At 57.4% G+C, this 55423-nt stretch carries 55 protein-coding genes and 1 pseudogene (1 of these 56 cut by a window edge); 39 read left to right on the plus strand and 17 right to left on the minus strand.

From position 1 onward, the window contains the following. Positions 1 to 193: 193 nt before the first annotated feature. The 3 genes from ACIOWE_RS04345 to ACIOWE_RS04355 form a co-directional block, all read right to left on the minus strand. Positions 194 to 484: a hypothetical protein gene (locus tag ACIOWE_RS04345; RefSeq protein ID WP_401387784.1), complete on the minus strand. Its 291-nt coding sequence runs from the start codon at positions 482 to 484 to the stop codon at positions 194 to 196. A gap of 45 nt (positions 485 to 529) precedes the next feature. Then, complete coding sequence (locus tag ACIOWE_RS04350) at positions 530 to 1033, minus strand: GNAT family N-acetyltransferase (RefSeq protein ID WP_401387787.1); 504 nt, start codon at positions 1031 to 1033, stop codon at positions 530 to 532. A gap of 78 nt (positions 1034 to 1111) precedes the next feature. Beyond that, positions 1112 to 3043 (minus strand): DNA topoisomerase III, encoded by a 1932-nt coding sequence (locus ACIOWE_RS04355; protein WP_401387789.1) that lies wholly within the window; start codon positions 3041 to 3043, stop codon positions 1112 to 1114. A gap of 278 nt (positions 3044 to 3321) precedes the next feature. On the opposite strand from ACIOWE_RS04355, the gene ACIOWE_RS04360 reads away from it, so the two are divergent. Together ACIOWE_RS04360 and ACIOWE_RS04365 are read left to right on the plus strand one after the other, a co-directional pair. Beyond that, positions 3322 to 4728: a serralysin family metalloprotease gene (locus ACIOWE_RS04360; RefSeq protein WP_401387792.1), complete on the plus strand. Its 1407-nt coding sequence runs from the start codon at positions 3322 to 3324 to the stop codon at positions 4726 to 4728. A 196-nt stretch (positions 4729 to 4924) separates the two neighbouring features. After that, on the plus strand, positions 4925 to 5293 hold the full coding sequence (locus tag ACIOWE_RS04365) for a DUF427 domain-containing protein (RefSeq protein WP_401387795.1): 369 nt from the start codon (positions 4925 to 4927) through the stop codon (positions 5291 to 5293). A 184-nt stretch (positions 5294 to 5477) separates the two neighbouring features. On the opposite strand, the gene ACIOWE_RS04370 is transcribed toward ACIOWE_RS04365, so the two are convergent. Continuing rightward, positions 5478 to 7100, minus strand: coding sequence for an MFS transporter (locus ACIOWE_RS04370; protein ID WP_401387798.1), 1623 nt, complete (start codon positions 7098 to 7100; stop codon positions 5478 to 5480). A gap of 146 nt (positions 7101 to 7246) precedes the next feature. Continuing rightward, positions 7247 to 8899, minus strand: coding sequence for a GMC family oxidoreductase (locus tag ACIOWE_RS04375; protein ID WP_401387801.1), 1653 nt, complete (start codon positions 8897 to 8899; stop codon positions 7247 to 7249). Between the two features lie 133 nt (positions 8900 to 9032). Between ACIOWE_RS04375 and ACIOWE_RS04380 the strand changes: the two genes are divergently transcribed. The 9 genes from ACIOWE_RS04380 (at position 9033) to ACIOWE_RS04420 (ending at position 14927) form a co-directional block, all read left to right on the plus strand. Further along, entirely contained in the window at positions 9033 to 9917 is an 885-nt protein-coding gene (locus ACIOWE_RS04380) for a LysR family transcriptional regulator (RefSeq protein ID WP_401387804.1), read from the plus strand. A gap of 195 nt (positions 9918 to 10112) precedes the next feature. Then, the gene (locus tag ACIOWE_RS04385) at positions 10113 to 10460 is read left to right on the plus strand and encodes a metalloregulator ArsR/SmtB family transcription factor (RefSeq protein ID WP_201238903.1); all 348 of its coding nucleotides are present in this window, start codon (positions 10113 to 10115) and stop codon (positions 10458 to 10460) included. Positions 10461 to 10482: 22 nt separating this feature from the next. Beyond that, positions 10483 to 10953, plus strand: a complete 471-nt coding sequence (locus ACIOWE_RS04390; protein WP_401387807.1) for an arsenate reductase ArsC — start codon at positions 10483 to 10485, stop codon at positions 10951 to 10953. Positions 10954 to 10965: 12 nt separating this feature from the next. After that, positions 10966 to 11664 carry an arsenical resistance protein ArsH gene (gene arsH / locus ACIOWE_RS04395; RefSeq protein WP_401387810.1) on the plus strand — a complete coding sequence of 233 codons (699 nt, stop codon included), beginning with the start codon at positions 10966 to 10968 and terminating at the stop codon, positions 11662 to 11664. Between the two features lie 100 nt (positions 11665 to 11764). Continuing rightward, positions 11765 to 12604 (plus strand): AraC family ligand binding domain-containing protein, encoded by an 840-nt coding sequence (locus ACIOWE_RS04400; protein WP_401387813.1) that lies wholly within the window; start codon positions 11765 to 11767, stop codon positions 12602 to 12604. Positions 12605 to 12672: 68 nt separating this feature from the next. Continuing rightward, a complete protein-coding gene (locus ACIOWE_RS04405; RefSeq protein WP_401387816.1) occupies positions 12673 to 13251 on the plus strand; it encodes a LysE family translocator in 579 nt (192 codons plus the stop codon). A gap of 279 nt (positions 13252 to 13530) precedes the next feature. After that, positions 13531 to 13746 carry a DUF4287 domain-containing protein gene (locus ACIOWE_RS04410; RefSeq protein ID WP_401387818.1) on the plus strand — a complete coding sequence of 72 codons (216 nt, stop codon included), beginning with the start codon at positions 13531 to 13533 and terminating at the stop codon, positions 13744 to 13746. A gap of 13 nt (positions 13747 to 13759) precedes the next feature. After that, positions 13760 to 14239, plus strand: a complete 480-nt coding sequence (locus ACIOWE_RS04415; RefSeq protein WP_401387821.1) for a GNAT family N-acetyltransferase — start codon at positions 13760 to 13762, stop codon at positions 14237 to 14239. A 163-nt stretch (positions 14240 to 14402) separates the two neighbouring features. Then, positions 14403 to 14927 carry a GNAT family N-acetyltransferase gene (locus ACIOWE_RS04420; RefSeq protein ID WP_401387824.1) on the plus strand — a complete coding sequence of 175 codons (525 nt, stop codon included), beginning with the start codon at positions 14403 to 14405 and terminating at the stop codon, positions 14925 to 14927. Between the two features lie 344 nt (positions 14928 to 15271). On the opposite strand, the gene ACIOWE_RS04425 is transcribed toward ACIOWE_RS04420, so the two are convergent. Further along, positions 15272 to 16009: a carbonic anhydrase gene (locus ACIOWE_RS04425; RefSeq protein WP_201233759.1), complete on the minus strand. Its 738-nt coding sequence runs from the start codon at positions 16007 to 16009 to the stop codon at positions 15272 to 15274. A gap of 82 nt (positions 16010 to 16091) precedes the next feature. Here ACIOWE_RS04425 and ACIOWE_RS04430 point away from each other — a divergent pair, with 82 nt between their 5' ends. From ACIOWE_RS04430 to ACIOWE_RS04470, 9 genes and pseudogenes are all read left to right on the plus strand, one after another. Further along, complete coding sequence (locus ACIOWE_RS04430) at positions 16092 to 16334, plus strand: hypothetical protein (RefSeq protein WP_401387827.1); 243 nt, start codon at positions 16092 to 16094, stop codon at positions 16332 to 16334. Between the two features lie 427 nt (positions 16335 to 16761). After that, positions 16762 to 17124 carry a DUF6124 family protein gene (locus ACIOWE_RS04435; RefSeq protein WP_401387830.1) on the plus strand — a complete coding sequence of 121 codons (363 nt, stop codon included), beginning with the start codon at positions 16762 to 16764 and terminating at the stop codon, positions 17122 to 17124. A 181-nt stretch (positions 17125 to 17305) separates the two neighbouring features. Continuing rightward, on the plus strand, positions 17306 to 17830 hold the full coding sequence (locus tag ACIOWE_RS04440; protein WP_401387832.1) for a hypothetical protein: 525 nt from the start codon (positions 17306 to 17308) through the stop codon (positions 17828 to 17830). Positions 17831 to 18216: 386 nt separating this feature from the next. Next, positions 18217 to 18579 carry a DUF6124 family protein gene (locus ACIOWE_RS04445; protein WP_401387835.1) on the plus strand — a complete coding sequence of 121 codons (363 nt, stop codon included), beginning with the start codon at positions 18217 to 18219 and terminating at the stop codon, positions 18577 to 18579. A 135-nt stretch (positions 18580 to 18714) separates the two neighbouring features. Continuing rightward, a complete protein-coding gene (locus ACIOWE_RS04450) occupies positions 18715 to 20256 on the plus strand; it encodes a phospholipase effector Tle1 domain-containing protein (RefSeq protein ID WP_401387838.1) in 1542 nt (513 codons plus the stop codon). Next, positions 20256 to 20909: a DUF2931 family protein gene (locus ACIOWE_RS04455; RefSeq protein WP_401387841.1), complete on the plus strand. Its 654-nt coding sequence runs from the start codon at positions 20256 to 20258 to the stop codon at positions 20907 to 20909. Before ACIOWE_RS04450 ends, ACIOWE_RS04455 begins: the two co-directional genes overlap by 1 nt. After that, positions 20896 to 21576, plus strand: coding sequence for a DUF2931 family protein (locus ACIOWE_RS04460; protein WP_401387844.1), 681 nt, complete (start codon positions 20896 to 20898; stop codon positions 21574 to 21576). The genes ACIOWE_RS04455 and ACIOWE_RS04460 overlap by 14 nt, the downstream gene beginning before the upstream one ends. A gap of 11 nt (positions 21577 to 21587) precedes the next feature. Continuing rightward, positions 21588 to 22246: pseudogene (locus tag ACIOWE_RS04465) on the plus strand (DUF2931 family protein). Between the two features lie 31 nt (positions 22247 to 22277). Beyond that, a complete protein-coding gene (locus tag ACIOWE_RS04470; protein WP_401387847.1) occupies positions 22278 to 22934 on the plus strand; it encodes a DUF2931 family protein in 657 nt (218 codons plus the stop codon). Positions 22935 to 23195: 261 nt separating this feature from the next. On the opposite strand, the gene ACIOWE_RS04475 is transcribed toward ACIOWE_RS04470, so the two are convergent. The 7 genes from ACIOWE_RS04475 to ACIOWE_RS04505 form a co-directional block, all read right to left on the minus strand. Next, complete coding sequence (locus tag ACIOWE_RS04475; protein WP_401387849.1) at positions 23196 to 23672, minus strand: GNAT family N-acetyltransferase; 477 nt, start codon at positions 23670 to 23672, stop codon at positions 23196 to 23198. Between the two features lie 86 nt (positions 23673 to 23758). Next, entirely contained in the window at positions 23759 to 24427 is a 669-nt protein-coding gene (locus ACIOWE_RS04480; protein ID WP_401387852.1) for a hypothetical protein, read from the minus strand. Positions 24428 to 24815: 388 nt separating this feature from the next. Then, positions 24816 to 25556 (minus strand): hypothetical protein, encoded by a 741-nt coding sequence (locus ACIOWE_RS04485; RefSeq protein WP_401387854.1) that lies wholly within the window; start codon positions 25554 to 25556, stop codon positions 24816 to 24818. Between the two features lie 358 nt (positions 25557 to 25914). Continuing rightward, on the minus strand, positions 25915 to 26619 hold the full coding sequence (locus ACIOWE_RS04490; protein WP_401387857.1) for a DUF6602 domain-containing protein: 705 nt from the start codon (positions 26617 to 26619) through the stop codon (positions 25915 to 25917). 193 nt (positions 26620 to 26812) lie between these two features. Continuing rightward, positions 26813 to 27169: a hypothetical protein gene (locus ACIOWE_RS04495; protein WP_401387859.1), complete on the minus strand. Its 357-nt coding sequence runs from the start codon at positions 27167 to 27169 to the stop codon at positions 26813 to 26815. Positions 27170 to 27482: 313 nt separating this feature from the next. Next, positions 27483 to 28589 (minus strand): DNA alkylation repair protein, encoded by a 1107-nt coding sequence (locus ACIOWE_RS04500; protein WP_401387862.1) that lies wholly within the window; start codon positions 28587 to 28589, stop codon positions 27483 to 27485. Between the two features lie 2 nt (positions 28590 to 28591). After that, complete coding sequence (locus ACIOWE_RS04505) at positions 28592 to 29197, minus strand: glutathione S-transferase (RefSeq protein WP_401387864.1); 606 nt, start codon at positions 29195 to 29197, stop codon at positions 28592 to 28594. Positions 29198 to 29563: 366 nt separating this feature from the next. Between ACIOWE_RS04505 and ACIOWE_RS04510 the strand changes: the two genes are divergently transcribed. Beyond that, positions 29564 to 30898, plus strand: a complete 1335-nt coding sequence (locus ACIOWE_RS04510; protein ID WP_401387867.1) for a hypothetical protein — start codon at positions 29564 to 29566, stop codon at positions 30896 to 30898. An 8-nt stretch (positions 30899 to 30906) separates the two neighbouring features. Here the strand turns inward: ACIOWE_RS04510 and ACIOWE_RS04515 are convergent, their stop codons facing one another. After that, entirely contained in the window at positions 30907 to 31827 is a 921-nt protein-coding gene (locus ACIOWE_RS04515; RefSeq protein ID WP_201238892.1) for a MurR/RpiR family transcriptional regulator, read from the minus strand. Between the two features lie 313 nt (positions 31828 to 32140). Here ACIOWE_RS04515 and iolC point away from each other — a divergent pair, with 313 nt between their 5' ends. From iolC to ACIOWE_RS04590, 15 genes are all read left to right on the plus strand, one after another. Then, entirely contained in the window at positions 32141 to 34078 is a 1938-nt protein-coding gene (gene iolC / locus ACIOWE_RS04520) for a 5-dehydro-2-deoxygluconokinase (RefSeq protein ID WP_401387870.1), read from the plus strand. Positions 34079 to 34235: 157 nt separating this feature from the next. Continuing rightward, a complete protein-coding gene (iolE, locus tag ACIOWE_RS04525; protein WP_401387873.1) occupies positions 34236 to 35126 on the plus strand; it encodes a myo-inosose-2 dehydratase in 891 nt (296 codons plus the stop codon). Further along, on the plus strand, positions 35126 to 35935 hold the full coding sequence (iolB, locus tag ACIOWE_RS04530; protein ID WP_401387876.1) for a 5-deoxy-glucuronate isomerase: 810 nt from the start codon (positions 35126 to 35128) through the stop codon (positions 35933 to 35935). The genes iolE and iolB overlap by 1 nt, the downstream gene beginning before the upstream one ends. 30 nt (positions 35936 to 35965) lie before the next feature. Further along, a complete protein-coding gene (locus ACIOWE_RS04535) occupies positions 35966 to 37465 on the plus strand; it encodes a CoA-acylating methylmalonate-semialdehyde dehydrogenase (protein ID WP_401387879.1) in 1500 nt (499 codons plus the stop codon). A 25-nt stretch (positions 37466 to 37490) separates the two neighbouring features. After that, positions 37491 to 38312 (plus strand): TIM barrel protein, encoded by an 822-nt coding sequence (locus ACIOWE_RS04540; RefSeq protein ID WP_401387882.1) that lies wholly within the window; start codon positions 37491 to 37493, stop codon positions 38310 to 38312. A gap of 124 nt (positions 38313 to 38436) precedes the next feature. Beyond that, positions 38437 to 40368 (plus strand): 3D-(3,5/4)-trihydroxycyclohexane-1,2-dione acylhydrolase (decyclizing), encoded by a 1932-nt coding sequence (gene iolD, locus ACIOWE_RS04545; protein ID WP_401387885.1) that lies wholly within the window; start codon positions 38437 to 38439, stop codon positions 40366 to 40368. Positions 40369 to 40398: 30 nt separating this feature from the next. Continuing rightward, on the plus strand, positions 40399 to 41409 hold the full coding sequence (locus ACIOWE_RS04550) for a Gfo/Idh/MocA family protein (protein WP_401387888.1): 1011 nt from the start codon (positions 40399 to 40401) through the stop codon (positions 41407 to 41409). Positions 41410 to 41535: 126 nt separating this feature from the next. Then, positions 41536 to 42396 carry a sugar phosphate isomerase/epimerase family protein gene (locus ACIOWE_RS04555; protein WP_401387891.1) on the plus strand — a complete coding sequence of 287 codons (861 nt, stop codon included), beginning with the start codon at positions 41536 to 41538 and terminating at the stop codon, positions 42394 to 42396. 160 nt (positions 42397 to 42556) lie between these two features. Beyond that, the gene (locus tag ACIOWE_RS04560; protein WP_401387894.1) at positions 42557 to 43609 is read left to right on the plus strand and encodes a Gfo/Idh/MocA family protein; all 1053 of its coding nucleotides are present in this window, start codon (positions 42557 to 42559) and stop codon (positions 43607 to 43609) included. 111 nt (positions 43610 to 43720) lie between these two features. Continuing rightward, a complete protein-coding gene (locus ACIOWE_RS04565) occupies positions 43721 to 44647 on the plus strand; it encodes a sugar ABC transporter substrate-binding protein (RefSeq protein WP_401387897.1) in 927 nt (308 codons plus the stop codon). Positions 44648 to 44717: 70 nt separating this feature from the next. After that, entirely contained in the window at positions 44718 to 46283 is a 1566-nt protein-coding gene (locus ACIOWE_RS04570; RefSeq protein WP_401387900.1) for a sugar ABC transporter ATP-binding protein, read from the plus strand. A gap of 170 nt (positions 46284 to 46453) precedes the next feature. Beyond that, positions 46454 to 47476, plus strand: coding sequence for an ABC transporter permease (locus ACIOWE_RS04575; protein ID WP_201233736.1), 1023 nt, complete (start codon positions 46454 to 46456; stop codon positions 47474 to 47476). A 327-nt stretch (positions 47477 to 47803) separates the two neighbouring features. Next, complete coding sequence (locus tag ACIOWE_RS04580; protein WP_103303415.1) at positions 47804 to 48208, plus strand: TraR/DksA family transcriptional regulator; 405 nt, start codon at positions 47804 to 47806, stop codon at positions 48206 to 48208. A 605-nt stretch (positions 48209 to 48813) separates the two neighbouring features. Next, positions 48814 to 50037, plus strand: coding sequence for a methyl-accepting chemotaxis protein (locus tag ACIOWE_RS04585; RefSeq protein ID WP_401388174.1), 1224 nt, complete (start codon positions 48814 to 48816; stop codon positions 50035 to 50037). 112 nt (positions 50038 to 50149) lie between these two features. After that, entirely contained in the window at positions 50150 to 50353 is a 204-nt protein-coding gene (locus ACIOWE_RS04590) for a hypothetical protein (protein ID WP_201238890.1), read from the plus strand. A 6-nt stretch (positions 50354 to 50359) separates the two neighbouring features. Here ACIOWE_RS04590 and ACIOWE_RS04595 read toward each other — a convergent pair whose 3' ends face one another. Further along, positions 50360 to 50596, minus strand: coding sequence for a DUF2789 family protein (locus tag ACIOWE_RS04595; RefSeq protein ID WP_401387904.1), 237 nt, complete (start codon positions 50594 to 50596; stop codon positions 50360 to 50362). A gap of 48 nt (positions 50597 to 50644) precedes the next feature. After that, positions 50645 to 50920, minus strand: a complete 276-nt coding sequence (locus ACIOWE_RS04600; protein WP_401387907.1) for a hypothetical protein — start codon at positions 50918 to 50920, stop codon at positions 50645 to 50647. A 401-nt stretch (positions 50921 to 51321) separates the two neighbouring features. On the opposite strand from ACIOWE_RS04600, the gene ACIOWE_RS04605 reads away from it, so the two are divergent. The 3 genes from ACIOWE_RS04605 (at position 51322) to ACIOWE_RS04615 (ending at position 53134) form a co-directional block, all read left to right on the plus strand. Beyond that, positions 51322 to 51792, plus strand: a complete 471-nt coding sequence (locus ACIOWE_RS04605; RefSeq protein ID WP_401387909.1) for a hypothetical protein — start codon at positions 51322 to 51324, stop codon at positions 51790 to 51792. 8 nt (positions 51793 to 51800) lie between these two features. Then, the gene (locus ACIOWE_RS04610; RefSeq protein WP_401388177.1) at positions 51801 to 51998 is read left to right on the plus strand and encodes a hypothetical protein; all 198 of its coding nucleotides are present in this window, start codon (positions 51801 to 51803) and stop codon (positions 51996 to 51998) included. Positions 51999 to 52117: 119 nt separating this feature from the next. Next, the gene (locus tag ACIOWE_RS04615; protein WP_401387912.1) at positions 52118 to 53134 is read left to right on the plus strand and encodes an ABC transporter substrate-binding protein; all 1017 of its coding nucleotides are present in this window, start codon (positions 52118 to 52120) and stop codon (positions 53132 to 53134) included. A gap of 158 nt (positions 53135 to 53292) precedes the next feature. On the opposite strand, the gene ACIOWE_RS04620 is transcribed toward ACIOWE_RS04615, so the two are convergent. Continuing rightward, a protein-coding gene (locus tag ACIOWE_RS04620) for a TonB-dependent receptor (protein ID WP_401387915.1) crosses the window boundary here: on the minus strand, positions 53293 to 55423 show its 3' portion. The gene runs 2 nt beyond the window's last position; the window shows 2131 of its 2133 coding nt (coding positions 3-2133); its start codon straddles the right edge of the window (only 1 of its three bases is visible, at position 55423); its stop codon occupies positions 53293 to 53295.

The following is a 55423-nucleotide window of genomic DNA, read 5'->3' on the forward strand; positions in this document are numbered from 1 at the left end:
ATGATTTATCAGAATCATTATGTAGCAACATCACAAGTCTGGACAACATTCAAAGATCATAATCTAATACAGCTAGCCCATCGGTTAGTTGATCCCTGGCACCGAAACCAGGACGTCAGCGGTCGCCCGTGAGAAGTACGGGGTCATGCGTCTGTTGCATGTAGTCGTGTTGACTAACTGCTACGCAATAGCGTCACAACGAGGAGAAGCAGCGAAAACCGGGAGGCTCCTTGACGACATTTACCGTGTCGACCACAAGCGTCTTGAGAATTTTCGCCAGCGCTTCTCGTCCTTGTACTGGACGTTCAGGCCAGGTCAGCTTCTTCAATCTGCCTTGTGGGCAGCGTGTATCCGGAAAAAACAACTCGGCGGTCAGACGAGTTTGCTCAAGCTTGTAACCAAGTGTTCCCGATCGGGGAACGTCTTCATCATGCAAAAGCAAAACGACGCCGTCAACGGTTTTGTAGTGATTATTTTTGAGCACTACATATTGTCGGACAAAGCTGTTCTGGAATGAGAAAGGATCCGTTCAGGCAACGGAAAAAGGCGCGTGCAGGGCGTAGAAGGTGCACGGATAACCGTCCACTTCGCGCTGCTGCGAGGTGAATTCGCCGCCACTTAATTCAGGGATCAGCCGTGCCCAGAAGCGCTGCGCAGGCAGGTTGGCGTCGATGTGGAAAATTTGCCACTGACCGGGGATTTTGCTCAAGAGGGCAGAGACGACAAACTGCGCGACGCCTTGGCCACGAAAGCGTCGTGCGAGAAAGAAGTAGCCGATGTTGTGCTCGGCGCCAGGAATGTGGGTGTCGTTATCTACGGTTACGAAACCGGCGAGTTCGCCGTCGACGCGAATAAGGAAAGGTCTGGTGGCTGGATGGCGCCAGTAATCGTCTTTTGGCTGGATGCTGTAGAAGCCATGCTCGGCGAGTTTCAGCGGCAGCCATTGACTGAAGTCGTACATGTAGAACTGCATCAGGTTTTCCAGGGTTTGCAGTTCATCGCGCTGGGCGGGGTGCAGTTCGATGGTGGGCATTGGGTGAACTCCGGCAAAGGCATCCCATCAGTGTGGACTCAAGACCCAAAGTCCCCTTTGCCACAGGATACGTCGTCGTTACTTGGCGGTGCGTTTGGTTGTGCCGGTGGTTTTGCTGCGAGTCGATTTGCGTTTCTTCTTCCATGGTGCAGTTGCTTTGCCGGCAGGCGGTGGGCCGCTGATGGTCAGGCTCAGGCCTGAGCAGCGGGTCACTTGTTTGCTCATCCACGCTGCCTGTTTGGTGACGAACTCTTCGAGGCTCATCTCGCCGCTCTGCACCATGTCCAGTGCCTGTTCCCAGATTGCCGTGGTGCCGGGGTCGGCGATTGCGCGGGGCACGGCGTCGATCAGGCTGAAAGCCGCAGGTGTTGCGGCGAGAGCCTTGCCGTTTTTCACCAGATAGCCGCGATCCAGCAAACCCTGAATGATCGACGCACGGGTGGCTTCGGTGCCGATGCCGGTGGTGTCCTTGAGTTTCTGTTTGAGCAGTGGATCCTCGACCAGTTTGGCGACGTTCTTCATCGCCTTGATCAGATCGCCCTCGGTGTAAGGCTTGGGCGGTTGCGTCCACAAATCCTTGAGCTTCACCCCGGCGATGGCGCACTCGATGCCCTGGCTCAGCGTCGGCAAGGTTTGCGGTGCCGGCGCCTCACGGCCCTTGGCCGGGGCGAGAGCTTCGGGCAAGGCACGTTTCCAGCCCGGTTCGATGATCTGCTTGCCGACAGCGCGCAGCGCTTCACCGGCGCAATCGAAATCAGCCTGGGTACGATCATATTCATGATTGGGCAGAAACTGCGCCAGATAACGCGCGCGGATCAGTGTGTAAACCGCACGGTGTTTGCCGCTCAGGCGTTCCAGGTTTTTCGCGGCGGCGGTCGGGATGATGCCATGGTGCGCGCTGACCTTGGCATCGTTCCATGCCCGGGAACGGCGCTGCGGATCAAGAAAACCATTGAGCGCCTCAAGGCTCGGGTCGGCCTGACGCAGCGCTGCCAGAATCCCCGGCGCCTCGCTGTGCTGACTCAGGGGTAGAAAACCGCAATCGCTGCGCGGGTAGGTAACGACTTTGTAGGTTTCATAAAGCGCTTGGGCGATGTCGAGGGTCTCCTGCGCGCCGAGGCCAAGCTTCTTCGAGCAGACTTCCTGCAAGGTGCCGAGGTCGAAGGGCAGGGGCGCCACTTCGCGCATCCGCTCGGTGCGCAGTTTCACCACGCGTGCACTGGCGGCACTGTTGATGGCCGCTGCCGCTTGTTGCGCCAGTGCCTGATTCAAGCAGCGCTCCTGATCGTCGCAAGCGTCCGACGGCGCCCGCCACTGCGCGGTAAACGGCGTCCCTTCGTGCAGCAACTCGACGTCGATCGCCCAAAATGGCACCGGTACGAAATCGGCGATGCTGCGATCACGATCCACTACCAGCCGCAATGTTGGTGTCTGTACCCGACCGACTGGCAACACGCCTTGATAACCCGACTGCCGGCCGAGCAGGGTGAACAGGCGACTCATGTTCATGCCGATCAGCCAGTCCGCCCGGGAGCGACCGAGTGCCGAGTGATACAGGCTGAAAGTCTCGGCGCCGGGTTTCAACGCGGCCAGTGCCTTGCGGATCGACGCCTCGTCGAGCGCCGACAGCCAAAGCCGGCGGATCGGCCCGCGATAACGACAATGTTCGACCAGTTCCCGGGCAATCATCTCGCCCTCACGGTCGGCGTCGGTGGCGATGATCAGTTCGCTGGCCTCGCCAAGCAGACGCTTCACTGCTTTGTACTGGCTGGCGGTGCGCGGCTTGACGGTCATTTTCCACTTGTCCGGAATGATCGGCAGATCCGCCAGCACCCAGCGCTTGTAGCGGGCGTCATAGGCATCCGGCGGCGCGGTTTCCAGCAGGTGGCCGATGCACCAGGTCACCGTGACGTCCGTTCCCAGCCAGCAGCCGTCGCCGCGCCGTTTGGCGCCGAGCACGGCCGCAATGTCTTTGGCCTGGGAAGGTTTTTCACAGAGGTACAGCCGCATAACCACCATCGTCGATCAATGTCCGCAGAGGTGCACAGAATGGCCGGAGTTGGCGCCACGGGCAACTTTTATCTGTATGGATATACAGATAAAAGACATTGCAGGAAGTGACGGGCAATACCGGGACGCTGCACAGCACTATCGAGAAATTGATTAGCACCCTGTTTGCGCCTGTGTCAGGTTTTTCGGCGATTCACACACGCGAGTGACAGGACGATCTCGCCAGAAGATCGCCGTGGTCTGTCAACACTGACTACTCAGAAACAAGGAAGTCCACCATGGCTCAAGCCAAAGCGAAAACCAGCAGCGCCTACGATGAAATCAACACATTCAGCCACTTGTATGATCGTGGTGTCGGGCTGGTCAATGGCAAACCGTCGTTCACCGCCGATCAGGCCGCTGACGAAATCCTGCGCAAGAACCTGTCGTGGGGCGACAAGAACGCTGACGGCAAAATCGACCTCAGCTACACCTTCCTGACCGAGAAACCTGCGAACTACAACGCGAAGCTCGGCAACTTCAGCGAGTTCAGCGCCCTGCAGAAGGCGCAAGCCGTGCTGGCCATGCAATCCTGGGCCGACGTCGCCAACGTCACGTTCACTGAAGGCAAGGGTGGCGACGGTCATATGACCTTCGGCAATTATGACGTCAGCACCGGCGGCGCCGCCTTTGCCTATCTGCCGAGCGGCAGCAGCTACGACGGCCAGTCGTGGTATCTGATCAACAACCAGTATCAGGTCAACAAAACCCCTGACACCAACAACTACGGGCGTCAGACCCTGACCCACGAAATCGGCCACACCCTCGGCCTGTCACACCCGGGCGCCTACAACGCCGGCAATGGCAACCCGACTTACGCGGACGCCAAGTACGCCGAAGACACCCGCGGCTACAGCCTGATGAGCTACTGGAGCGAAGCCAACACCGACCAGAACTTCAGCAAGGATGGCAGCGGTGCGTACGCGTCGGCGCCGTTGCTGGACGACATCGTCGCGGTGCAGAAACTCTACGGCGCCAACTATGCGACCCGCGCTGATGACACGACGTACGGGTTCAACTCGAACGCCGGGCGCGATTACTACAGCGCGACCTCTGCTTCTTCGAAAGTGGTGTTCTCGGTGTGGGACGGTGGCGGTAACGACACGCTGAATTTCTCTGGTTTCAGCCAGAACCAGAAGATCAACCTCAATGAAGGCTCGTTCTCCGACGTTGGTGGTCTGGTCGGCAACGTCTCGATTGCTTATGGCGTGACCGTGGAAAACGCTATGGGTGGTTCGGGCAATGACTTGCTGATCGGCAATGCGGCGGCCAACTATCTGTCTGGCGGTGCCGGTAACGACATTATTTACGGCGGTGGCGGCGGTGATACGTTGTTGGGCGGCGCGGGTGCAGACACTTTTGTATTCGGTGCGGCGAGTGATTCGACCAACAACCAGCCGGACTGGATCATGGATTTCCAGAGTGGTCTGGACAAGATCGACCTGTCGGGCATTGCCGGGTTTGCTTCGGGTGCGGCCACGCTGAACTTTGTCAACGGTTTCACCGGGCATGCAGGCGATGCGATTCTGACTTACTACGCGCAGAGCGGGCAGACCACGTTGCTGGTTGACCTGACCGGGCAAGGTGAGATTGATTTTGCCGTGGGTGTGGTGGGGCAGGCGGTGACAACTGACATTGTTGCGTGATTTGCTGACTCTGTAGATTCAGGGCATGCATGCCTCCTGTGGCGAGGGAGCTTGCTCCCGCTCGGCGGCGAAGCCGTCGCAAAATCGAAATTCGCGTTATACCTGACACACCGCGATTGCTGATTTTGGGGCCGCTTCGCAGCCCAGCGGGAGCAAGCTCCCTCGCCACAGTTCGTTCATGTCCTTGGAGAAACCCATGAAAAGCTCCGGCCCCAGCCCCGTCATCTCCCTCGAAGAACTCCCAGGTTGCCTGCTGGTGAAATTCCACGGTATCCAGGTTGCCGCCTCTTCCCACGTGCTGGTCCTCAACGAGGCCAACTATCCGCCGGTGTACTACGTCCCTCGCGAAGACATCGACGAAAAATATTTCGCCCGTACCGACCACACCAGTTATTGCCCGTACAAGGGCGATGCCAACTACTTCAGTCTGCAGGTGCCGGGGCATGAGGGGGCGAATGCGGTGTGGACTTACGAGCATCCGAAAGTGTCGGTGACGGCGATCCGTGACTATGTAGCGTTTTATCCGGATCAGGTGAAGTTCGAGGTGATCAAGGCTGACGCCTAAGACACAAATCTGTGATCGTGTGAATCCCCTGTGGCGAGGGAGCTTGCTCCCGCTGGGTTGCGCAGCGACCCCAAACCCAGGAAATGTGCTGTATCAGGCACACCTCGGTAGCAAGGTTTGCGACTGCTGCGCAGTCGAGCGGGAGCAAGCTCCCTCGCCACAGAGAAGCTGACTTGACCTGGAATCAGTTCTTGTCGAGATCGATATTCTTCGTCTCGCGCAAACAGATCATTCCCACCACCAGGCTCACCCCGGTGATCAACACCGGATACCACAGCCCATAGAAAATATCCCCGGTGTACACCACCAGCGCAAACGACACGGTCGGCAGGAAACCGCCAAACCAGCCGTTGCCAATGTGGTAGGGCAGTGACATCGAGGTGTAGCGGATGCGGGTCGGGAACAGCTCGACCATCAGCGCTGCCAGCGGGCCGTAGCACATGGCGGAGATAATGATCAGCGCGACAATCAGCGCGACGATCATCGGTTTGTTGATCTGCTGCAAGTCAGCCTGTTGCGGGTAGCCGGCGAGGGTGATCGCGCCGCGCAATGCCGCTTCTTCGAAGCCGTCGAGTTTCACGTCGCCCACGCTGACTTGCACAGCGCTGCCGGCCGGCGCAGCGGCGCTGGAGTAGGGCAGGCCTTGCTTGACCAGGAAGGTTTTGACCTTGTCGCACGGGCTGTCGAATTTGGCTTTGCCCACCGGATCGAACTGGAACGTGCAGGTCGCCGGATCCGCCAGCACGGTGATCGGTGCCTGACGGCTGGCCTGATCGATTGCCGGGTTGGCGTAATGCGCCAGGGATTTGAAGATCGGGAAGTACAGCGCTGTCGCCAGCAACAGGCCGAGCATCAGCACCGGTTTGCGTCCGACCTTGTCCGACAGCCAGCCGAAAATGATAAAGAACGGCGCACCGATCACCACGCTGATGATCAGCAAGGTGTTGGCCACGGCCGGGTCCATTTTCAGAAACTGGGTGAGGAAGAACAACACGTAAAACTGCGCCGCATAGAAGGTCACCGCTTGACCGGCGTTGATGCTGAACAGAGCGATCAGCACGACTTTGAGGTTTTCCCATTTGCCGAAGGATTCGCGGATCGGCGCTTTCGAGGTTTTGCCTTCCTCCTTCATTTTCAGGTATGCCGGCGACTCATGCAGGCTCAGACGAATCCAGGTGGAAATGCCCAGCAGCACGATGGACAGCAGGAATGGAATCCTCCAGCCCCACACTTCAAATTGGTCGCCCGTAAAGTAGCGGCAACCGAGCACCACCAGCAGCGACAGCAGCAGGCCGAGGGTCGCGGTGGATTGAATCCAGCTGGTGTGGAAACCGCGCTTGCCGATCGGCGCATGCTCCGCCACATAAGTCGCGGCACCGCCGTATTCGCCGCCGAGTGCCAGGCCCTGAAGCATGCGCAGCACCACCAGAATGATCGGCGCAGCGATGCCGATGCTGGCGTAGGTCGGCAACAGACCGACGCAGAACGTCGCCACGCCCATCAGAATGATCGTCGCGAGAAAGGTGTATTTACGCCCGATCATGTCCCCCAACCGACCGAACACCAGCGCCCCGAATGGCCGCACGATAAAGCCTGCAGCGAACGCCATCAGCGCAAAGATGAACGCCGTGGTGTCGTTGACCCCGGCAAAAAACTGCTTGCTGATCACCGCCGCGAGGGCGCCGTAGAGGAAAAAGTCATACCACTCGAACACCGTCCCCAGTGATGAAGCGAAGATGACTTTCTGCGTGGCATTGCTGGTGCTGGCGCCGCTCGTGGCGTCCAGCGGCTGAGCGTGTTCTGACATATCGGTATCCCTCACAGTGATTGTTTTTGTTGTTCCACTGGTGCTGCGTGTCCGGGTGATGCGCGATGCCTTGAATCTGCTGATGATTCTTGTGGGAGCGAGCCTGCTCGCGATAGCGGTGTATCAGCCAACAGAGATGTTGAATGTTATTCCGTCATCGCGAGCAGGCTCACTCCTACAGGGGTTGTGTTTACAGCATTAGGGTTGAGGATCAGTTGTGCCGCTTTTTCGGCAATCATCAGCGTAGGCGAACAGGTGTTGCCCGAGGTGATGCGCGGCATGATCGAGGCGTCGGCGATGCGCAGGCCGGGAACGCCGTGCACACGCAACTGCGCATCAACCACCGCGTCGCCGTCATTGCCCATGCGGCAGGTGCCGACCGGGTGAAAAATCGTCGTGCCGATTCTCGCGGCGGCTTCGTGCAGTTGCGCTTCACTTTGCAGGCTGTCACCGGGCAGGTACTCCACCGGTTTGAACGCTTGCAGGGCAGGGGCGCTGACGATGCGTCGGGTCAGACGGATCGCATCGGCGGCTACGCGCAGGTCTTCGGGATGGCTTAAATAGTTGGGCTGAATCAGCGGCGCTGCTTGCGGATCCGCCGAGCTGATCTCGATGCGACCGCGGCTCTGCGGACGCAGATCGCACACCGAAGCGGTGAACGCCGGAAAGCTGTGCAACGGCTCGCCAAAGCGCTCCAGCGACAATGGCTGCACGTGGTATTCAAGATTGGCTGAAGTCTGCTCCGGCCCGGATCGGGCAAACGCGCCGAGCTGACTCGGCGCCATCGACAACGGCCCGCTACGGTCGTACAGATAACGCAGGCCCATGCCCATCTTGCCCCACACGCTGCCGGCGATCTGGTTGAGGGTGCGGGCGTTTTCCAGTTTGTAGATCAGCCGCAGTTGCAGGTGATCCTGCAGATTGCCACCCACTCCTGGCAACTCATGAATAACGCCGATACCGAGGCGTTCCAGCAGCGGACGCGGGCCAATCCCCGAGCGCTGCAAAATGCTCGGCGAACCGACAGAGCCGGCGCACAACACAATCTCCTTGCGCGCCTTGAAGCTTTTCGCCTGACCTTCGTGGCGAGCGCTGACCTTCGATGCGCGACCACCCTCCAGCAGCACGCGATCCACTTCAACTCCGGTCAGCACCGTCAGATTCGGCCGGTTTCGAATCGGCTTCAAAAACGCCTTCGCCGCGTTCCAGCGCACGCCGGCCTTCTGGTTGACCTGGAAGTAACCGCAACCTTCGTTGTCGCCCTGATTGAAGTCGTCGATGCTGGCGATGCCGCTCTGTTCGGCCGCACTGCGGAACGCATCCAGAATCGGCCACGACAGCCGCTGCTGTTCGACCCGCCATTCACCTTTGGCGCCGTGAAATTCGGCGGCGCCGGCAAAGTGGTTTTCACTTTTTTTGAACAAGGGCAGAACATCGTTCCAGGTCCAGCCCGGATTGCCTTGGGCTGCCCAGCCGTCGTAGTCGTCTGCCTGGCCGCGCATGTAGATCATGCCGTTGATCGAAGAACAGCCGCCGAGCACTTTGCCGCGTGGATAGCTCAGGGCGCGACCTTGCAGGCCGGGTTGCGCCTCAGTCTTGAAGCACCAGTCGGTGCGCGGGTTGCCGATGCAGAACAGGTAGCCGACGGGGATATGAATCCAGGCATAGTTGTCGCGTCCGCCGGCTTCGAGCAGCAACACGCGCTGCTGCGGATCCGCCGACAGCCGATTGGCCAGCAAGCACCCGGCAGGGCCGGCGCCGACCACGATGTAGTCGTATTCATCGAGGGAAGTCTGCATTCCCTGACCTCGCTTTTTGTTTTTATTGTCGGACACTCTAGTTGTTAGCTTTCGTCAAAAGAATGTTAGTTTTTGCGCAGCCGCTGTGCGTTTTTAAACAGCCTTGATTGACCATAGCTGACAAGGACACCCCATGTTCGACTGGAACGACCTGCGGTTCTTTCTCGAGTTGCAACGCAGCGGCCGCCTGCTCACCGCCGCCCGACGCCTGAACACCACGCACGCCACCGTCGCCCGCCACATCGAGGCCATCGAAAAAAGCCTCGGCACCGCGCTGTTCGTCCAGCACGCCCAAGGCTACGAAATGACCCCGGCGGGGGAGGCGCTGCTCAAACACGCCGAAGCCATGGAAAACGTCGCGTTGCTGGCCCAGGAAGAGATCACCCAATCCACCGCGCCACTGGGCAAGATTCGCGTTGGCGTGACTGAAGGTCTGGGCATCAAGTTTCTCGCCAGCCGCATGATCGGTTTGTTCGAACGCTATCCGGGTCTGGAAGTGGAGTTGGTCGCCGTGCCGCGCTTCGTCAGCATCCTCAACCGCGAGGCAGAGATCAGCATTCATCTGGAACGCCCGTCGGCAGACATGCTGGTCACCCGCAAACTCACCGACTACCGTCTCGCGCTCTACGCCAGCCAGCGTTATCTCGACAAAGCACCGCCGCTGCAAAGCCGCGAAGACCTCGGGCGGCATGCGTGGATTGGTTACGTCGATGATCTGCTGTTCAGTCAGGAATTGATGTTCCTCAACAGCTTCTGCCGCAGCCCTCGCGTTGTGTTCCATAGCACCAGCGTCATCGCCCAGCAGGAAGCGGCGCGCTCGGGATTGGGCATTGCGGTGTTGCCGTGCTACATGGCCGCTTCCGACCCGGATCTGGTCGCGCTGCTGCCGGATGAAAGCATCGAGCGCAGTTACTGGATCAGTACCCGGCGTGAATTGCACAAATCGGTGCGGCTGCGGGTGGTCTGGGATTATGTCGTCGGCCTGTGTGAAGCAGAGCAGGGCCTGTTACTTGGATAGCCCTGCCCACATCAAAACCTGTGGGAGCGGGCTTGCCCGCGATGACGGACTGACATTCAACATCTGCTTGGCTGACCCACCGCTATCGCTGGCAAGCCCGCTCCCACAGGGTTCTTTGGTGTGGATCAAACTTGCGGTTGAATAATATATGGATATCCGTATATTCGGTTTTCCATATGTAATGATCGCCCCCACATGATCACGCCCCCGGAAGTCTTCAAAAGCCTGGCCGACGAAACCCGCGTCCGCGCCACCCTGCTGATCGCCGATCAAGGCGAACTCTGTGTCTGTGAGCTGATGTGCGCCCTCGACGACAGCCAACCGAAAATCAGCCGTCACCTCGCGCAACTGCGCAGCAATGGCTTGCTGCTTGATCGCCGTCAGGGCCAGTGGGTCTATTACCGCCTCAATCCCGATTTGCCGGACTGGGTTCACCAGATCCTGCAAGTGACGTCGCAGGCCAACGCCGACTGGCTCAAAGACAACGCTTCACGCCTGCAGAACATGGACGGTCGTCCCGTGCGTGAAGCTGCCTGCTGCTGAATCCAACTGACAGGTGCCATCCATGCGAGTGCTGTTCATGTGCACGGCCAATAGCTGCCGCAGCATCCTTTCTGAAGCCATGTTCAATCATTTGGCCTCAGCGGGATTCACTGCGGTGAGTGCTGGCAGTTTTCCCAAAGGCCAGGTATTGCCGCGCAGCCTCTCGACGCTTGAGCGGGCGGGTATTTCCACCGACGGCTTGCACAGCAAAGGTAACGACGCCTTCGAAGACAACCCACCCGACATCGTCATCACCGTCTGTGACAAAGCCGCCGGCGAAACCTGTCCGGTGTACTTCGGCCCGGCGCTGAAATCCCATTGGGGGCTGGAAGATCCATCCGAAGTCAGCGATGACGAAGCGCAAATAGATGCAGCGTTCCGCGCAACACTGGCGCGCATCGAACAACGCTGCAAAGCCTTCCTCGAACTGCCTTTCAACCGTCTCAGCCGCGACCAGCTCAAGCATGAGCTTGATCGCATCGGCACGCTCTAAGGAGGACTACTGATGTCTGAGCATCTGCCCAACCTCGATCCAAGCCTGATCGAAGCTTTCAAAACCTCGGCCTCGGGCGAACACAAACCGCGCATCCTGTTGCTTTATGGCTCGACCCGCGAACGCTCCTTCAGCCGTTTGCTGGTGGAGGAGGCCGCACGCTTGCTCGAACACTTTGGCGCCGAGACGCGCATCTTCAACCCGTCCGGTTTACCGCTGCCGGATGATGCGCCGGTCGATCATCCCAAGGTGCAGGAACTGCGCGATCTGGTGCTGTGGTCGGAAGGTCAGGTCTGGTGTTCGCCGGAGCGTCACGGTGCGATGTCGGCGGTGTTCAAGGCGCAGATCGACTGGATCCCGCTGGAGCTCGGCGCGGTTCGCCCGACTCAGGGCAAAACCCTGGCGGTGATGCAGGTCTGCGGCGGCTCGCAGTCCTTCAACGTGGTCAATCAACTGCGCGTGCTGGGCCGCTGGATGCGCATGTTCACCATCCCCAACCAGTCTTCGGTGCCCAAGGCCTACATGGAATTCGACGAAGCCGGGCGGATGAAGCCTTCGCCGTTCTACGACCGCGTGGTCGATGTGATGGAAGAACTGGTGAAGTTCACCGTGCTGCTGCGCGACCGTCAGGACTTTCTGGTCGATCGTTATTCCGAGCGCAAGGAAAGCGCCGAGCAACTGATGACGCGGGTCAACCAGCGGTCGATATGAAAAAAGCCGTCGGCCTCATCTGACGAACGTTGCACAAACCTTCTAGCCTCGATTCGCCAATTGTGGATTACTGGCCCCAGCCCATCACCGTATTCAAGCCATGAGCAACTGGATCAACCTCAGCCACGACCGCGAAACCGGCATCGAAACCCTGCACGCGCATTTCGCCGGGCACGCGCACGCCTACGATCCGCACTGGCACGAAACCTACCTGATCGGTTTCACCGAGCAAGGCGTGCAGCGCTTCAACAGCCGCAGGGCGCGGCATGACAGCACGCCGGGCAAGGTCTTCATGCTTGAACCCGGTGATATCCACGACGGTGATGCGCCGAGTCCCGACGGCTTTACCTATCGCATGCTGTACTTGCAGCCTTCCTGGCTGGAGCAGGCACTCGACGGTTTGCACCTGGGCCGTTTCGGCAGTGGTTTGCCGGGGATCGGCAGTGTGATCAACGATGACCCCGAGTTGGCCCGCGCCACGTTGTTCGCCTTTAACGCGCTGCATCAGCAAGACGTGCGCATGGTGCGGGACGTCGCGCTGGACTCGTTTCTGGAGCGCCTCGCCAGCCATTTGTACCGACGCCCGCAGCCAAGCGCCGCTACCCGCGCACCCTTGATCGCCCGACAGGCCCGCGACTATCTGATGGCCTATCACGAGCAAGACATCAGCCTGCAAACCCTGGCAGAGGTCTGCGGCACCGACCGTTTCCGCCTGACCCGAGCGTTCAAGGCTGCCTATGGCTTGGCGCCGCACGCCTGGCTGATTCAACTGCGCCTCAGCCGTGGCCGGCAGATGCTCGCTGCGGGTGTGCAGCCAATAGAAGTCGCCAGCCGACTCGGTTTTGCCGACCAAAGCCATCTGGGCCGCTGGTTTGTGCGCGCCTATGGCATCACCCCGGGCGCCTATCAACAGCGCGCCGTTGGCAGCATTCGACGCTGAACAAACGTTCAAGACTCACGCGCGCTCCAGCCGCCACAGTAGGCCCTGACTTCCTAAAGGGCCGTGCCATGCTTGCATTCATCCTCTTCGCCTTCGTCGCCTCCATCACCCCGGGCCCAACCAACCTGATCGTCCTCAGCACCAGCGCCCGACGCGGCTGGCGGCCGTGCCTGCCGATCATTCTGGGCGCTGCCGTTGGCGCCGCTTCGCTCGTCTGGGTCGCCGGCGCAGGGGCCAGCGCGTTGATGCTGCCCGGCGTGCGCCCGATCATCAGCGGTCTCGGACTGTGCTGGATGTTGTGGCTGGCCTGGCAGATCTTCACGGCCCCGGTCACCGACATCGATGCCGCCGCCGAGGAAGAAAAAGCCGAGATGGGCCTGATAGGCGCCGCATTGCTGCAATGGGTCAATCCCAAATCATGGTTCATGGCGATCGCCGTTATCAGCGTGTTTACCGCGCAAGGGCAGGGGCTGAACGCACTGTGCCTGGTGTTCTTCCTGGTATCGCTGCCATGCCTCGCGATCTGGGCATTGCTCGGCCGGGGCGCGGCGCGATGGCTGAGTAATCCTGCGCAGTTGCGCTGGCTGAACCGGATCCTCGCCGTGCTATTGGTGGTCTCATCCGCGACAGCGATCCTGCACAGCTGATCTTTGAACGCACGCAAACCCCCTGTAGGCCTTCGCCTGCTCGCGATAGCGGTGGTTCAGTCAACATTGATATCAATTGAACAGACGCTATCGCGAGCAGGCGAAGGCCTACAGGGTTTTGTGCAAAGTTTGAGTCATCGATTCGAGAATGGCAGAACTCATTTCGAAGTAAGCGAACAACCAGGGCCACTTGCCGGATTTACCTCTCGCGTCCACTCTATGACCTGCCGACAAGGAGCGTCCGCCGACCCTCCGTCGAGACCCCAGGGAGCTTGCAGCATGAGCGAAGACAACAAAGTAAAAGGCCCGGCGTCGTACTTCCCGTCCATTGAGAAAAAGTACGGTCAGCCCGTCGATCACTGGCTGAATCTGCTCGCCAGCATCACCGACAAGAAACACATGGAACTGGTGGCGTGGCTCAAGGAAGAACACAACATAGGCCACGGCCATGCCAACGCACTGGTCGCGCATCATTTGGCAGCGAGCAAAAAGTGAGGGCAGGGCAGCGATGAACTTCACCCACCGGCCCGTGAAGGCCGAAGACGTCAAAACCATTTGCGCCTTTCCGCAGGGCGAACAAGAGCTGTTCTTCATGTTCCCGAAAGCGTATTTCCCACTGACGGAAGAGCAACTGCACACGGCGATCAGCCAACGTTTCGACTCGACCATTTTCGAGGCGGATGGAACAGTCGTTGGCTTCGCCAATTTCTACCGCGCCGAACACAACGGCATCTGCTGCATCGGCAATGTCATCGTCGCGCCGAATGCCCGAGGCAAAGGCGTGGCCCGATACATCATCGAAACCATGACCACACTGGGCTTTGAAAAGTATCAGGCCAACGAAGTGCAACTCTCCTGCTTCAACGAAAACACCGCCGGATTGTTGCTCTATCCAAAACTCGGCTTCGTCCCGTTCGCCATCGAAGAACGCCCCGCGCCGGGTGGCGGCCGCTCAGCCCTGATCCACATGACACACCACAAACCCTGAGCAACCCGCGAAACCTGTGGGAGCCGGGCTTGCCCGCGATGACGTCCGTCCAGCCAGAAACGATCCAAGGCTTGGCCCGGTACGTGTAGGAGTGAGCCTGCTCGCGATGGCGCCCGCCGAGCCAACCAGTGTCTCCGAGAATCTTCCAACAAGGTTTTTGATCATGTCAGCCACCACGTCACGCTTGATATACCGGCAACCGCAACTCGCCGACCTGCCCGCCGTGTTTGCAATCTTCGGCGACCCGCAAACCAACCTGTTCAACCCTGCCGGGCCAATGACCGACCTCGCCCAGGCTGAAGCGTTGCTTGAACGCTGGCTTCAACACTGGGCGACCCACGGCTACGGCTGGTGGACCATCACCAGCGCGCAAGCCCCCGGCCACATCCTCGGATTCGCCGGCATCGCGACGCATGACTATCTGGGAAAACCGGTGATCAACCTCGGATATCGCTTCGCCGTCGAAGCCTGGGGCCACGGCTATGCAACGGAGGCGGGGCAAGCCGCGTTGACCCACGCCTTCGACCACCTCGGATTACCCGAAGTGTTCGGCCTGGTCAGGCCTGATCACGCTGCGTCGATAAAGGTGCTGGAAAAAATCGGCATGCGTCGCTTCGGACTGCTCGACGACGTGCCGGGCAAAGCCCCCAGCCTGGTGTTCCGAATCCAACGAAATACAACCCAATGATACTGCCGGAATAAAAAAAACAGTGGGCCCGAGCGCAATGCCTCCCACTCACTGACAATTCAAATCCAGCTACAAATCCCTGTGGGAGCGGGCTTACCCGCGAAGGCGTCCGCCCAATCCCCCCATCACTTCCAGAACGAACCAACCGGGAGCGCTCAGCGATCAGACTTCGTATTCATCGCATCCAGCTGGCACTCATCGTCGGTGCCTTCCAGGTGCTCCTTCGCAGTACCAGATGAGGTCGCCCGAGGTGAGCTGCGGATACTGCGTTATCCAGAGGAAGATCTGCAGCCGTAGCGTTTGCAATCGAAAGCTGCCATGGCCAGGCTGACGATCATTTGTTTTCAGGTAAAGAACTCAACCTCTCCACCCACAAGCTTATAGATAGCGCCTACAATTTTTATTTTCCCATCCTGCTCAAGCTTGTTCAGGGTCGGGCTGTGTTGACGGATATCGGCCATCGTCATTTTGATGCTGGTGCGGGCAACGGAATCGACAAAGTCATAGTTGTCAGCCGTACGCTCACCTGCGTATACCGTTTCAGCAATTGCCGGTTTGATTTTGCTCAGCAATCCAGTCAGGTTTCCCAGTTCGGCATTGGCAATTGCACCCTTCACCGCACCACAGGATGTATGCCCCATCACCACTACAACCTTGGCTCCTGCTAGAGCACAGGCAAATTCCATACTGCCGAGAATGTCTTCGTTTTCCACATTGCCAGCCACGCGGCAGTTAAACGTTTCACCAATACCGGCATCCAGCAGGATTTCCGCCGGGGCGCGCGAATCAATACAGCTTAAAATTACCGCTGACGGATACTGCCCGTTTTGACTGGCGCGCTTTTGCGCCAAATAGTCATGCTTTTGCGTTTTGCCTTCACGGAAACGCAGATTGCCGGATCTCAGGCTTTCAATGACCTCATCCGGCGTCATTTTATCTCGCTCTTCTTTGCTAAGCGCTGCAGCAAAAGAGACTGAAGGCATGGTTAATCCGGCCGCTCCAGTAATCGTTAATGCTGAAAGGGCAGCTCCGCGCTTGAGCAGCATGCGGCGGGATGGGTGCTGCGGGTCAGATTGATTCATTGTTCAATTCCTGGATTGTGGCATTGAGACAAATTAACCCAGGACGCAGATTGCCGTTAGCAGCATTTCCGAAAACACGAAAATGTCGATCGAAGAGGTTACTTGGAAGACGGTTCTGAGTGGAGTTGGTAGGACTTATGTTGGTATCCAGGATCACTCCGAAAGGCTGAAGCCGGGATCAAAAGCAGCAGCATTCAGCCACCTCATCGTGATGGATGCGAATGCCATCTGGGGCGACCGGCGTTCAGCAGCTGCCGAAGTCGAATCGATGCTGCGCTCTCCGCAGAGCACAACCAACCTGACCTACCTCGGCAAATTCAACTGAGTTTCAAGTTTTGCATCGTAGAGCCGCGACGCCTGCCTGAGCCTGTAAACCACCCGCCAAAAACCGAGTGAAATAAACAGCAGAGAATCAGGTTGTTTAAACGAAACATCAGAACACCACCTGCGCCCTACAACTTCTTGCGCCATCGCCTACGACTACGCCAGAATCCGCCGGCTTGTGCGTCTAGGTCGCGGGTTCTATCGTTTGTCGGTCACTGAAAAACAGTGATCGGGTTTGGTAGCCCGCCATAACTAGTCGCATCGCGCACCGTTCGCAGACCTTGTCGGGTCTCTGCTCAATGGTGGCCATGCGCAGGACACCTTCGGGTGTGCCGGGTCCTAGTTACCGGTCTACCAACCCGCGTATGGCCGCCACCTTCGTTTGGTAGCGAATGTGAAGGCTCCTTTTGTTAACTAGGAGTTTCACCATGTTCAAAGTAACGCCGAACCCGCCGCAAACCGATCCGGGATCCCCCTACGAATCCCCCGACTCCAAGAAATTCCACGAAGCCGCCGAACGCGCCCTCGACCATTACCTCAAACCCTCCGACCGAATCATGGCCAGCACCAACGAGCCCGAACCCATGTACCTCGCCAACCCGAAGTACGACACGGAATCGCTCCTGGCCAATGCCAGCGAAACCCTCGGCTCGGCCAGCGAAATGCTCCTCAACTTCGCCGCCATGCTCGACACCTCCCACCGCAAAACCGCACTGGGCATCGCCCAGGTCGTGATGCTCGGCGAACTCGCGGTAAATCGGGCGCTGGATAACGTCGAACTACCGAAATAGAAATTAGAGCTCTCTGCAGCGATCGCCTTTGCTCTTCGCTACAGAGGGCTATCCAGATACGCCGTATTTCAATCAGTGATGTTTCAGATGTTGTTTCAAACAGGCGTGTATTACATGGCTTGTCATGAGCCGATCTGCCGCGCTAGCGTTGGTATCTACTTATAGAGCGAGCTTTTTTCGAATGCCATTACATGAATGCCCGCACACATTTAAAGCGTTAGCCACAACGGTACTGCCCGGCCACATGCGCAGAATGACAAGCGCTCTGGCTGATCCGCGAGAGATGGAGGCATTTTCAGTTCCGAGAGTTGGCACGAAATCGCTGCTAAAACAGTTCGATCTGGCACATGACTTTTCGGGTTGCTATGTGCTGATCGACAACGGGGTGCCTATCTACGTGGGTATTTCCAGAAGTGTGGTCAGTCGGCTTCGTCAGCACGTCTTCGGTAAAACACATTTCGACGCCAGCCTGGCTTTTCGAATAGCGATGGCTAAGCATCCAGATCGAACGATCTCCAAACTGACGCGCGCGAAGGCAATGAATGACGCCTTATTCGGTACCTCATTCATAGAGGCCCAATCCTATTTAAAGACACTCCAGGTGGCAGCAATTGCCATCGAAAATGCGCTTGAGCTTTACGTTTTTGAACCCTACTGCGCGCTGGCCCTTGATACGCACCAGTGGAATTCTTTTGAGACGCATTGAGTCTCAGTCTCTAATACCTCTACTGGCCTATAAACAAGAAACGACGCGTTTGTTTAATGTGCGTCGTACGTTGCTGGTCATGCCCTACAAATCCTTGCGCCATCGCCTACGACTACGCCAGAATCCGCCGGCTTGTGCGTCTAGGTCGCGAGTTCTATCGTTTGTCGGTCACTGAAAAACAGTGATCGGGTTTGGTAGCCCGGTGTTAGATGTACAGCTCCACCATCGCCGAGATTTCTTCGTTTCGGATTTATGGTGGTCATGTACAGGGCGTCCTAGGGCGCGCCGGATCCTAACACCCGGTCTACCAACCTGTGCATGGCCGCCACCCTTCGTTTGGTAGCGAAAGGGTGAAGCCTCCTTTAAATGTGTTAGGAGCTTCATCTATGTTCAAAGTAACGCCGAACCCGCCACAAACCGATCCGGGATCCCCCTACGAATCTCCCGACTCCAAGAAATTCCACGAAGCCGCCGAACGCGCCCTCGACCACTACCTCAAACCCTCCGACCAAATCATGGCCAGCACCAACGAGCCCGAACCCATGTACCTCGCCAACCCGAAGTACGACACGGAATCGCTCCTGGCCAACGCCAGCGAAACCCTCGGCTCGGCCAGCGAAATGCTCCTCAACTTCGCCGCCACGCTCGACACCTCCCACCGCAAAACCGCACTGGGCATCGCCCAAGTCGTGATGCTCGGCGAACTCGCCGTAAACCGGGCGCTGGATAACGTAGAAATCCCCAAATAACCCCCCAACATGACGAGGGGCAACCCTCGTCAAACCCGATTTCCCCCACGCGCTAGCAAAGGGCCACGCCTTGCGCCCCTGATCCTCGACTGTCACCCTTTCGGCCGTTCAAGGATCAGAACAAGGAATCAAGGATTGAGTGGCTACGTTCCCAACCCCCCGAAAAACCATCGCTACGCCGAAGCCGAACCCGTCGACATCCACGCCCAGCGCTGGGCGGAATATGAAAAGCACAGCAAAGAGCCAGCGCCAGAACCCGAGAAAATCGGCATCGCGTTGAGGATCGGCGTGTTCTTTGATGGCACAGGGAATAATGCGAATAACACGGCGGCTGGGCTGCTGTGTGGAGCGCAGCATCCGATTGCGCCGGAGGATATTCCGGCTAGCTGCACGCCCTATATGGGGGAGACGGACAGCAGCTATGGCGCAGGACTTACAAATGTAGCGAAACTACATCTGTTATATAAGGAAGCTAAGGATGGTGAAGGAGGAGGCTCCGTTATGCGAGTATCGGGCTCAATCTACATGGACGGTATCGGTACCCAAAGTGATAAAAAAGACAGTGTGCTAGGTTCCGGATTGGGACGGGGTGATACGGGAGTAGCTGGCCGCGTACAGGCTTCATTCACGCAAATCAGACAAATTGTTGAAGACACCCTGAAAGAAAATCCAAACAGCGAAATTGCGTCTCTGACGTTTGATACGTTTGGGTTCAGTCGTGGCGCTGCAGCCGCACGACACTTCGCAAATGAAGTGGTACGAGGCAAGCAAGGGCCTCTGGGAAATTTGCTGAACAGCAGCGCACGAGATTTCAACCGTAACTTTGATAGCCAGTTTGGACGCGGCATAAGAATGGGGTTTATTGGGCTATTCGATACAGTGCCCTCCATCGCTGGTTTCACAAATTTTGGACGCGTGAAAAGCTCCATCGCCCCGGGTGTGAAGCTTTACCTGGACCGCCAGTACTTCACAGATGTTGTCCATCTTGTAGCCCGAGATGAATGCCGTGCCAATTTCGCGCTGAGTCGGGTAAAACCTGCACATCCGGAATATACCTTTCCGGGTGTTCATTCAGATATCGGCGGTAGCTATCTCGATGAAGTCGAGGAGTGCGTACTGATCAGCCCGATGCAAACACTCGCGGTACCTCTCCACACCGATGTCTCAACCACGTCGATCTATCAGGATGCTGCGCGAATCAGACGCCAGTGGATCGCTAACGGATGGCCTGCTCAATGGCTGGAAATTGTTACTCCCGCTTCTTTCGAGCTTCCACAGGAGCATCAAGACATACTTTCACCCAAACAGAAACGCGTGTTCGTCGCTCTGCAACTCAAGCGGCCGGTTAGCGGCAAGCTCTCAAGAGTCTATTTGAGAGTCATGTATCAACTGGCAAAGGAGAAGGGCGTTCCGCTCATCGATATCCCCGACGGTGAGGAACACTCGGTTCCCCAGGAACTCCAGCCGCTGTGTGATCGATTTGTTGCCGGTGACTACCGCATCACTGTTAAGGAAGACGCGCTGCTTAAACTGAAATATATCCATACCTCTGCGAACTGGAACCACCCACTCGGGAGAAGGGACGGCAGCGGCATTGAAGCGGTGTATATAAACGCCCCTACGGAAAACGCAATCCGCGTGCAGCATCCACATGTGCCAGATTGGAATTTTTGGTAATGAAAGTAATTATCGCGCTGGGCTTTCTCCTTCTGGCAGGTTGCCAAACCGCAAACCATGAAACAGGCGAAAACGACCCCAAATATCCTTGGTGGGAATTAGTGTTCGTCGAACCGAACTACATGAGAGTCTGGGTAGAGGACAGCTCCGTCCAGGATATAAATAACAGAGTGTTCTTTAGACCCGGCAAGAGCACGGCTGCCAGCGGAGAGCCCGACATCAGTACCGAGTCTGCCCGTGGTTGGGGGACAGTGGGGGGAACAGGGAAACCTGTGACTGGCGCTGAGCTTCCCAAACAAATCTTCGTTCGTTGGCAATCCATCACAGAGCAAAAAACCTACACGGGCTTCATCGAGATTCCAGAGGAAGCCAGGCGATTGATGGTGGCGTCCACGCACCAGCGTTGCCCGGAAACACCGGAGAAACCAGCTCGGTTCATGGCGTCACTTTACGTGGGGCTCGCACCGGGAGGAGTACTTCAAGCCTGGGTCCGTGATTCATGTCGGAATCCCATAATGATTGCTCGGGGGCAAGCCAAGATTGAGCCACTAGGCCCGGAACAGGGTAAACAAGGTGGTCGCTACGCCTATCCGGTCAGCGAAAAAGCGAAGCAATACATCGATAAATACGGGATTCCGTATGGAAGTTGGTAGGCGTTGGGTGAGTAAATCAAAAGCCGTCCTATTGGGCGTTTTACTGTTGGCGGGTTGCCAAACTGGAAGCTCCGAATCGGGTGCCAAAGATCCCAAGTCTCCATGGTGGCAAATAGGATTTATTGAGCCGAGTTACATGAAAATCTGGGTGGAAGACAGTTCAGTTCTGGATATCAAGAACATGATGTTTTTCAGAGTCGGCGGGAAGTCAGCCGCCGGAGGTGAGCCGGAAGATGGCACAGAGTCTGCGCGTGGCTGGGGTACCGTTAGTGGTTCTGGAATGTCAGTGACCGGCGCTGATCTTCCGAAACTTATCTTCGTCCGTTGGCAGTCCATATCAGAGCAAAAAACCTATAAAGGCTTCATTGAAATTCCAGAAGAAGCGAGGCAGCTGATGGTGAAGTCAACACACCAACGCTGCCCCGAGACCCCGGAACGAACTGCTCGATACATGGCGACGCTGTACGTGGGTCTAGCCCCGGGCGGTGTGCTTCAAGCTTGGGTCAGAGACTCGTGCCACCGCCCAATCAAAGTTGCCCATGCCCAAGGCGAGATCGAACCGCTCGGCCCGCAGCAGGGCAAGCACGGTGATCGCTACGCCTATCCAGTGAGTGAAAAGGCCATGCGCTATATCGAGAAATACGGCATTCCGTATGGGAGTTGGTAAACCGTAACCCAATGAAGCAACTCATTTCGATGCTGTGCATGTTGCTGGTCTCGGGTTGCCAGGCTACTGATCCACTTTTGGTTAAGAGCGATCCGAAATCCGAGTGGTGGGAGTTGGCCTTTATTGAGCCGGATTACATGAAAGTCTGGGTGGAGAACAGTGCTGTTCAAGACATTATCGGCAATATTTCCTCAAAACTGGCGGCGGCAGCGCAGCGGGTGGAGAACCTGAAGATGGCACAGAGTCAGCCCGGGGTTGGACGGGTGGGGTAGGTGGCAGCGGAAAGAGAGTCGTAGGGGCAGATCTGCCCGTCCGTATTTGGGTTCGTTGGCAATCGATTGTGGAACAGAAGACGTGGCGGGCGTCGGTGGATATTCCTGAAGAGGCCAGGCAGTTGATGGAGTCATCCGTCAGTCAGCGTTGCACCCAAACACCGGATCAAGAAGCAAGGTTTATTGCCTCGGTGTATTTGGGGCTGGCCCCTGGTGGCGTTGTGCAGGTTTGGGTCAGGGACTCGTGTAATCACCCGGTCAAAGTCGCACGCGCCCAAGCCGAGATAGAACTATTAGGACCGAGTCAGGGCAAGAACCAAGGGCGTTACGCATATCCCGTGAGTGAAAAGTCTAAGCGCTACATCCAGAAATTCGGCATTCCATATGGAAGTTGGTAGTCGTGGCACGTACATGAAGGGACGATTCGGAATGAAAGCTCTTGTGACACTACTGTGCGCGCTATTCATGGCGGGCTGCAAACCTGCTGATCCCCTGTCAGCCAAAAACGATCCCAAATCCGAATCCTGGGAGCTCGCGTTCACTGAGCCCTATTACATGAAGGTGTGGGTAGAGGACAGCGCCGTCGAAGACATAAACGGCAAGTTGTTCAGACGCACCGGGGGAGGCACAGCCGCAGGTGGGGAACCAGAAAACGGTAAAGAATCCGCACGAGGCTGGCACGCTGTGGGCGCTGCCTCAAAAGCAGTGATTGGTGCTGATCTGCCCAAGCGCATTTATGTACGTTGGCAATCCATTGTTGAACCGCAGACTTATAAAGTTTGGGTCGACGTGCCTGAAGAGGCGAGACAGTTGATGGTGAAATCAGTGAATCGGCGCTGCCCTGAAACGCCGGAAGAGCAAGCCGCTTACAGAGCGTCTATCTATCTTGGCTTGGCTCCAGGAGGCGTTGTTCAGATTTTTGTTCGGGACTCGTGCCATCGCCCCATCAAAGTGGGTAAGGCCCAAGCTGAGATCGAACCGTTAGGCCCAAGTCAGGGCAAGAATCAAGGACGTTACGCATACCAGGTTAGTGAAAAATCCAAGCGCTATGTTGAGAAATTCGGCATTCCATACGGAAGTTGGTAGCGGATTGTAGGAGGCGTTTTTACGTTCCGTCATTACGAATGTCTGAATTGACTGCTGTCACTTCAATAATTTTGTCGAAAGGCTGTTATCGGCCAAAAGCTGCCCTTCGTGAAGGGCAAAAATCGACCAAAAGGCCACGTTACGAGCGGATATGACGTTTGTCAGTATCAGCGCAAGTGCTTATGCCAACGTCATCGTAGATGCGTTAAGAGGCTGCGGAGTGCATCCCGATTGACTGAAGCGAAGGGCTTGAACCAGTAATTATGGTTTTACATAGAGAACAAGAAAATAGTCTCCGTTTTCGCTTCTGAAAGGCCGCCAAAGTTTCGAAAAACAAAACTGGTTAAACAAGTGATGCATCGGTGCATTGTCTTCACGCGTAGTGGCAAAACATGCCTTGTCAGCTAGTGATTCTTTAATTGCTTCCATTAAAAAACGCCCGTAGCCTTTGCCTCTCGCCGCACTCGATACGTTCAACCAGCCTAGTTCATATTGATACTTACTTTGTTCTGGTGCGTTAGATTTCTCAAAGATACCAGCTTTATAATCAGGATTAGGATTTTTAATTGCTCCAATAGCAACATACTCGCCGTCGTGGATGAACAGGAGTTTCTCTGCGCGCTGAATTCGCTGTCGCAGACCGTTCAGCGAAACCTCTCCACCATCGGAGACTAATTTCTCAAATATCTTAAGTTCAGTGACACTACAATCGTTAGGGGTTTTGGCTATTCTTTCCATGCTCAGATTCCACAACGATTGAGCCAAGGGGCCGAGGAACTCGATCCCATCGAACGAAGTCAGCGCATTGGGCGAATTTTTATATCTCAATAACTTAAACGGGCTAGAAATTCTGTAACGCCAAGAAGCATGAAGTTTACTTGTTCCTTAGTGTATTCATTGTATTTTCCGTGAGCAGCATTGTTCCTTAAATCCAGCCATGCTGTTACTGATTTTTGGTCAAGCTTTGTATATACTTCAGATTTCGCCAAGTCAGAATTTAAACGATCAGCTTTTTTAGGAAAAAAAACACCATCCTTTTCAATCTCTGTGTCAATTTTATTTGCTGCGCAGAGTTGACGTAGTTTTTCCTCCAGAACGCTGCCAATCATTACGGCTGCGGGATCTCTATATCCTTGCACTAGAAGATATTCAGCCATCTCAAGGAAGTCAGAAAATATTTCAGCTGCAATTAGTTCTTTGACTGTAAATATCCAGCCACCGTCAATCTCATTTTGAATGGAATGCAAGATTGCATGACTTCTCTTAGCGCTAGACTCAAGAGTGCTTTTCGTGGCGGAGTCGTATTCTGAATAATACGAATGGTTGTCTCCATAAGTCATCGCAATGAAAGACAATGTTGAAGCTCTAAGTCCAGCCATTGCTCCAGAGTCTACGTAGTCTGAGCCATACTGGTTGTGTTTTTTTGTCGCTAGTACCTTTTCAGATTGCTCAATTAGGTGGGCGACCCTTTTCGACAAATCTTTTGGTTGCATGTGATTTCCTTTGTCGCATAGCTACTATTAGGCGACATTCCATGTCGCGATGGCGTGCCGTATAACGTCCCTTGTCGTCCTGTAAGCTCTTTTGTAGCGTTGAGGTAGTCGCGGAAAACGCAACCTGGATGGCGGTAAGCCTGCTGCGTACTAAAGTCGAATGCAGCTTCCGCGACACTACTCATTTGCCATCAACGTGTCCATAGTCCACTTTTGGCCGAGTTCCGCAGGTCGTGAACGGCGTCTCCTGGCGGCACTCTGCCCGACGCCTCAGGCAGGAGTCGGCCAGGAGCTACCAGTTACGCAAGGACGCTTTCGGCCGAACAAGAGCGTCTATGAAGCCCGGGGCGGTTCAAAGGGCGCTATGTGATTTCCCACCATGCAAATTTCAATCAGAAGCTTGGGACCTTGACAGCTGCTCCTCAATACATTTTGTGAAGGATTTTAGCGAGACTATTAGTGAAATAACTTCATCTCTCATTACTGGCTTGATAGCACCGGATTTATTTTTTCCTCCTCTGTGCACAATGTCATGCCGGGTTTCAATAGCTTTGTACAGAACGCCTAGATCTTTGGGAAACTCAATATGCAGTACGGATTTGTACATCATCTTCACTTTTGCGAGATTGTGAAATAGTATATCCACTAAGTAGTTTCTAACCTCCTGCGACAGCGATTCTTTTCTCTTAAAAATATCTGAAAGATCTAGCTTTCTATTTTTGAACTCGGGATCAGTTTCAACACAGCGTCGAGTTAGCACATCATTGCTTGCAACTCTATTGATAAACGTATCGGATAGATAAGTTTCCATGGCTGTAATCGCAGTTGCAAACGAAATTTTTGCCATCGTCGATTTCAGTTTTGTATCTGGCAAAGAGACTCCAAGTAGAATTTCCAATTCGTACATGGCCTCAAGAAAGCTTTTATAGGGATCCTTATTCTTTGATATGGAATATGTCTTGTACTCTAGATATTGCTTCTGTGATTCGAAAGCACTGCATTCTCTGCAGACTTTTACCGTCCCGCTTGGATTCTCCTTGTCAAGAAAGCGTGGTGTGATGTGCTCTCGTACTAGGTTTTTTTTGGGTACTAGTCGCTTGCATACAAAGCATTTGATATCCGCATCCATCAATCAGGGGCTCCAACTTTTTTTAGGTCTATAAAGCAGGCCAGAGGGCTGTATTGCTCGCTTAGTTGGCATCTGCCTAGCACCTCTTCCTGTCGTTGCTAGGTATCTGCAAATCAAACGTCTGACTTTGCACGAGCATTCATGACTCTCAGCTTACCTCCCCGCCAGGTGGCGAACGAAGCTAAAGCGAGGGGAACTAAATCCATTGCGAAATGCATACCGGTGCAACGTGTCAAAAGAACATGATAGTCCTCACCCTTACCATAAGTCCGCTCTTTGCAGATAGCGGTAGCTTGCCGATGTCCGCTTCTGGCCGGTAGTTGTTGTTAATTTAACGGTCACTACCAGTCAAGAGTAGTCAAGAGATATAAGAATCCCAATGCACCCCGCGCATTACTAGACGTCCGGTCACCTTTGACAGTAATGCGAGCAGGCGAGCTAGACCTACCCCAGCATCATTGATCTGAATGTAGGGAGCAGAACCATCCTGAACCAATAGTGCTCCATCGTTCTTAATCAGAATTCCCTTTGTGAGATCTAAATAGACATCTGGCTGACCTGCAGTAGGCAGTTCAGTTAGCTTTCGCTCAATGACATCCAAGGCGGAGCCGCCGTATGTGAGAACAACATTTAATATTCTTGCATATGGCCAGTCCAGATCGCCTAATTGAACACCCTCTAATGTGCTTGGTACCAACGTGTTGACACTTGCAATGTTGCTCGCAATGGTTTCGAGAGTAGATGGTGATATTTGTGTTTTAATTTCAAAAGTTGCTACTGCTCCCTCCTGAAAAATAAGATCATGACCACTGGCAAAGGGTAGTCGTGGCATCGACCGTAACATCAGTACAATATCTTGCTGTTTGGACCGCTGCCCATTCGAGTCAATAATCATCCCACTTACAACGCTGGTCATTTCTGGGAGATGCGCAATAAGAAAATCTTGGATAAGACGCTCACGCGCCGAGCCAGCAGTAGCAGAGTGACCTAATACGTTGCTCATTTCATATTGAGCATTTAATGCTTTCACAGCTCCTTTGCAATATTCGACTAGCGGTTTCATTAGACAGCTCTTTTTTTTGATTTTGCGTAAGCCACGATTCTGCGGTAGTCAAGGAGTGATTGCAAATGGGCGTTTTTTACCCACCTACGAAGGGCAGCAATCAGGTCCAAAAAGGCTGAATTAGTTTACTTATGATCGTAGTACCGAAGCGTCGCACTTGCGAATAGCACGAACATACGCGCGGGGGGAGGAGTCAATCTCTCTGCTCTCTTTTGCTGCCAGGGATTCTTGCAGGGGCAAAGCGGAGTTGCGTCTTAAAACCTCGATTTCCTCTAGAGGCGACCTTTCCATAACGATCAATAGTGATAATAGTTTCTTTTATTATATTCTTATATCCGTTTTCTATTTTATAATCAAAAGAAACAACATCCGATTTAAATACCCATTGTTGGGAGCCGAGCGCCAAAAAGCTGAATGTTTCACCTTCGATTTCCAAAACGTGGGAATGTAGTGCTCTCGTGTTGCCGCCCCGGCTTGGAGGCCGTGATGGTTCCTTAAGGAACAAATCATACGAAGTGATTTTTTTACTTTCTACGCGCAACTTATCCATGAGGTTCCTCAATTTACTGTTAGGCATCCAGCTTGCTGGCGAACAAAGGTACAGCTTGCGAATCGAGTGCGCAAAGCGAGCAGTAAGTTTTGTTCATCCGAGACTAACGTCGGCGAGGACATGCATCAATCCCCTCCAGTCTTCAACATCAAATCGTTTCTAACCGGTAGCGGTCTCTAGTTTAGGGCGGCAGCCGACTGCTTTTGGCCGGTAGCAGTCGCTTGCCAACGTCCGCTTCTGGCCGAAAGCAGCCCATCATGAATGGCTACTGATGGGCCGAAGCTGGCCAGCTGTGATTTCCCCCTCCGAGGCGTCATCCAGCAACGATGTCGAACATGGTAGTTCCCAACACCTCCCCATTCACCATCACCCGAACCCCATGCCGCCCCACAAAATGCTTCCGCGTCGTAAAGTCCTTAATCACCTGCCTCCTTTCCACAACCTCACTCCCAAACCCCGCCAACACGACCGTCTTCAACTTAAAAACCTTCCCCGAAACCCCGCCATTCGCCTTCACATAGTCAATCGCATAATCAATCACCAGCCGCTGCTCTTCCGCCACCGTCGACTTCACCACAAACGACAACGTAATCGCTTCCCCCAACCGCACAACCGCCGGTTCAACCTTCACACCCAGCAACTCAACCTCAGGCTTCCGCCCAGCCCCAATCACCGTCAGCGCCCTTAAATCTCCCTGCTTGATCAAACTGCGCAGCGCATGTTTCGCGATCCACGCCGTGTGTTTGTTCTCCAGCGACCAACCCTCAATCGTGTCGAGCACCCACTCCGGGTGCACTTTCGTCACGTCATTCAAATGATTCGCCACGGATTTGCGCACGTACAAACTTTCATCCGCTTTCAACTGATCGAGTATCCCGGCCGCCAATTGCGGATCAGCCTGCACCGGTTCCAACCGGAACGACCACGGCAGGCGAGGGCGGCTGCCTTCGCTGGCGAGGCGGCGGACGTGGTGGTTTTCGTCTTGGGTCCAGTCGTGCATGAGTTCCAGCGAGCGTTCGAGGTCGCTGCGCAGGAAGTGGCGGATGGCGAATTCGGAGGAGCCGAAGGTGGTGAAGTATTTCAGCGCTTGCATGGAGGTGTCGAAGGCGTGGGCGCCGTAGCTGGCGACGTAGTGCGGCAGGCACATGCTGACGAATCCGCTGTTCAGCCGTGGTGCGAGTTCGCGCAGCACGTCGAGGGAATCTTCGTAGTCCAGCGGCAGCACGGCGTGCAGGCTTTCGCTGACGCGGGCCATGCGTTGCATCACGGATAAATCGGCCAGACCTTCATTGGCGTGTTTGAGAAACGCTTTGGCCTTGAACGCCGGATACACGGCGCTCATTTCTGTGGCGATGTGTTGCAGGCGTTCGGCGTTGAAGATTTCCTTGAGGGCCGGTGCAGCGGTTTCGGTTGCGCTCATGGTCAGGTCATCGGTGTGCTGACGAACGCTTCAAGCGTTTCGGCGTACGCGGTGTATTGGGCGATGTGGCGGTAGCGTCGGGTGTCGAGTTGGTCGGGGACGACCAGGTCGGTGAAGCTCCAGGCGACGGCGATGCTGATGCCGGCCTGGGTCAGGGTGCCATCGGTGGGCAAGCCGTTGTTTTCAAGTTCTTGTTCAAGTGCGGTGAACGCGGCGGCGAGTTGGCCTTCGACGCGTTCGACCCACGGCTGATACTGGATGTCGGCCGGGCGCAGGTTGCGTTCGTAATACAGCTGCACGGCTTTTTCGCAGGCGGCGAGGCTGAGGCCGATCAGGCGCAGGGCGTGGGCGCGTTGTTTCAGATCAGTTGGCAACAGGCTTTTGCCGGAACTGGCTTCGAGGTAATCGAGGATGAGGGTCGAGTCCATGAGGACGACGCCGTCGTCGAGGATCAGCGTTGGCGCTTTGACCACGGGGTTGATCTGCTGGAATTGCTCGAAGTGGCGAAACACCGAGACCGACTCGTGTTCGAGGTCGATGCCCAGGCGTTTGGCGGAGATCGCCACGCGGCGCACGTAGGGGGAGTCCAGCATGCCGATCAGTTTCATTTCCTGCTCCTTGGGAAGGTCAACAGCAAAACGGGCGATAGACGCTGAATTTAGCGGCAAAGACTATCGACTGACTACTGGGTGTAGTTGATCGGTTGATGCGAGACGGCTGATGTGAAATCCGTAACAGCCATGAAACACCCGTAAATAAAGGCTTTGCCTGACCTTGTCAGTAGTTTTTGCCGATCTATATTCAAAGTGCCAGCACCGACCAGGGATGGAAAAGTTAAACGAGCTCAGGCGCTCTGATTCAGTACTCGTTTGTATTACTCCCTTGCAGTCCATGACCCCGTGATCGTTGAGGTGCCGACCTGTGCGGTATCAATTCGCAGGGTCGCGCAATCGAAACTGTAGGGAGGGCGTCACATGAACAGTTCTAAACATTTGGTTGGGTGTCTGGTGTGCGCGGGATTGACGGCGTGCGGGAGTTCGAAGCCGGCACCGGGTGTCGTTGCCGAGAATTGGACTACCAATACTGAACAATTGGGTATCAAGGCGATCTACCCGCCTCGAAGCAATGTGGAGGTCGGGGACATCTTCATTGCACGAGCGGTGAAGACCGGCGAGAAGATCGCTACCGCCGATTACGTCCTGGCTGCTACCAAATTTGATTCGATCAATCTGGATGCGCAAATTGCTGCGTCTGCACGCAAGCACACGTTCGAGTCGTCTGCGACCTATGACGATGGCTCGGGAAACGGTCCGGTGCCTACCCGAGCGTTGATCCCCTTGAAAATCTGCGGCAAACAGGTCAACAGTCTGGTGGCATTTCCGGGATTTACCTTCGCATCCCTCGCTGAGAGCGATATCGGCGTCAACGTCACCAGTAGCGCCATTGGTGCTGCGTTGGGGTTTGGGCGCCGATCGCAATACAGCGTGTCTTACTCGGTGCCCAGTGCTGAGACTTATGGCGCCATGTACCTGTTGGCCCGGACCCGTTTCGATGAGGAAACCCTGCAGCGTTATTCCGAGGACGATTTGCGGAGAATGCGTGAAGCGGCTGCCCAACTGCAGGGCGCGCAGATCGATAAAGCCAATGCAACCGCGCCGATATTGGTGTTTGTCACCGATGTGTATCTGACTCGGGCAATCGATGTGGTGGTGTCATCGGAGGAGGGCATGAGCGGCACCTTCTCTGCAGTCACTTTGGCAATGGTTGATCTGAGCGAAAAGAAGAAATCACTTGAGGCTCAACTGGGCAAGTTGACTGGACAGGCGCCGGGCCAGGCGCAAGAACCTCCTGCCGGAGATGCGCCCAAGCCGAAACCTGAAGATCCGAAAACGGCAGTAGTCGCCAAACCGGAAGATCAGAAGCCAGTGCCGCCAAAGCCAGATACACCGGCCAAACAGTCCGAAATTGCGCGCATCAACGCCGAGTTGGTTCAAGTCAATGAGGCGATGAGGAAGAAAGTCAGCGAGATCGTGCCGGATATGCCGGGCGTCACCGGTTCGGTGGTGAGGTCTTCGGCGTTGGGCATTACATTGCGGCAAGCTTTCGCAGAGCCGGTGGTCATCGGTTATCGAGGCATACATTTCAAAATCGCCTCGATAAATCCGTCCGCTTCGTCCCCCAAACCATTGGAGCCGGATTACGGCAGTAACGTTGCGCCGTTGAATCTGCTTGTTCCGGGTATAAAGACGATGACCAGGTTCATTCAGCCTAGCCAGAGATCAAAAGGCGGTGAGTGCCCTGCCTCGTAGTCCGCTGACTAATCCTCGAACCCAACCTGTTCGTGAATCTCGTCCACCTTCAGTTCGAGCCGATACGCCACGGCGATAAACAACGCCTGACATAAACACAACGTCGCGCTCAACGAGCGGAAGGCGAACGAGCTGCCTTCGTTGACCAGCAGCACGGTGTTGGCGCGTTTCGCCAGCGGCGACAGGTTGCTGTCGGTGAGGATCAGGGTTTTTGCCTGATGGTGTTGGGCGATGCGCAGGCAGTGTTGGGTTTCCTTGGCGTACGGGGTGAAGCTGATCGCGATGACGAGGTCGTTGGCGCGCACGCTGCGCATCTGTTCGCGGTAGCTGCCGCCGAGGCCGGAGACCAGGTGGATGCGTTTGTTGGTGTGTTGCAGGTTGTAGACGAGGTAGTCGGCAACCGCGAAGGAGCGGCGCACGCCGACCACGTAGATGTTGTCGGCGTTGACCACCAGATCGACGGCTTTTTCAAACGCCGCGTCGTCGAGTTCCTGGCCGAGGCGCTCGATGCCGGAGAGGGTGGCGTCGACGCATTCGCGGGCGAGATCACCGGCGCTGGCCTTCTGCGACTTGTTGGCGATCATGCTGCGGATGCGTTGCTGGTAGTTCTGGACCGGCGTGGCTTTGTGCGTGTAGGCCTCGCGGAACAGCGCCTGCATTTCGCTGAAACCGCTGAAACCGAAGCGCTGCGAGAAACGCACGATGGCTGACGGGTGCACTTCGCACTCGCGGGCGATATCGCTGATGCGGTCGACCATGATCCGGTCGCTCTGCTGGCTCATGTAGCTGGCGATGCGTTTGAGCTGGCGCGGCAGGGCTTCGTATTCTTCGGTGATCAGCTGCAGCAGACGCTCGGCATTGATCGGGGGGCTGGCGAGGTCGCTGTCGGCGGGGCGCTCGTCGATAGCCGGCTGATCGGTGCGGGACATAAAAAATCCTTCTGGCTTGTTCTTATAGGCCTGGGTGGGTGCGCGGCAGGCCCTGACAATAGGTTGGCTGTGCGCAGTCTACAGGGTAGGCCCTAATAAAATCTTGGCTTGCACGGTCAGCGGTCGATGCTGAATCGATGCACCGTGTCTGGAACGCCCGTACGAAAGTGTATTGGAAAAAATATTCCACGTAAAAAATAATTAGAATAAATATTGATTATTGCTGGCAGGGCGTTTTAGTCTGCGTCCACTCAATGTGTTTTCTTCGACGTATCGACGAAAACCACGGCTGATAAAAATAACAGGAGCCAGCATGGGCCAGACTCGTTTTGCCAGTGGGCGTCAATTGGATCTGATTTGCCTCGGACGCCTTGGCGTCGACCTCTATGCGCAGCAGGTCGGGGCGCGGCTCGAGGACGTTTCCAGCTTCGCCAAATACCTTGGCGGTTCGTCGGCCAACATCGCGTTCGGCACGGCGCGGCTGGGGTTGAAGTCGGCAATGTTGAGCCGGGTCGGCGACGACCATATGGGGCGTTTTCTGCTCGAATCGCTGGCCCGTGAAGGTTGTGATGTCAGCGGGATCAAGGTTGATCCCGAGCGTCTGACCGCGATGGTCCTGCTCGGCCTCAAGGACCGCGAAACCTTTCCCCTGGTGTTCTACCGCGAGAACTGCGCCGACATGGCGTTGCGCGCCGAGGACATCAACGAGGCGTTCATTGCTTCCAGCAAGGCGCTGCTGATCACCGGCACGCATTTCTCCACCGAGTCCGTCTACAAGGCGAGCATTCAGGCGCTGGATTACGCCGAAAAACATAACGTCAGACGCGTGCTCGATATCGACTATCGCCCGGTGCTGTGGGGGTTGGCCGGCAAGGCGGATGGCGAGACACGGTTTGTCGCTGACCGCAATGTCAGCCAGCACGTGCAGTCGATCCTGCCGCGATTCGATCTGATCGTCGGCACTGAAGAAGAGTTTCTGATTGCTGGTGGCGCCGAGGACTTGCTCAGTGCGCTGCGCAATGTGCGGCGCTTGAGCAACGCGACGCTGGTGGTGAAGCTCGGGCCGCAGGGTTGCACGGTGATTCACGGGGTGATTCCGGTGCGGCTTGAGGATGGCGCGATCTATCCCGGCGTGCGCGTCGAGGTGCTGAATGTGCTCGGCGCCGGCGATGCCTTTATGTCGGGGTTCCTCAGTGGCTGGATCGAGGACGCCACGGATGAGCGTTGCTGCCAGTTGGCCAATGCCTGCGGCGGGCTGGTGGTGTCGCGCCACGCTTGCGCCCCGGCGATGCCGACCCGCGCCGAACTCGATTATCTGTTCAACAGCCCGGTGCCGATCACCCGGCCGGATCAGGACGAGACATTGCAGCGCTTGCATCGGGTCAGCGTGCCGCGCAAACAGTGGAAACCGCTGTTTATTTTTGCCTTCGATCACCGCTGGCAGTTGGTCGAACTGGCGCAGAAGGGTGGCCGCGATCTCGCCAGCATCAGCGCGTTGAAGCAACTGTTTATCCAAGCGGTGGAGCGCGTTGAAGCCGATCTGCGCGAGCAGGGTGTCGAGGCGGATGTCGGCTTGCTGGCGGATCAGCGTTTCGGCCAGGACTCGCTCAATGCTGCCACCGGTCGCGGCTGGTGGGTGGCGCGGCCGGTGGAGGTGCAGAACTCGCGGCCACTGGCGTTCGAACACGGGCGTTCGATTGGTAGCAATCTGATTGCCTGGCCGCAGGAGCAAATCATCAAGTGTCTGGTGCAATTCCATCCTGACGATGAGCCGATGTTGCGGCTGGAGCAGGAGGCGCAGCTCAAGGGTTTGTATCAGGCCTCGCAGGTCAGCGGACATGAATTGCTGTTGGAGGTTGTGCCGCCGAAGGATCTGCCGTCGGCTCATCCGGACGTGCTCTATCGCGCGTTGAAGCGCCTGTACAACCTCGGCATCTACCCGGCGTGGTGGAAGATCGAAGCGCAGAGCGCCGAAGAATGGCAGCAACTGGATGCGCTGATTGAAGAGCGCGATCCGTATTGCCGAGGCGTGGTGCTGCTGGGACTGAATGCGCCGGCAGCGGCGTTGGCCGAGGGTTTTCAGCAGGCCAGCAGCAGTCGCACTTGCCGAGGGTTTGCGGTGGGGCGGACGATTTTTCAGGAACCGAGCCGGGCGTGGATGGCCGGCGAGATCGACGATGAAACGCTGATCCGCCAGGTGCAGGGCACGTTTGTCGAACTGATCGACGCCTGGCGCAAGGCCCGTAGCTAAACATTCACACCGAACCTGTGGGAGCTGGCTTGCCAGCGATGACGGCGGCACATTCAGCATTGATGGTGACTGACCAATCGCCATCGCTGGCAAGCCAGCTCCCACAGGGTTTTCGGTCGTTTTCAATGGTTAGGTAAGAACAATAAAAGGTGCAGCCATGCCCGCAATCCGAATTGGCATCAACCCGATTTCCTGGAGCAACGACGATCTGCCGTCCCTCGGTGGCGAGACGCCGTTGAGCACGGCCCTGAGTGAGGGCAAGGCAATCGGTTACGCAGGTTTTGAGCTCAACGGTAAATTCCCCAAGGATGCCAAAGGCGTCGGTGACGTGCTGCGGCCTTACGATCTGGCGCTGGTGTCGGGCTGGTATTCCAGCCGACTGGCGTCACGCTCGGTGGCCGAGGAAATCGACGCCATCGCCAGCCATGTCGAGTTGCTGGCGCAGAACGGTGCCAACGTTCTGGTGTACGGCGAGGTCGCCGATTCTATTCAGGGTCAGCGTATTCCGCTGGTCGAGCGGCCACGCTTTCATAGCGAAGAGGCGTGGCAGGCCTACGCCGACAAGCTGACTGAACTGGCGCGCTTCACCCTGTCCCGAGGCGTGCGTCTGGCGTATCACCACCACATGGGCGCTTACGTCGAATCGCCGTCGGACATCGACAAACTCATGGCCCTGACCGGCAGCGAAGTCGGCTTGCTGTTCGATTCCGGTCATTGCTACATGGGCGGAGGCGAACCGCTGCAAGTCCTGAAAAAACACATCGAACGCATCTGCCACGTGCATTTCAAGGACGTGCGCAAACCGGTGGTGCAACTGGCGCGCAACAATCTCTGGAGCTTCCCGGATTGCATCATCAACGGCACGTTCACTGTGCCTGGCGATGGCGACATTGATTTTGCCGCGCTGCTCGACGTACTGGTGGTCGCCGATTACCACGGCTGGCTGGTGGTCGAGGCCGAGCAGGACCCGGCGGTGGCACCGAGTTACATCTACGCGAAAAAGGGCTACGACACCTTGCGCGCCCTGCTCAACGAAAGGGGCTTGTGATGAGCCTTCTAGTCAAGAGCCAGGCCCATGGCCGGACCATGGTCGAACTGGAAAAGGGACGTCTTGAGTACGTCGGTTTCGCCGCCTATCGACTGAGCCTCGGCGAAAGTCTGCCAGTGACAGCCGGCGATCAGGAGTTGTGCCTGGTGTTGCTCAGCGGTCGCGTCAGCATCAGCGGCGAAGCGCCGGGGCAGGGCGTATTCGAGTGGGACGATCTGGGTGATCGGCAATCGGTGTTCGAAGACAAATCACCGTTCGCCGCGTATCTGCCGCCCGGCAGTCAGGCGCGAGTGACTGCGTTGAGCGACTCACAAATCGCCGTCTGCGCTGCCCCCGGTTCGCTCAGCGCCAACCTCGGGCCACGGCTGATCCGCCCGGAGTCGATGAAGCGCAGCGTGCGTGGCAAAGGCGCCAACACCCGTTACGTCTGCGACATCTTGCCGGACAGCGAACCGGCGCACTCGCTGCTCGTGGTGGAAGTGCGCACGCCGTCCGGGCATTCGTCGAGCTACCCGCCACACAAACACGACACCGATGACCTGCCGCACCAGAGCTTTCTCGAAGAAACCTATTACCACCAGATCAATCCGCCGCAGGGTTTTGTGTTCCAGCGCGTGTACACCGACGACCGCAGCATCGATCAGGCCATGGCCGTGGAAAACAGCGATCTGGTGGTGGTGCCCAAGGGGTATCACCCGGTCAGCGTGCCGTACGGCTACGAGTCTTATTACCTGAATGTCATGGCCGGGCCGAAACGTGTCTGGCAGTTCCATAACGATCCGCAGCACAGCTGGCTGCTGGATCTCTGACTTCCCACGTTTGAACGGAGCGCGACAACAATGAGCAATGCCCCGGTAATCGGCCACTACATCGATGGTCAGGTGCAGGACAGCGGCGAGCGGTTCAGTCATGTGTTCAACCCGGCCACCGGCGCGGTGCAGGCGCAAGTGGCGCTGGCCAGCGTCAAGACCGTGGAAGAGGCTGTCGCGTCCGCGCTGAAGGCCTTCCCGGCGTGGTCGGAACAGTCCTCCCTGCGTCGTTCGCGGGTGATGTTCAAGTTCAAGGAGTTGCTCGACCGGCATCACAACGAGCTGGCTGAAATCATCACCCGCGAGCACGGCAAAGTGTTGTCCGATGCCAAGGGTGAGGTCACTCGCGGCATCGAAATTGTCGAGTACGCCTGCGGCGCGCCGAACCTGCTCAAGACCGAGTTCAGCGACAACATCGGCGGCGGCATCGATAACTGGAACCTGCGGCAGCCGCTGGGCGTTTGCGCGGGTGTCACGCCGTTCAACTTCCCGGTGATGGTGCCGCTGTGGATGATCCCGCTGGCGCTGGTCACCGGTAACTGTTTCATCCTCAAACCTTCCGAACGTGACCCGTCCGCCAGTTTGCTGATGGCGCGTCTGCTCACCGAGGCCGGCTTGCCGGACGGCGTGTTCAACGTGGTGCAGGGTGACAAGACTGCCGTGGATGCGCTGTTGCAGCACCCGGACATCGAGGCGATTTCCTTTGTCGGTTCGACGCCGATTGCCGAGTACATCCACCAGCAAGCCACTGCACGCGGCAAGCGTGTTCAGGCGCTGGGCGGGGCGAAGAATCACATGATTGTCATGCCCGATGCCGATCTCGATCAGGCCGCCGATGCCTTGATCGGCGCGGCTTACGGCTCGGCCGGCGAGCGTTGCATGGCGATTTCCATTGCTGTTGCGGTGGGCGATGTCGGAGATCGTCTGATCGCCAAACTGCTGCCGCGTATCGACCAGCTCAAGGTCGGTAACGGTATGCAGGACGACAGCGAAATGGGCCCGTTGGTGACGGCTGAGCACAAGGCCAAAGTTGAGGGCTTTATCAGCGACGGGGTGGCCCAGGGCGCGCAGTTGTTGGTGGATGGCCGGGGTTTCAATGTACCGGGTGCCGAGGCTGGTTTCTTCGTGGGCGCGACCCTTTTCGATCAGGTCAGCAGCGAAATGAGCATCTATCAGCAAGAGATTTTCGGCCCGGTGCTGGGCATCGTCCGCGTACCGGACTTCGCCAGCGCCGTGGCATTGATCAACGCCCATGAGTTCGGCAACGGCGTGTCCTGCTTCACCAGCGATGGCGGCATCGCCCGCGCGTTTGCCCGCACCATCAAGGTCGGCATGGTCGGTATCAACGTGCCGATTCCGGTGCCGATGGCCTGGCACTCGTTCGGCGGCTGGAAGCGCTCGTTGTTCGGCGATCACCACGCTTACGGTGAAGAGGGCGTGCGTTTCTACAGCCGCTATAAAAGCGTGATGCAACGCTGGCCCGACAGCATCGCCAAAGGCCCTGAATTCAGCATGCCAACTGCCAAATAATTCGTCTGCGCGGAGAACAACAAGAATGACTCAGCCCCTGCGTTTTGCCCTTAACCGGATGGTCGCCCCACGACTTTCCCTGCCCGCGTTCATTGATCTGGCGGTGAGCCTCAAGGCCGATGCCATCGAGATTCGCAATGACCTCAAAGGCGTGGAAATCGAGGACGGCACGGCCCCGCAAACCGTCCGCGAATTGTGTGCGGCGAAAGGCATCAGCGTCCTGTCGATCAATGCGCTGTACCCGTTCGATGTGTGGAATGACGAGCGTCGGGCCCAAGCCACAAGACTTGCCGCGTATGCCCGGGAATGCGGGGCGCAGGGGTTGGTCATGTGCCCGCTGAACGATACCGGCGACATGCGCACGACCGCGCAACGCGCCGTCGGCCTGCGCACGGCGTTGAGCGAACTCGCGCCGATCCTCCGTGAGCACGGCATTCTTGGCTTCATCGAGCCGTTGGGGTTTGAGGAATGTTCGCTGCGGCGCAAGCGTACGGCTGTGGATGCGATCCAGGCGGTGGGCGGGCTGGATGTGTTTCGGCTGGTGCATGACACCTTTCACCATCACCTCGCCAGTGAACAGGAATTCTTCCCCGAACTGACCGGGTTGGTGCATATCTCCGGCGTCGAAGATGCCGAGGCGCCGTTGGCGAGCATTCGCGACGGCCATCGAGTGTTGGTGGGCGAGGGCGACATTCTCGGTAACGCAGCGCAGATCGACACGCTGCTGAGCACCGGTTACAGCGGCTATCTGTCGTTCGAACCGTTTGCCGACAGCGTCCACGGTCTGGCGGATATCGAACAAGCCATCAGCGCCAGCATGGCCCACCTACAAAAATCCCTGACCTGACACATCCCCCGTGTAGGAGCTGCCGCAGGCTGCGATCTCTTGATCTTGAAGAGCAAAGTCAAAAGATCGCAGCCTCCGGCAGCTCCTACAAGGATTGGCGGTTGCCTTTAAGAAAGGTGCAAGCATGACCACAACAAGACTGACCATGGCCCAGGCCCTGGTGAAATTTCTCGATAACCAGTACATCGAAGTCGATGGCGTGCAGAGCAAGTTCGTCGCCGGGATCTTCACGATTTTCGGTCACGGCAATGTGCTCGGCCTCGGTCAGGCGCTGGAGCAGGACAGCGGCGACCTGATCGTCCATCAGGGTCGTAACGAGCAGGGCATGGCCCACGCCGCCATCGGTTTCGCCAAACAGCATCTGCGCCGAAAGATCTACGCCTGCACCTCGTCGGTAGGCCCGGGCGCAGCGAACATGATTACCGCTGCGGCCACCGCCACCGCCAATCGCATCCCGTTGCTGTTGTTGCCCGGCGACGTCTACGCCAGCCGCCAGCCGGACCCGGTGCTGCAACAGATCGAGCAGTTCCATGATTTGAGCATCAGCACCAACGATGCCTTCAAAGCCGTGAGCAAATACTGGGACCGGATCAACCGCCCCGAGCAGTTGATGACCGCCGCGATCCACGCCATGCGCGTACTGACCGATCCCGCCGAAACCGGCGCGGTGACGTTGGCGCTGCCGCAGGACGTACAGGCCGAGGCCTACGATTACCCGGATTACTTCCTGCAAAAACGCGTGCATCGCATTGAGCGTCGACCGGCCACCGAAGCCATGCTCGGCGATGCGCTGGCGCTGATCAAAGGCAAGCGCAAACCGCTGCTGATCTGTGGCGGCGGTGTGAAGTATTCCGGGGCCAATGCTGCGTTGCAGGCGTTCGCCGAACACTTCGGCATTCCGTTCGCCGAAACCCAGGCGGGCAAGAGCGCGGTGGTTTCCAGCCATCCACTGAACCTCGGCGGCATCGGCGAAACCGGATGTCTGGCAGCGAACTTACTGGCGCCCGAGGCGGATCTGATCATTGGTGTCGGCACCCGCTACAGCGATTTCACCACCGCGTCGAAATCCTTGTTCAAACACCCGGACGTGCAGTTCCTCAACCTCAATATCAGCCCGTGCGATGCGCTGAAACTCGACGGCGTGCAACTGCTGGCCGACGCGAAAACCGCTTTGCAGGCTTTGAGCAATATTCTCGGTGACTACCGCGCCGAGTGGGGCGATCAGCCGCGTGAGGCCAAGGCCCAACTCGACGCCGAAGTTGAGCGGATTTATCAGGCCGAATACCAGACCGAGGATTTCGTCCCGGAAATCAACGACCACATGGACCCGGCGGTGCTACGCGAATTCATCGAGTTGACCGGATCGTGCCTGACCCAGAGCCGCGTACTCGGAGTACTCAACGAAACCCTGGCCGACGACGCGGTAATCGTCGCCGCTGCCGGCAGCTTGCCCGGTGACTTGCAGCGCAGCTGGCGCAGCAAGGGCGTCAACACCTACCACGTCGAGTACGGCTATTCGTGCATGGGTTATGAGGTGAATGCGGCGCTGGGCGTGAAGCTCGCCGAGCCGGATCGCGAGGTCTATGCGCTGGTCGGCGACGGCTCCTACATGATGCTGCACTCGGAGCTGGCAACGTCGATTCAGGAGCGCCGCAAGATCAACGTGGTGCTGCTGGACAACATGACGTTCGGCTGCATCAACAACTTGCAGATGGAACACGGCATGGACAGCTTCGGCACCGAGTTCCGTTTCCGGAACCCCGAGACCGGCAAGCTCGACGGCGGTTTTGTCCCGGTGGATTTCGCCATGAGCGCGGCGGCTTACGGCTGCAAGACCTACAAGGTGAACACGATTGAAGAGCTGCAGGCAGCGCTGGCCGATGCGCGTTTGCAGACGGTGTCGACGCTGATCGATATCAAGGTTCTGCCCAAGACGATGATTCACAAATACCTGTCGTGGTGGCGGGTCGGTGTCGCGCAGGTGTCCACCAGTGCGCGCACCGATGCGGTCGCGAAAACCCTTAATGAACGGTTGGCCAAGGCCCGCCAGTACTGATTGTCCTGAAACCCGAAATGGAGAATGTTCATGTCTTTGAAGCTTGGCGTTATCGGTACCGGGGCCATCGGCCAGGATCACATCCGTCGTTGCAGCCAGACTTTGCTCAACAGTCAGGTCGTCGCTGTCACCGACATCAACTTGCAGCAAGCCGCCAAGGTTGTTGCTGATCTGAAGCTGACGGCCGAGGTTTACCCGGACGGTCACGCGTTGATCAAGGCGCCGGAGGTCGAGGCCATCCTCGTCACCTCGTGGGGCCCGAGTCACGAAGAGTTTGTGCTGGCAGCGATTGCCGCCGGCAAACCGGTGTTCTGCGAGAAACCGCTGGCGGTGACTGCCGCAGGGTGCCGCAAGATCGTCGAAGCCGAGGTCGCCCACGGCAAGCGTCTGGTGCAGGTTGGTTTCATGCGTCCTTACGATGAAGGTTATCGTGCGCTCAAAGCGGTGATCGACAGTGGCCAGATCGGTGAGCCGTTGATGCTGCACTGCGCGCACCGCAACCCGAGCGTCGGCGAAAACTACAAGACCGACATGGCAATCACCGACACGCTGATCCATGAGCTGGATGTGTTGCGCTGGTTGCTGGATGACGATTACGTGTCGGTGCAAGTGGTGTTCCCACGCAAGTCGAGCAAGGCGTTGGCGCATTTGAAAGATCCGCAGATCGTCCTGCTGGAAACCGCCAAGGGCACACGCATCGATGTCGAGGTTTTCGTCAATTGCCAGTACGGCTATGACATCCAGTGCGAAGTGGTGGGGGAGACCGGCATCGCCAAGCTGCCGGAGCCGCAACAGGTGCAAATGCGCAGCGGCGCCAAGCTGTCGAACGCAATTCTGATGGACTGGAAGGACCGCTTCATCGGCGCCTATGACGTCGAGTTGCAGGCGTTCATCGATGTCGTGCGCGCCGGTCAGGTGGGCGGCCCCTCGGCATGGGACGGCTTCGCCGCCGCCGTCGCGGCAGATGCATGCATCGAAGCCCAGAACAGTGGCCAGATAGTAAAAGTCACCCTGCCTGACCGCCCACGCTTCTACGGCTAACCCAATCCCCGTAGGAGCTGCGGCACGCTGCGATCTTTTGATGTTGTTTTTCAAGATCAAAAGATCCCAGCGTGCCGCAGCTCCTACAGGGGACGGTGTTGATTTTGCGTGAAGGAGAACAAGAAGATGCGCATCGCACTGGATCCCTACATGTACCGCAATCTGTCCCTGGGCAAGATGGTCGACAAGGTCGCCGAGCTCGGTTACGAACACATCGAACTCTCGCCTCGCGAAGACTTTTTGCCGTTTTACAAAGCCCCGCGCGTCGACAAGGCGCGGATCAAGGAATTTCGCAAAGCCTTGAGCGACACCGGGGTCAAACTCTCTTCGTTGTTACCGATGTACCACTGGGCCGCTGCCGACGAGGGTTTGCGCGTGGCCGCCGTGCGCAACTGGAAGCGGGCGATCCAGATTGCCGTGGAAATGGACTGTGAGCTGGTCAACACCGAATTCACCGGGCAGTCGGACAACCCGCTGGTGTGCGAAAACCAGTTCATGCGCTCGATGGACGAATTGATCCCCGAGTTCGAGCGTGAAGGCATCAAGCTCGATATTCAGGCCCACCCGTATGACTTCTGCGAACGCAACAACGAGTCAGTGGACATCATTCGCGGGCTCGATCGCGACTGGATCAACTACCTCTACGCCGCACCGCACACGTTTTTCTACGACGACGGCGTCGGCGACATTGCCTCGATGCTCAAGTACGCCGGGTCGAAACTCAGTCACCTGATCATCGCCGACACCTATAACCACAAGGCCTCGTCGGGCTTGCGCTACATCGTCAACCCGCCGGGCGTTACCGCGACCGTGCATCAGCATCTGGACATCGGCCAGGGCGAGGTCGACTGGCAAGCGTTTTTCAGCACTTTGCGCGAGATCAAGTTCGACGGCATTGCCACGGTCTCTGTGTTCGCCTGGGAAGACCGACCGGATCAATCCAGCCGGATGATGCTCGAACGGGTCAAAAGCGAACTCTGCCGCTGACTCAGTACGCAATACCTGTGGGAGCGAGCCTGCTCGCGAAGGCGGCAGTACAGTCAGCATCGATGTCGCCTGAAGCTTCGCTATCGCGAGCAGGCTCGCTCCCACAAAGGCCGCGTTTACCCAGTAAGCGGCTCACAGAACAATAAGAAGGAGTCGAATCATGCGTATCGGACTTGTCGGTTACGGCCATGGCGGCCGGTTTTTTCATGCGCCGCTGCTCAGCAGTCTGCCCGGTGCCACGTTTGCCGGTGTGGTGACGCGTTCCCCGGAGCGGCGACAATTGCTGGCCGCTGAACACCCCGGCGTACCGGCGTTCGACAGCATCGGCCAACTGGTCGAGGCGGGCGTGGATGTGTTGGTGATTTCCACGCCGCTGAAGGGCCGCCCGGCGCTGGTGCTCGATGGTCTCGAACACGGAGTCACCGTCGTCAGTGACAAACCCTTCGCCGCCGATGCGCAACAGGCGCAAACCCTGATCACCATGGCCGAGCGCCAGGGCGTGCGGCTCAGCGTTTATCAGAATCGCCGCTGGGATTCGGATTTCCTCACCGTGCGCAAACTCATCGAGTCGGGCGCGCTGGGACAGGTCACGCGTTTCGAATCCCGGGTCGAGCGCTACTCGCCGCAGTCGGTGAACAACGCCAGCGGCGGTGGCTTTCTGCGCGATCTGGGAAGCCATCTGGTGGATCAGGCGTTGCTGCTGTTCGGCCCTGTCAGGCAGGTGTACGCCGAGCTTGATTATCAGGACAAGGATCAGGCCTGCGACAACGGTTTTTTCGTTTCTCTGACCCACGCCAACGGGGTTGTCTCCCACCTGGGCGGCAGTTGCCTGCAAAGCACGCCCGGCCCGCGCTTTCGGGTCACCGGAACGCTGGGCTGCTACAGCGTTGATGGCCTCGACGGGCAGGAGGCTCAAGCGCTGGCCGGGCTCTCGCCAAAATCCGCGGGGGAGGGCTGGGGTGTCGAAGAACATCGGCGCTGGGGCTGGTTTGAACACGCTGGCGAACGCGAGCGCGTGCCCTCGGAACGGGGCTGCTGGCAGCAGTTTTATCAGCAGCTACAAACCGCGTTACAGACTGGCGGCCCATTGCCGGTCGAGGCTCGTGATGCACTGGCGAGCACTGTTGTTCTGGATGCTGCGCGGCAGAGTTTCAAGCAACGTCAGGTGGTCGAACTGAACCCGTCTGGAAGCCATGGAACGGATTTGGAATAAAATTCTAAAATGAGTTGATATAGAAAATAAATTCCAATAGAGTCAATTTTGCCTACAGAAACCGTCACGACTGATCCATAAAACCAACAAGAATGTGGAGAAAGACAGTTCATGAAGACTCATCTGCGTTTTGCCTCGCTGGCCCTGTCCTTGATGTTTGTCAGCGGTGCTGCCCTTGCCGATATGAAGATCGGCGTAAGCATGTCCCAGTTCGATGACACCTGGCTGACTTACCTGCGCGAATCCATGGACAAGAAAGCCAAGTCCTATCCCGATGGCGTGCAACTGCAGTTCGAAGACGCGCGCAGCGACGTGGTCAAGCAGTTGAGTCAGGTCGAAAGCTTCATCAGCCAGAAGGTCGATGCCATCGTGGTTAACCCGGTGGATACCGCCGCCACCCGAAAAATCACTGAAGCCGCGGTAAAAGCCGGGATTCCACTGGTCTACGTCAACCGTCGCCCCGATGACCTCAAACTGCCAAAAGGTGTGGTCACGGTCGCTTCCAACGACCTGGAGGCCGGCGAAATGCAGATGCAGTACCTGGCCGAAAAACTTGGCGGCAAAGGCGAAATCGTGATTCTGCTCGGTGACCTCGCCAACAACTCCACCACCAATCGCACCAAGGGCGTCAAAGAGGTGCTGGCCAAGTACCCGAACATCAAGATCGAACAGGAACAGACCGGCATCTGGCTGCGGGACAAAGGCATGACCCTGGTCAATGACTGGCTGACCCAGGGTCGCAGGTTCGACGCGGTGGTTTCCAACAATGACGAAATGGCGATTGGTGCCGCCATGGCGCTGCAACAGGCCGGTGTCGAGAAGGGCAGTGTGTTGATTGCAGGTGTCGACGGCACGCCGGACGGCTTGAACGCAATCAAGAAAGGCAACATGGCGGTGTCAGTGTTTCAAGACGCCAAAGGTCAGGCAGACGGCTCGATCGACACTGCAGTGAAGATGGCCAAAAACGAGGCGGTGGAACAGAACGTCTGGGTGCCATATCGCCTGATCACCCCGGAAAACGTCGACACTTTCAAATAGTGCATCGGTTCAATAACAACAATAATCCTGCAGGGTTGCTGCCGCGACCTTGCTGACGGAGTACCTGAACATGTTCGCTTCAGCGACCGCTTCGAGCACCTCGTTGGTGGATATCCAGCCAACTGCAACACCTGTCGATGAGCCGTACCTGCTGGAGATCACCAACATCAGCAAGGGTTTTCCCGGTGTGGTGGCTTTGTCCGATGTGCAACTGCGAGTACGTCCGGGGTCGGTACTGGCCCTGATGGGCGAGAACGGCGCGGGTAAATCGACGCTGATGAAAATCATCGCCGGCATCTACCAGCCGGATGCTGGCGAGCTGCGCTTGCGCGGCAAACCCGTAGTCTTCGATACACCGTTGGCGGCACTTCAGGCGGGGATCGCGATGATCCACCAGGAACTCAACCTGATGCCGCACATGAGCATCGCCGAAAACATCTGGATCGGCCGCGAGCAGCTCAACGGCCTGCACATGATCGACCACCGCGCCATGCACCGTTGCACCGCGCAACTGCTGGAGCGCTTGCGCATCAACCTCGATCCCGAGGAGCAGGTTGGCAACCTGAGCATCGCCGAACGGCAGATGGTCGAGATTGCCAAAGCGGTGTCCTACGACTCCGACATTCTGATCATGGATGAGCCGACCTCGGCCATCACCGAGAAGGAAGTTGCGCACCTGTTCTCGATCATTGCCGACCTCAAGCGCCAGGGCAAAGGCATCATCTACATCACGCACAAAATGAACGAAGTGTTCGCCATTGCCGATGAAGTGGCAGTGTTTCGCGACGGCGCCTACATCGGCCTGCAACGGGCCGACAGCATGGACGGTGACAGTCTGATTTCGATGATGGTCGGGCGCGAACTGAGCCAGTTGTTCCCGGTGCGTGAAAAACCGATTGGCGATCTGCTGATGTCGGTCCGCGACCTGAAACTCGACGGCATATTCCAGGGCGTCTCGTTCGATCTGCATGCCGGGGAGATTCTCGGCATCGCCGGGCTGATGGGCTCCGGACGCACCAACGTCGCCGAAACGATTTTTGGCATAACGCCCAGCGACAGCGGTGAGATCCGTCTGGACGGCGAGGTGGTGCGCATCACCGATCCGCACATGGCCATCGACAAGGGATTCGCGCTGTTGACCGAGGATCGCAAGCTCAGCGGCCTGTTCCCGTGCCTGTCGGTGCTGGAAAACATGGAGATGGCGGTGCTCCCGCATTACGCCGGCCACGGCTTTATCCAGCAAAAAGCCCTGCGTGCTCTGTGTGAAGACATGTGCAAGAAGCTGCGGGTGAAAACTCCGTCGCTGGAGCAGTGTATCGACACCTTGTCAGGCGGCAACCAGCAGAAAGCCTTGCTCGCCCGCTGGCTGATGACCAATCCACGGATCCTGATTCTCGACGAGCCGACTCGCGGCATCGATGTCGGCGCCAAGGCCGAGATCTATCGGCTGATCTCCTTGCTCGCCAGCGAAGGCATGGCGGTGATCATGATTTCCTCGGAACTGCCGGAAGTGCTGGGCATGAGCGACCGGGTGATGGTCATGCACGAGGGCGACCTGATGGGCACCCTCGGCCGCGACGAAGCCACTCAGGAACGAGTCATGCAACTGGCCTCGGGCATGTCCCAGGTCCATTGACCGGTCACGGTCTCTGTGGCGAGGGAGCTTGCTTCCGCTGGGCAGCGAAGCGGCCCTTTTGCTTGGGCTTTCTGCGCAATCCAGCGCAAGCAAGCGCCCTCGCCACAAAAAGCAGCTTGCATCCAAAGGTATGTATTCGATACCGGATTTTATTTGAAGGGTGAGTGGTTATGAACGCGATACTGGAAAACAAGCCTGCAACGGCACCGACCAAAAGTCGTCGGCGCTTTCCAACCGAACTGAGCATTTTTCTGGTGCTGATCGGCATCGGTCTGGTCTTCGAGGTGTTTGGCTGGATCGTTCGCGACCAGAGCTTCCTGATGAACTCCCAGCGTCTGGTGCTGATGATCCTGCAGGTGTCGGTCATCGGCCTGCTGGCCATCGGCGTGACTCAGGTGATCATCACCACGGGGATCGACTTGTCATCCGGGTCGGTGCTGGCGCTGTCAGCCATGATTGCGGCGAGTCTGGCGCAGACATCGGATTTCGCCCGCGCAGTGTTCCCGTCGCTGACTGACTTGCCGGTGTGGATTCCGGTGATCGCCGGGCTTGGGGTCGGGCTGCTCGCCGGGGCGATCAACGGCAGCATCATCGCCATCACCGGGATTCCACCGTTCATTGCCACGCTCGGCATGATGGTTTCGGCGCGCGGTCTGGCGCGTTACTACACCGAAGGCCAACCGGTCAGCATGCTCTCCGACTCTTACACCGCGATCGGTCATGGAGCGATGCCGGTGATTATCTTCCTGGTGGTGGCGGTGATCTTTCACATCGCGTTGCGCTACACCAAGTACGGCAAGTACACCTACGCCATCGGCGGCAACATGCAGGCGGCGCGGACCTCGGGGATCAACGTCAAACGCCATTTGGTGATCGTCTACAGCATCGCCGGTCTGCTGGCGGGGCTGGCTGGCGTAGTAGCGTCCGCCCGGGCTGCGACGGGGCAGGCCGGGATGGGCATGTCCTACGAGCTCGACGCGATTGCAGCGGCGGTCATCGGCGGTACCAGTCTGGCCGGCGGCGTCGGGCGCATTACCGGGACGGTGATCGGTGCGCTGATTCTCGGGGTAATGGCCAGCGGGTTCACCTTCGTCGGCGTCGATGCCTATATTCAGGACATCATCAAAGGTTTGATCATTGTGGTGGCGGTGGTCATCGACCAGTACCGCAACAAGCGTAAACTCAAGCGCTGAGAGCCGAATAATCGCGAAAATGCGCCACACCCGAACGGTGTGGCGCAGCCGTTTGTCTTCTATATACATCCGCTCGACTGAATTTCTTGCTATAAACGCACTCCGATAACCGCCGTGAAGCCTGTATCAGAGCAGTTTCCGGGCTTTGTCGGACAAATTTGCTGGATTTCCAGTTGCTGAGGCCTCAAGTCGGCCTTAGACTGCCGCCCCTCGTAAATTGAGTGCCGGGTGGCGTTTGCCATAAACGATGCCTTTCCGTCGACCGGACACGGTTCGCCGGAACGCTCCCTAATTCGCCTTAATGCACGTTTTTTTATAGAGATATCAATGACAAAGGACAAGTTGCTGGCCATGCCGGCAGATGACTACATGAATTCCGAGCAACACGCTTTCTTCAGTGAGCTGTTGCAGAACATGAAAGTCGAAACCCATGAGCGCATTGAGCAAAACCGTATCGCCATCGAAAGCCTGGATACCCCGGCTGACCCGGCGGACGCGGCTTCGGTTGAAGAAGAGCGCACCTGGCTGGTCAACGCGATCGATCGCGACCAGCGCATGCTGCCGCAACTGGAACAAGCCCTTGAGCGCATCAAGGAAGACAGCTTTGGCTGGTGCGATGACAGCGGCGAGCCTATTGGCCTGAAACGTCTGCTGATCAGCCCGACCACCAAGTACTGCATCGAAGCTCAAGAGCGTCACGAGCAGATCGACAAGCACCAGCGTCAGGCCTGATTCTGTGTGGTGACCCATGAATGTGGGTCACCCTGAAAAGATCGCAGCCTTCGGCAGCTCCTGCATAGAGCTGGCGGGGCTGCGATCTTTGTTTTTGCTCGTCTGCGATATTCCTCGCCGTTCCATTGACCTGTCACAGCCTCACGACTAACGGACCATAGATAATGGCGTTGTAGTGGCGTTTAATGCAGTCACAACAATGAGAACAAGCGTGGGGTGTTGATATGACGAGAGATGGATCTCTGGTTGGGGCTCTGCCTGCACCAGTGCTTTTGCCGAAAAACCGCTGGATCGCACCGACCCTGCAAAGCATCGCCCTGATGCTGTTGCTCGCCGGCATGACGCTGGGTGAGTGGTCGCTTTACATTGGCATGCCGTTGGCGGTGCTGATTGTCTGGCTGCCGCGCCTGCGTTCCCGAACCGTCCCCGATGTACAGCCTGCCGACACGGGCAGCGCCATTTCCGAACTGACTCGCGACCTTTCCTACACCACCAGCCACAACGCCTTGTCGGCGGCCGGGGTGGCGTTTTCAGTCAAGGAACTGGCGAGCAAACTTGAATCGCAACTCGATGCCGCGGCGCGAATCGTCAGCAATGCCGAGGTGATGATCGCTACGGAACAGGCGACTTCGCAGCTCAGCCGCGAAGCACTTGGGGCTGCCAGCGAGGCGCATCACAGCAGTGCGGCGGGGCGTACCGAATTGGTCGATTCAATCACGCGCATGCATCAGCTCAGTCAGCGCGCCAATGCCAGCCGTGAATTGATCGAGGCCTTGAGCCTGCGCAGCGATGACATTCAGCGGGTGACGCTGGTGATTCAGTCGATTGCCAGTCAGACCAACCTGTTGGCGTTGAACGCAGCGATCGAAGCGGCGCGGGCCGGTGAACATGGTCGGGGCTTTGCGGTGGTGGCGGATGAGGTGCGCGGGCTGGCGGCGCGCACGGCGTCGGCAACCGGGGAAGTCGGCGAGATGGTCGCTGACATCCAGCAGCGCACGGCGCAGGTGGTGGAGCAGATCCGTGAGTTGTCCAGCGATCTGCAAACGGGCGTCGAACAAGTCGAACACACCGGTCAGCATCTGGAGAACATCGCGCGCCTGGCCGCCGGTGTAGAAAATCAGGTCGGCGAGATCGCCCGAGGCGCAGAGACCAATCGCGAGCAACTCGACAGCCTGTTCAAAGCCATTGAGCAAATGCGCAGCGATCTGGCGATCAGCGATCAACAGACCCGTCGACTCGCCGAGGCGGCGGTGCAGATGGAAGGGCAAGCGGAAACCATCAGTGAGCGTCTGGCAGAAGTCGGTCTGGATGACTATCACCAGCGCATTTATGACCTGGCGCGGGAAGGCGCGAGTCAGATCGCGGCGCGATTCGAGGCGGATGTCGAACAAGGACGGGTCAGTCTAGAGGATCTGTTCGATCGTCAGTATCAGGCGATCCCGAATACGCAGCCGGCGAAATATCAGACCCGTTTCGACCGTTACACCGATCAGGTCTTGCCGGCAATTCAAGAACCGTTGTTGCCGCGTCATGAGGGGCTGGTGTTTGCCATTGCCTGCACGCCGCAGGGTTATGTGCCGACGCATAATCAGCTGTTCAGCCAGCCGTTGACCGGTGACGCCCAGGTCGATGCAGTCAACAATCGCACCAAGCGCAAGTTCGCCGACCGCACTGGCATTCGCTGTGGCAGCCATCAGCAGGCGGTGCTGTTGCAGACCTATACGCGTGATACCGGTGAGCTGATGCATGACTTGTCGGTGCCGATCATGATCAAGGGCCGGCATTGGGGTGGATTGCGTCTGGGCTATAAACCGGAAAGTCCGCGCTGAGCGATTGTTACGATTGATGCAATGAATCAGTGCAGCGGCGTCGCTGTTTCCTCCCCGGGGAAATCATTAATATGCCGACTTAGTTAGGTGGCTAATGATTTTGGAGGTCTGCATGCAATGCAGAGTTGATGTCGCCGTGATGATCGGCAGTGGCGTACCCGCCGGTTTGCGCGCATTGGGGCAAAGCGTTTGCTGGGTGGTGTTGCTCAATGGTGAGCGGCGCGGCACCGCGTTTGCCAGTCGCGATGAGGCCGAGGAGTGCAGGGCTGCGTGGCTCGCGCAGTTGCGGGCCGAGCCTGGGGACAGCCTGCACTGATCAGGGTTACTTGCCGTCGTGCAGGCGAACGTTCAGTTCATCGACCATGACGGCCTCTTCGCCGTCAGCGCGTAACCACTCTTTGAGCATCTGAGACTGTTGGGGCGACCAGAACGGAGCATCGATCAACTTGGTGTCTGGCTCTAACGGGTGTTTCTCGATGAAGTCGTCGATCGCTTTGTTGTCCGAAGGCAGACCCAACTGATCGAACAGGGTTTTCAAGTTGTACGCTTCCAGATCCATCATGTGCTCCTTTCTGAAATGCGCCGGAATGGCGCAGTCAATCACTCTTTATCTGAGGTAGCCGCTGGCCAGGAGTTCGATTTGCATTTCGAGGGAGCGAGCAAGCGCACAAGCCTCGTTGTGATCTTCGCGGAAACCTCTTACGCGGCCGGTCGATTTTTCCTTTATGTGGAAAAAGGCGTTACCCGCCGGCACGACTTGAAAGCGCGGGGCCTGACCGATTTCCATGGGGTTTTGCAGATCGCTCATATCGCTCATATGCAAGATCAGAGGCGATTTGAGTCGGGCGTCAGCGGGCATGGCGAAGTGAGTCAGAGTGCACATGTGAAGTCCTTTTCATCAGTTGGCCGAAATTTACAGGCCGTTTCGGGTAGTCGTGATGAGCATCGCTGCTCTAGAATCGCCAGTACCTGTTGACGACAGGGCTTATCTAAAGCAATTTTTCGCTAGCGATATGTCGGAAAAGTGCTTTTTTTCGTGCGAATTTTCCCTAAAGTTCGTAGTCAGTCTTCTCTGGCAGCCGGTAAGGATTTTTCCTTCGAACTTTGGCGACATTGGGGGGCGTTTCGCGGGTGACAATCCCGTAGTCTTGCAAACCTCGTGTTGAACGAATTCGCGGCTCCGTTCGGGTTTTTATTTGGGTATTTGGCAGTTCCATCGGCCTGGCCGTTTTTTTGCCGTGCGCGTTTTCCGTGTGCGGTTTTTTCAGATCTGGGGATGTTTCTTTGGCAGTCAGTAATCTCGATATGCATGCTTTGTTCGTGTTGGGTGATTTGCGTGCAAAGCTGGTCAAGCTGTTCCAATCGCGTTTTGTTTACATCACCGAGCAAAACGCCGAAGGCATTTATGTCGCTGAAATCGACACCGAAAGTGCCTTGGTGGTGGATGACAAACCGGGGCTCAAGCTCAAGGTCGGCGATCATTTCAGCGCTTCGGTCTTGCCCAGCCGCGAAGGCGGCAAGCTGGACATCCGTTTTCGCGAAATCAAACTGACGGTCTATGGAATTGGCGATTACGCCTTCGTCGAGACCGCTGATGGCCACGCAATCCTGTTCAAGGAAGGTCACAGCGTGGTGACCGTGTTTGCCGCCCATCAGCAATTGCAGGAAGGCCTGACCAAGACTTTGAAAGCGGTCACCGCCAAAGCCGCGAAGTGGCGCAAGGGCGAGTTGGTGACGTTCAAGGCCAGCGAGTGATCGGTGGTTTGAGCCGCGCCGATTTCCATTCGCAGAACCTCGGCAGCGCGCGCGAGGAGGCTCGGCGGTTGTTCGCGGCGAAGGCCGAGTTGCAAGGCATGTGGCTGCGTTGGGTGGCGTCGCAGATCTACGCGCTGCGTCCAGCGGAGTACGCCAGCATGGTCAGACGTGAGCTGCAAAGCATGCAGGAAAAGTCTGATTCGTAACCTCGTCCGGGCCCTGGCCCTGAAAAAGCAGGAACCTCGTCTACAGTCAGTTGACTGAGTATTCAGAGGCTTGCGGTCTTCTCTCAGGCCATTGCTGTGAACAGCACGAGGTGCAATGCATGAACGGATTTCGACGGTTACTGGCCGCCAGCGTGGCCACATTCGCTTTGCTGGGTTCGGCGCAATCGGTCATGGCGGCGGAGGCCCCCATCCATTTTGCCGACCTGAACTGGGAAAGCGGCAGCCTGATCACCGATGTCCTGCGGATCATTGTCGAAAAGGGCTACGAATTGCCCACTGATACCTTGCCCGGCACCACCATCACCCTCGAGACCGCGCTGGCCAACAATGACATCCAGGTCATCGGCGAGGAGTGGGCGGGGCGCAGTCCGGTGTGGGTCAAGGCCGAGGCCGAAGGCAAAGTCGCCAGCCTGGGCGATACGGTCAAGGGCGCCACCGAAGGCTGGTGGGTGCCGGAATACGTGATCAAGGGCGACCCGGCCAAAGGCATCAAACCTCTGGCACCGGACCTGCGCAGTGTCACTGACCTGAAAAAATACAAGGACGTGTTCAAGGACCCGGAAACCCCGAGCAAGGGGCGTTTCCTCAACAGTCCGATTGGCTGGACGTCGGAAGTGGTCAACAAACAGAAACTGACGGCTTACGGCTTGCAGGACGACTTCACCAATTTCCGCAGTGGCTCGGGCGCGGCGCTGGACGCCGAGATCAGTTCTTCGATCCGTCGCGGTAAACCGGTGCTGTTTTATTACTGGTCGCCGACGCCGCTGCTGGGCAAGTTCAAACTGGTGCAGCTGGAAGAACCGCCGTTTGACGCCGAGGCCTGGAAGACCCTGACCGACGCCGATAACCCCAATCCGAAACCGACTCGCTCGCTGGCGTCAAAGCTGTCGATTGGCGTGTCTACGCCGTTTCAGAAGCAGTATCCGGAAATAGCAGCGTTTTTCAGCAAGGTGGATTTCCCCATCCAGCCATTGAATAAAGCACTGGCGGAGATGAGCGAGAAACACACGGCTCCGCGAGACGCGGCGCTGGCCTTCATGAAGGCGCATCCGGATGTGTGGCAGGCGTGGCTGCCGAAGGATGTGGCGGACAAGGTGAGCGCGAGTTTGCAGTGATGAGGGCTTTCTGTGGCGAGGGAGCTTGCTCCCGCTGGGTTGCGAAGCAGCCCCAAGACCGGCTAATGCGGTTATCCAGTAAAACCGCATTAGCCGACATTGCGATTGCTGCACAGCCGAGCGGGAGCAAGCTCCCTTGCCACAGGTCAAGCGTCTATTCAGAACCGGGTTTGTACCGCCAGCTCGAAGGTGCGCGGCGTGCCCAGGTAATACGCCGGCGAAACATGCGCAAATTCGGCATACACCTCATTGGTCAAATTGCGCACGCGGCCGGTGACGGTGGTGTGCGAATCAATCTTGTAGCTGAGGAAACTGCCAAACAACGTGTACGACGGCACGGTCATGGTGTTGGCGCTGTCGGCGTAGACCGAGGCCACGTAACGCGCATCGACCCCGCCTTGCCACTGCGGTGAAAAGTCATAGGTCAGCCACAGGTTGCCGACGCGATCCGGCACGTTGGTTGGCGTGTTGCCCTTGCGCGACACCACCACGCCAGCGGCATTCTTTTCCGTGAAGTCATCGTACTGCGCGTCGACCCAGGCGAAGTTGCCCTCGGCCAGCAGTTTGTCGGTGATCCGCAGCGAGCTGGCGATTTCGATGCCTTTTGATGTCTGCTGGCCCACCGGAATGCTGCTGGTCGGGTCCAGCGGATCGGTAACGGCGAAATCCTTTCGTTCGATGGTGTAGGCCGCCACCGTCGCCGAGCCGCGTCCGTTCAGATAGTCGAACTTGCTGCCGATTTCCCATTGCTTGCCGGTCGAGACGTCGAAGTCTTGCGTGCCGTTCGGTTGCTCCGCTGCGGTGCTGTATTGCAGGTAGACATTGGCCGACGGGATGAACTGATAGGTCAAACCGGCGCGACCGGTCAGCGGTTCCCAACTGCGTTTGAGGTGCTTGGGGTTGGCAGCGGTGACGGTGCGGTGGTTGGTCACATCGAGGTCGATATCGTCATAACGCAGGCCGGTGAGCAGCGACAGTTTGTCGGTCAGCGCCAGACGGTTTTCCACAAACAGCGCTTTGGTGGTGACCTCGTTGGTCTTGTCGCTGATCAATTTCGGATTGGTCCCGGGAATGTCGTAAAAATGCCCGGGCTGATAGTTGTTCGGGTCCACCGTGCTCGCGCCTTTGACGTTGAGCGGCGAGTTGGTGGTCTGGTTGACCTTGTACTCGAAGCCACCTGACCACGTCGTATCCAGACCGAGCAGCGTATTGTCGTGACGCAACTCGAACTGGTTGCCGTTCTGTTCGCCCTGATGCCGCACCTGATACGCCGTCGAGCGGTTTACCGCGGAGTTGTCGGCGTTGTACTGGTAGGTTTCGAGGTTGCGGTAATCGCGCTGACTGTCGAGGTGATACAGCGTGTTGCGCAGGGTGGTGCTGTCGTTGATCCGGTAGTCGATGATCGAGCGTACCCAGATCGTTCGCTGTTCGTAGCGCCCATCCTCGACGTTGTAGTTGTTGAAGCGATTGTGTTTATCGATCTTCAACTCGCCGGCCTTGGGGTTGAGCACGGGGGTGCCCCAGTACGGGCTGTCCTCGTGTTCATCCTGATATTCCAGGGCCAGGGTGTGCGACAGGTTCGGCGTGAGGTCGCTGAGCAGCGAAAACGCCACGCTCCAGGCATCGCGCTCCTGGCGGTCGATGTAGCCGTTGCTGGTGTTGTGACTGACGTCCAGTCGCGCGTAGTGCTGCACATCACTGCCTGGGTCGGTCAGTGCATGATTGAGGCCGAAAGCGGTTTCAGTGGTGTCGTAGGTACCATAGCTGACGCGACCTTCAACAGCTTGTTCATCGCGGGTCGCCAGTTTGGTCACGTAGTTCAACGAGCCACCCACCGAGCCCGCGCCGTTGATCAATGACGACGGGCCGCCGACCAGTTCGACCCGATCGTATATCCACGCGTCCACCGGCCGTGCGAGACCGCCGGACACGTTGATGCCATTGAACATCTGGGTGATCTGGCTGCTGGTGAAACCGCGATAGGAGACGAAACCGCCAAACCCTGGCGGTGCGCTGGCGTTGACCCCGGGCAGGGTGTTGGCGGCGTCCTGGAAGTTCTGCGCGCCGTGGCGTTCGATGTCGTTGCGGTTGGCGATGGCGACCGAGGCGGGCGTGTCGCGCACACTCAGGCCGAGGCGCGAGGCCATGCCGCTGGATTGGTCGAGGCTCAGGCCCGGCTCCGTGCCGGATTCGCCATCGATGGTGATGGGCGCCAGATCCACGGTGGATTGCGCCCAGACGTTAACGGACAGGCAGCCGCACAGGCTCGCCAGCAGAGTGAGTTGTTTC

This window comes from Pseudomonas sp. NPDC087598, assembly GCF_044743525.1.
Classification (GTDB): domain Bacteria; phylum Pseudomonadota; class Gammaproteobacteria; order Pseudomonadales; family Pseudomonadaceae; genus Aquipseudomonas.

Excerpts from the sequence above, each read along its gene's own strand:
- ACIOWE_RS04350 (WP_401387787.1), bottom strand. The coding sequence starts at position 1,033 with ATGCCCACCATCGAACTGCACCCCGCCCAGCGCGATGAACTGCAAACC.
- ACIOWE_RS04355 (WP_401387789.1), bottom strand. The coding sequence starts at position 3,043 with ATGCGGCTGTACCTCTGTGAAAAACCTTCCCAGGCCAAAGACATTGCG.
- ACIOWE_RS04360 (WP_401387792.1), top strand. The coding sequence starts at position 3,322 with ATGGCTCAAGCCAAAGCGAAAACCAGCAGCGCCTACGATGAAATCAAC.
- ACIOWE_RS04365 (WP_401387795.1), top strand. The coding sequence starts at position 4,925 with ATGAAAAGCTCCGGCCCCAGCCCCGTCATCTCCCTCGAAGAACTCCCA.
- ACIOWE_RS04370 (WP_401387798.1), bottom strand. The coding sequence starts at position 7,100 with ATGTCAGAACACGCTCAGCCGCTGGACGCCACGAGCGGCGCCAGCACC.
- ACIOWE_RS04375 (WP_401387801.1), bottom strand. The coding sequence starts at position 8,899 with ATGCAGACTTCCCTCGATGAATACGACTACATCGTGGTCGGCGCCGGC.
- ACIOWE_RS04380 (WP_401387804.1), top strand. The coding sequence starts at position 9,033 with ATGTTCGACTGGAACGACCTGCGGTTCTTTCTCGAGTTGCAACGCAGC.
- ACIOWE_RS04385 (WP_201238903.1), top strand. The coding sequence starts at position 10,113 with ATGATCACGCCCCCGGAAGTCTTCAAAAGCCTGGCCGACGAAACCCGC.
- ACIOWE_RS04390 (WP_401387807.1), top strand. The coding sequence starts at position 10,483 with ATGCGAGTGCTGTTCATGTGCACGGCCAATAGCTGCCGCAGCATCCTT.
- arsH (WP_401387810.1), top strand. The coding sequence starts at position 10,966 with ATGTCTGAGCATCTGCCCAACCTCGATCCAAGCCTGATCGAAGCTTTC.
- ACIOWE_RS04400 (WP_401387813.1), top strand. The coding sequence starts at position 11,765 with ATGAGCAACTGGATCAACCTCAGCCACGACCGCGAAACCGGCATCGAA.
- ACIOWE_RS04405 (WP_401387816.1), top strand. The coding sequence starts at position 12,673 with ATGCTTGCATTCATCCTCTTCGCCTTCGTCGCCTCCATCACCCCGGGC.
- ACIOWE_RS04410 (WP_401387818.1), top strand. The coding sequence starts at position 13,531 with ATGAGCGAAGACAACAAAGTAAAAGGCCCGGCGTCGTACTTCCCGTCC.
- ACIOWE_RS04415 (WP_401387821.1), top strand. The coding sequence starts at position 13,760 with ATGAACTTCACCCACCGGCCCGTGAAGGCCGAAGACGTCAAAACCATT.
- ACIOWE_RS04420 (WP_401387824.1), top strand. The coding sequence starts at position 14,403 with ATGTCAGCCACCACGTCACGCTTGATATACCGGCAACCGCAACTCGCC.
- ACIOWE_RS04425 (WP_201233759.1), bottom strand. The coding sequence starts at position 16,009 with ATGAATCAATCTGACCCGCAGCACCCATCCCGCCGCATGCTGCTCAAG.
- ACIOWE_RS04430 (WP_401387827.1), top strand. The coding sequence starts at position 16,092 with ATGTCGATCGAAGAGGTTACTTGGAAGACGGTTCTGAGTGGAGTTGGT.
- ACIOWE_RS04435 (WP_401387830.1), top strand. The coding sequence starts at position 16,762 with ATGTTCAAAGTAACGCCGAACCCGCCGCAAACCGATCCGGGATCCCCC.
- ACIOWE_RS04440 (WP_401387832.1), top strand. The coding sequence starts at position 17,306 with ATGCCATTACATGAATGCCCGCACACATTTAAAGCGTTAGCCACAACG.
- ACIOWE_RS04445 (WP_401387835.1), top strand. The coding sequence starts at position 18,217 with ATGTTCAAAGTAACGCCGAACCCGCCACAAACCGATCCGGGATCCCCC.
- ACIOWE_RS04455 (WP_401387841.1), top strand. The coding sequence starts at position 20,256 with ATGAAAGTAATTATCGCGCTGGGCTTTCTCCTTCTGGCAGGTTGCCAA.
- ACIOWE_RS04460 (WP_401387844.1), top strand. The coding sequence starts at position 20,896 with ATGGAAGTTGGTAGGCGTTGGGTGAGTAAATCAAAAGCCGTCCTATTG.
- ACIOWE_RS04470 (WP_401387847.1), top strand. The coding sequence starts at position 22,278 with ATGAAAGCTCTTGTGACACTACTGTGCGCGCTATTCATGGCGGGCTGC.
- ACIOWE_RS04475 (WP_401387849.1), bottom strand. The coding sequence starts at position 23,672 with ATGGAAAGAATAGCCAAAACCCCTAACGATTGTAGTGTCACTGAACTT.
- ACIOWE_RS04480 (WP_401387852.1), bottom strand. The coding sequence starts at position 24,427 with ATGCAACCAAAAGATTTGTCGAAAAGGGTCGCCCACCTAATTGAGCAA.
- ACIOWE_RS04485 (WP_401387854.1), bottom strand. The coding sequence starts at position 25,556 with ATGGATGCGGATATCAAATGCTTTGTATGCAAGCGACTAGTACCCAAA.
- ACIOWE_RS04490 (WP_401387857.1), bottom strand. The coding sequence starts at position 26,619 with ATGAAACCGCTAGTCGAATATTGCAAAGGAGCTGTGAAAGCATTAAAT.
- ACIOWE_RS04495 (WP_401387859.1), bottom strand. The coding sequence starts at position 27,169 with ATGGATAAGTTGCGCGTAGAAAGTAAAAAAATCACTTCGTATGATTTG.
- ACIOWE_RS04500 (WP_401387862.1), bottom strand. The coding sequence starts at position 28,589 with ATGAGCGCAACCGAAACCGCTGCACCGGCCCTCAAGGAAATCTTCAAC.
- ACIOWE_RS04505 (WP_401387864.1), bottom strand. The coding sequence starts at position 29,197 with ATGAAACTGATCGGCATGCTGGACTCCCCCTACGTGCGCCGCGTGGCG.
- ACIOWE_RS04510 (WP_401387867.1), top strand. The coding sequence starts at position 29,564 with ATGAACAGTTCTAAACATTTGGTTGGGTGTCTGGTGTGCGCGGGATTG.
- ACIOWE_RS04515 (WP_201238892.1), bottom strand. The coding sequence starts at position 31,827 with ATGTCCCGCACCGATCAGCCGGCTATCGACGAGCGCCCCGCCGACAGC.
- iolC (WP_401387870.1), top strand. The coding sequence starts at position 32,141 with ATGGGCCAGACTCGTTTTGCCAGTGGGCGTCAATTGGATCTGATTTGC.
- iolE (WP_401387873.1), top strand. The coding sequence starts at position 34,236 with ATGCCCGCAATCCGAATTGGCATCAACCCGATTTCCTGGAGCAACGAC.
- iolB (WP_401387876.1), top strand. The coding sequence starts at position 35,126 with ATGAGCCTTCTAGTCAAGAGCCAGGCCCATGGCCGGACCATGGTCGAA.
- ACIOWE_RS04535 (WP_401387879.1), top strand. The coding sequence starts at position 35,966 with ATGAGCAATGCCCCGGTAATCGGCCACTACATCGATGGTCAGGTGCAG.
- ACIOWE_RS04540 (WP_401387882.1), top strand. The coding sequence starts at position 37,491 with ATGACTCAGCCCCTGCGTTTTGCCCTTAACCGGATGGTCGCCCCACGA.
- iolD (WP_401387885.1), top strand. The coding sequence starts at position 38,437 with ATGACCACAACAAGACTGACCATGGCCCAGGCCCTGGTGAAATTTCTC.
- ACIOWE_RS04550 (WP_401387888.1), top strand. The coding sequence starts at position 40,399 with ATGTCTTTGAAGCTTGGCGTTATCGGTACCGGGGCCATCGGCCAGGAT.
- ACIOWE_RS04555 (WP_401387891.1), top strand. The coding sequence starts at position 41,536 with ATGCGCATCGCACTGGATCCCTACATGTACCGCAATCTGTCCCTGGGC.
- ACIOWE_RS04560 (WP_401387894.1), top strand. The coding sequence starts at position 42,557 with ATGCGTATCGGACTTGTCGGTTACGGCCATGGCGGCCGGTTTTTTCAT.
- ACIOWE_RS04565 (WP_401387897.1), top strand. The coding sequence starts at position 43,721 with ATGAAGACTCATCTGCGTTTTGCCTCGCTGGCCCTGTCCTTGATGTTT.
- ACIOWE_RS04570 (WP_401387900.1), top strand. The coding sequence starts at position 44,718 with ATGTTCGCTTCAGCGACCGCTTCGAGCACCTCGTTGGTGGATATCCAG.
- ACIOWE_RS04575 (WP_201233736.1), top strand. The coding sequence starts at position 46,454 with ATGAACGCGATACTGGAAAACAAGCCTGCAACGGCACCGACCAAAAGT.
- ACIOWE_RS04580 (WP_103303415.1), top strand. The coding sequence starts at position 47,804 with ATGACAAAGGACAAGTTGCTGGCCATGCCGGCAGATGACTACATGAAT.
- ACIOWE_RS04585 (WP_401388174.1), top strand. The coding sequence starts at position 48,814 with ATGATCGCTACGGAACAGGCGACTTCGCAGCTCAGCCGCGAAGCACTT.
- ACIOWE_RS04590 (WP_201238890.1), top strand. The coding sequence starts at position 50,150 with ATGCAATGCAGAGTTGATGTCGCCGTGATGATCGGCAGTGGCGTACCC.
- ACIOWE_RS04595 (WP_401387904.1), bottom strand. The coding sequence starts at position 50,596 with ATGGATCTGGAAGCGTACAACTTGAAAACCCTGTTCGATCAGTTGGGT.
- ACIOWE_RS04600 (WP_401387907.1), bottom strand. The coding sequence starts at position 50,920 with ATGTGCACTCTGACTCACTTCGCCATGCCCGCTGACGCCCGACTCAAA.
- ACIOWE_RS04615 (WP_401387912.1), top strand. The coding sequence starts at position 52,118 with ATGAACGGATTTCGACGGTTACTGGCCGCCAGCGTGGCCACATTCGCT.